Annotated in this window: 49 protein-coding genes, 1 tRNA gene and 1 pseudogene (1 of these 51 running past the window's edge); 22 read left to right on the top strand and 29 right to left on the bottom strand. The window is 68.9% G+C overall.

Annotated elements, in window-relative coordinates; translation table 11 throughout:
* Nucleotides 1-754, top strand: partial view of a ferredoxin family protein gene (locus VF106_RS19035; RefSeq protein ID WP_330841092.1) — the 3' portion only. It extends 152 nt beyond the left edge of the window; the window shows 754 of its 906 coding nt (coding positions 153-906); the start codon falls outside the window, past its left edge; it ends in the stop codon at nucleotides 752-754.
* On the opposite strand, the gene VF106_RS19030 is transcribed toward VF106_RS19035, so the two are convergent.
* The 4 genes from VF106_RS19030 to VF106_RS19015 form a co-directional block, all read right to left on the bottom strand.
* A complete protein-coding gene (locus VF106_RS19030; RefSeq protein WP_330841091.1) occupies nucleotides 732-1169 on the bottom strand; it encodes a protein-tyrosine phosphatase family protein in 438 nt (145 codons plus the stop codon). The two genes, VF106_RS19035 and VF106_RS19030, sit on opposite strands and share 23 nt — an antisense overlap.
* Nucleotides 1170-1445: 276 nt before the next feature.
* Complete coding sequence (locus tag VF106_RS19025) at nucleotides 1446-2723, bottom strand: SPFH domain-containing protein (RefSeq protein ID WP_414639018.1); 1278 nt, start codon at nucleotides 2721-2723, stop codon at nucleotides 1446-1448.
* Between the two features lie 141 nt (nucleotides 2724-2864).
* On the bottom strand, nucleotides 2865-3293 hold the full coding sequence (locus VF106_RS19020; protein WP_330841090.1) for an NfeD family protein: 429 nt from the start codon (nucleotides 3291-3293) through the stop codon (nucleotides 2865-2867).
* A gap of 36 nt (nucleotides 3294-3329) precedes the next feature.
* A complete protein-coding gene (locus VF106_RS19015; protein WP_330841089.1) occupies nucleotides 3330-4139 on the bottom strand; it encodes a DUF3097 domain-containing protein in 810 nt (269 codons plus the stop codon).
* Between the two features lie 74 nt (nucleotides 4140-4213).
* Here VF106_RS19015 and VF106_RS19010 point away from each other — a divergent pair, with 74 nt between their 5' ends.
* The 3 genes from VF106_RS19010 (at nucleotide 4214) to VF106_RS19000 (ending at nucleotide 6844) form a co-directional block, all read left to right on the top strand.
* Nucleotides 4214-4738: an RNA polymerase sigma factor gene (locus VF106_RS19010; RefSeq protein ID WP_330841088.1), complete on the top strand. Its 525-nt coding sequence runs from the start codon at nucleotides 4214-4216 to the stop codon at nucleotides 4736-4738.
* Nucleotides 4735-5646, top strand: a complete 912-nt coding sequence (locus VF106_RS19005) for a VOC family protein (protein ID WP_330841087.1) — start codon at nucleotides 4735-4737, stop codon at nucleotides 5644-5646. The genes VF106_RS19010 and VF106_RS19005 overlap by 4 nt, the downstream gene beginning before the upstream one ends.
* A gap of 592 nt (nucleotides 5647-6238) precedes the next feature.
* Nucleotides 6239-6844 carry a TetR/AcrR family transcriptional regulator gene (locus VF106_RS19000; RefSeq protein WP_330841086.1) on the top strand — a complete coding sequence of 202 codons (606 nt, stop codon included), beginning with the start codon at nucleotides 6239-6241 and terminating at the stop codon, nucleotides 6842-6844.
* Here VF106_RS19000 and VF106_RS18995 read toward each other — a convergent pair.
* Nucleotides 6834-7790 (bottom strand): helix-turn-helix transcriptional regulator, encoded by a 957-nt coding sequence (locus VF106_RS18995; RefSeq protein WP_330841085.1) that lies wholly within the window; start codon nucleotides 7788-7790, stop codon nucleotides 6834-6836. The genes VF106_RS19000 and VF106_RS18995 overlap by 11 nt on opposite strands.
* Before the next feature lie 63 nt (nucleotides 7791-7853).
* Between VF106_RS18995 and VF106_RS18990 the strand changes: the two genes are divergently transcribed.
* Together VF106_RS18990 and VF106_RS18985 are read left to right on the top strand one after the other, a co-directional pair.
* Nucleotides 7854-8996, top strand: coding sequence for an epoxide hydrolase family protein (locus VF106_RS18990; protein WP_330841084.1), 1143 nt, complete (start codon nucleotides 7854-7856; stop codon nucleotides 8994-8996).
* Between the two features lie 17 nt (nucleotides 8997-9013).
* A complete protein-coding gene (locus tag VF106_RS18985) occupies nucleotides 9014-10111 on the top strand; it encodes a winged helix DNA-binding domain-containing protein (RefSeq protein WP_330841083.1) in 1098 nt (365 codons plus the stop codon).
* Between the two features lie 233 nt (nucleotides 10112-10344).
* Here the strand turns inward: VF106_RS18985 and VF106_RS18980 are convergent, their stop codons facing one another.
* Together VF106_RS18980 and VF106_RS18975 are read right to left on the bottom strand one after the other, a co-directional pair.
* Nucleotides 10345-11136 (bottom strand): Rv2133c family protein, encoded by a 792-nt coding sequence (locus VF106_RS18980; RefSeq protein ID WP_330841082.1) that lies wholly within the window; start codon nucleotides 11134-11136, stop codon nucleotides 10345-10347.
* 5 nt (nucleotides 11137-11141) lie between these two features.
* Nucleotides 11142-11717, bottom strand: a complete 576-nt coding sequence (locus tag VF106_RS18975) for an Rv2134c family protein (RefSeq protein WP_330841081.1) — start codon at nucleotides 11715-11717, stop codon at nucleotides 11142-11144.
* 143 nt (nucleotides 11718-11860) lie between these two features.
* Here VF106_RS18975 and VF106_RS18970 point away from each other — a divergent pair, with 143 nt between their 5' ends.
* Nucleotides 11861-13783 (top strand): S9 family peptidase, encoded by a 1923-nt coding sequence (locus VF106_RS18970; protein WP_330841080.1) that lies wholly within the window; start codon nucleotides 11861-11863, stop codon nucleotides 13781-13783.
* Nucleotides 13780-14700 carry a S66 peptidase family protein gene (locus VF106_RS18965; RefSeq protein WP_330841079.1) on the top strand — a complete coding sequence of 307 codons (921 nt, stop codon included), beginning with the start codon at nucleotides 13780-13782 and terminating at the stop codon, nucleotides 14698-14700. The genes VF106_RS18970 and VF106_RS18965 overlap by 4 nt, the downstream gene beginning before the upstream one ends.
* Here the strand turns inward: VF106_RS18965 and VF106_RS18960 are convergent.
* Entirely contained in the window at nucleotides 14661-15536 is an 876-nt protein-coding gene (locus VF106_RS18960) for a LysR family transcriptional regulator (RefSeq protein ID WP_330841078.1), read from the bottom strand. The two genes, VF106_RS18965 and VF106_RS18960, sit on opposite strands and share 40 nt — an antisense overlap.
* A gap of 82 nt (nucleotides 15537-15618) precedes the next feature.
* On the opposite strand from VF106_RS18960, the gene VF106_RS18955 reads away from it, so the two are divergent.
* The gene (locus VF106_RS18955) at nucleotides 15619-16494 is read left to right on the top strand and encodes an MBL fold metallo-hydrolase (protein WP_330841077.1); all 876 of its coding nucleotides are present in this window, start codon (nucleotides 15619-15621) and stop codon (nucleotides 16492-16494) included.
* A gap of 1 nt (nucleotide 16495) precedes the next feature.
* Here VF106_RS18955 and VF106_RS18950 read toward each other — a convergent pair whose 3' ends face one another.
* Entirely contained in the window at nucleotides 16496-17197 is a 702-nt protein-coding gene (locus VF106_RS18950) for an MBL fold metallo-hydrolase (RefSeq protein WP_330841076.1), read from the bottom strand.
* Nucleotides 17198-17265: 68 nt separating this feature from the next.
* On the opposite strand from VF106_RS18950, the gene VF106_RS18945 reads away from it, so the two are divergent.
* The gene (locus tag VF106_RS18945; protein ID WP_330841075.1) at nucleotides 17266-18516 is read left to right on the top strand and encodes an aminotransferase class V-fold PLP-dependent enzyme; all 1251 of its coding nucleotides are present in this window, start codon (nucleotides 17266-17268) and stop codon (nucleotides 18514-18516) included.
* Nucleotides 18517-18707: 191 nt separating this feature from the next.
* Here the strand turns inward: VF106_RS18945 and VF106_RS18940 are convergent, their stop codons facing one another.
* Together VF106_RS18940 and VF106_RS18935 are read right to left on the bottom strand one after the other, a co-directional pair.
* Entirely contained in the window at nucleotides 18708-19517 is an 810-nt protein-coding gene (locus VF106_RS18940; protein WP_330841074.1) for a hypothetical protein, read from the bottom strand.
* The gene (locus VF106_RS18935; protein ID WP_330841073.1) at nucleotides 19508-20566 is read right to left on the bottom strand and encodes a winged helix DNA-binding domain-containing protein; all 1059 of its coding nucleotides are present in this window, start codon (nucleotides 20564-20566) and stop codon (nucleotides 19508-19510) included. The genes VF106_RS18940 and VF106_RS18935 overlap by 10 nt, the downstream gene beginning before the upstream one ends.
* 102 nt (nucleotides 20567-20668) lie before the next feature.
* Here VF106_RS18935 and VF106_RS18930 point away from each other — a divergent pair.
* Nucleotides 20669-21620: pseudogene (locus tag VF106_RS18930) on the top strand (helix-turn-helix transcriptional regulator).
* Here the strand turns inward: VF106_RS18930 and mptB (VF106_RS18925) are convergent.
* The 6 genes from mptB (VF106_RS18925) to VF106_RS18900 form a co-directional block, all read right to left on the bottom strand.
* On the bottom strand, nucleotides 21587-23050 hold the full coding sequence (gene mptB / locus VF106_RS18925; protein ID WP_330841072.1) for a polyprenol phosphomannose-dependent alpha 1,6 mannosyltransferase MptB: 1464 nt from the start codon (nucleotides 23048-23050) through the stop codon (nucleotides 21587-21589). The pseudogene VF106_RS18930 and the gene mptB (VF106_RS18925) sit on opposite strands and share 34 nt — an antisense overlap.
* The gene (mptB, locus tag VF106_RS18920; protein ID WP_330841071.1) at nucleotides 23040-24557 is read right to left on the bottom strand and encodes a polyprenol phosphomannose-dependent alpha 1,6 mannosyltransferase MptB; all 1518 of its coding nucleotides are present in this window, start codon (nucleotides 24555-24557) and stop codon (nucleotides 23040-23042) included. Before mptB (VF106_RS18920) ends, mptB (VF106_RS18925) begins: the two co-directional genes overlap by 11 nt.
* A gap of 406 nt (nucleotides 24558-24963) precedes the next feature.
* Nucleotides 24964-26592: a dipeptide ABC transporter ATP-binding protein gene (locus tag VF106_RS18915; RefSeq protein WP_330841070.1), complete on the bottom strand. Its 1629-nt coding sequence runs from the start codon at nucleotides 26590-26592 to the stop codon at nucleotides 24964-24966.
* A 1-nt stretch (nucleotide 26593) separates the two neighbouring features.
* On the bottom strand, nucleotides 26594-27496 hold the full coding sequence (locus VF106_RS18910) for an ABC transporter permease (RefSeq protein WP_330841069.1): 903 nt from the start codon (nucleotides 27494-27496) through the stop codon (nucleotides 26594-26596).
* Complete coding sequence (locus tag VF106_RS18905) at nucleotides 27493-28509, bottom strand: ABC transporter permease (protein WP_414639017.1); 1017 nt, start codon at nucleotides 28507-28509, stop codon at nucleotides 27493-27495. The genes VF106_RS18910 and VF106_RS18905 overlap by 4 nt, the downstream gene beginning before the upstream one ends.
* 12 nt (nucleotides 28510-28521) lie before the next feature.
* Entirely contained in the window at nucleotides 28522-30315 is a 1794-nt protein-coding gene (locus VF106_RS18900; RefSeq protein ID WP_330841068.1) for an ABC transporter substrate-binding protein, read from the bottom strand.
* Between the two features lie 167 nt (nucleotides 30316-30482).
* On the opposite strand from VF106_RS18900, the gene VF106_RS18895 reads away from it, so the two are divergent.
* Both VF106_RS18895 and VF106_RS18890 read left to right on the top strand, forming a co-directional pair.
* The gene (locus tag VF106_RS18895; protein ID WP_330841067.1) at nucleotides 30483-31310 is read left to right on the top strand and encodes a M55 family metallopeptidase; all 828 of its coding nucleotides are present in this window, start codon (nucleotides 30483-30485) and stop codon (nucleotides 31308-31310) included.
* Nucleotides 31303-32613, top strand: coding sequence for a M20/M25/M40 family metallo-hydrolase (locus VF106_RS18890; RefSeq protein WP_330841066.1), 1311 nt, complete (start codon nucleotides 31303-31305; stop codon nucleotides 32611-32613). The genes VF106_RS18895 and VF106_RS18890 overlap by 8 nt, the downstream gene beginning before the upstream one ends.
* 331 nt (nucleotides 32614-32944) lie before the next feature.
* Here VF106_RS18890 and VF106_RS18885 read toward each other — a convergent pair whose 3' ends face one another.
* The 4 genes from VF106_RS18885 to VF106_RS18870 form a co-directional block, all read right to left on the bottom strand.
* Nucleotides 32945-33658, bottom strand: coding sequence for a GNAT family N-acetyltransferase (locus VF106_RS18885; protein ID WP_330841065.1), 714 nt, complete (start codon nucleotides 33656-33658; stop codon nucleotides 32945-32947).
* Nucleotides 33659-33691: 33 nt separating this feature from the next.
* The gene (locus VF106_RS18880; RefSeq protein WP_330841064.1) at nucleotides 33692-34183 is read right to left on the bottom strand and encodes a hypothetical protein; all 492 of its coding nucleotides are present in this window, start codon (nucleotides 34181-34183) and stop codon (nucleotides 33692-33694) included.
* A 37-nt stretch (nucleotides 34184-34220) separates the two neighbouring features.
* Complete coding sequence (locus tag VF106_RS18875) at nucleotides 34221-36071, bottom strand: ABC transporter ATP-binding protein (RefSeq protein ID WP_330841104.1); 1851 nt, start codon at nucleotides 36069-36071, stop codon at nucleotides 34221-34223.
* 93 nt (nucleotides 36072-36164) lie between these two features.
* Nucleotides 36165-36995, bottom strand: a complete 831-nt coding sequence (locus VF106_RS18870; RefSeq protein ID WP_330841063.1) for an SCO6745 family protein — start codon at nucleotides 36993-36995, stop codon at nucleotides 36165-36167.
* A gap of 54 nt (nucleotides 36996-37049) precedes the next feature.
* On the opposite strand from VF106_RS18870, the gene VF106_RS18865 reads away from it, so the two are divergent.
* The gene (locus VF106_RS18865) at nucleotides 37050-40328 is read left to right on the top strand and encodes a GH92 family glycosyl hydrolase (protein ID WP_330841062.1); all 3279 of its coding nucleotides are present in this window, start codon (nucleotides 37050-37052) and stop codon (nucleotides 40326-40328) included.
* Between the two features lie 51 nt (nucleotides 40329-40379).
* Here VF106_RS18865 and VF106_RS18860 read toward each other — a convergent pair whose 3' ends face one another.
* From VF106_RS18860 to VF106_RS18840, 5 genes are all read right to left on the bottom strand, one after another.
* Entirely contained in the window at nucleotides 40380-40931 is a 552-nt protein-coding gene (locus VF106_RS18860) for a hypothetical protein (protein WP_330841061.1), read from the bottom strand.
* 23 nt (nucleotides 40932-40954) lie between these two features.
* Nucleotides 40955-41644, bottom strand: coding sequence for a hypothetical protein (locus tag VF106_RS18855; RefSeq protein WP_330841060.1), 690 nt, complete (start codon nucleotides 41642-41644; stop codon nucleotides 40955-40957).
* Between the two features lie 110 nt (nucleotides 41645-41754).
* Nucleotides 41755-42465, bottom strand: a complete 711-nt coding sequence (locus VF106_RS18850) for a histidine phosphatase family protein (RefSeq protein WP_330841059.1) — start codon at nucleotides 42463-42465, stop codon at nucleotides 41755-41757.
* 13 nt (nucleotides 42466-42478) lie between these two features.
* On the bottom strand, nucleotides 42479-43330 hold the full coding sequence (locus tag VF106_RS18845) for an undecaprenyl-diphosphate phosphatase (RefSeq protein WP_330841058.1): 852 nt from the start codon (nucleotides 43328-43330) through the stop codon (nucleotides 42479-42481).
* Nucleotides 43327-44376: an LLM class F420-dependent oxidoreductase gene (locus tag VF106_RS18840; RefSeq protein WP_330841057.1), complete on the bottom strand. Its 1050-nt coding sequence runs from the start codon at nucleotides 44374-44376 to the stop codon at nucleotides 43327-43329. The genes VF106_RS18845 and VF106_RS18840 overlap by 4 nt, the downstream gene beginning before the upstream one ends.
* A 94-nt stretch (nucleotides 44377-44470) precedes the next feature.
* On the opposite strand from VF106_RS18840, the gene VF106_RS18835 reads away from it, so the two are divergent.
* Entirely contained in the window at nucleotides 44471-45442 is a 972-nt protein-coding gene (locus VF106_RS18835; RefSeq protein ID WP_330841056.1) for an aldo/keto reductase, read from the top strand.
* On the opposite strand, the gene VF106_RS18830 is transcribed toward VF106_RS18835, so the two are convergent.
* Nucleotides 45439-48552 carry a family 78 glycoside hydrolase catalytic domain gene (locus VF106_RS18830; protein WP_330841055.1) on the bottom strand — a complete coding sequence of 1038 codons (3114 nt, stop codon included), beginning with the start codon at nucleotides 48550-48552 and terminating at the stop codon, nucleotides 45439-45441. The two genes, VF106_RS18835 and VF106_RS18830, sit on opposite strands and share 4 nt — an antisense overlap.
* Before the next feature lie 316 nt (nucleotides 48553-48868).
* Here VF106_RS18830 and VF106_RS18825 point away from each other — a divergent pair, with 316 nt between their 5' ends.
* On the top strand, nucleotides 48869-49855 hold the full coding sequence (locus tag VF106_RS18825) for a YncE family protein (RefSeq protein WP_330841054.1): 987 nt from the start codon (nucleotides 48869-48871) through the stop codon (nucleotides 49853-49855).
* A complete protein-coding gene (locus tag VF106_RS18820; RefSeq protein WP_330841053.1) occupies nucleotides 49852-50064 on the top strand; it encodes a DUF5703 family protein in 213 nt (70 codons plus the stop codon). Before VF106_RS18825 ends, VF106_RS18820 begins: the two co-directional genes overlap by 4 nt.
* Nucleotides 50065-50068: 4 nt before the next feature.
* Here the strand turns inward: VF106_RS18820 and VF106_RS18815 are convergent, their stop codons facing one another.
* Together VF106_RS18815 and VF106_RS18810 are read right to left on the bottom strand one after the other, a co-directional pair.
* Complete coding sequence (locus tag VF106_RS18815; RefSeq protein ID WP_330841052.1) at nucleotides 50069-50599, bottom strand: DUF2231 domain-containing protein; 531 nt, start codon at nucleotides 50597-50599, stop codon at nucleotides 50069-50071.
* Nucleotides 50600-50900: 301 nt separating this feature from the next.
* Nucleotides 50901-52211 carry a M20/M25/M40 family metallo-hydrolase gene (locus tag VF106_RS18810; protein WP_414639016.1) on the bottom strand — a complete coding sequence of 437 codons (1311 nt, stop codon included), beginning with the start codon at nucleotides 52209-52211 and terminating at the stop codon, nucleotides 50901-50903.
* Nucleotides 52212-52295: 84 nt separating this feature from the next.
* On the opposite strand from VF106_RS18810, the gene VF106_RS18805 reads away from it, so the two are divergent.
* The 5 genes from VF106_RS18805 (at nucleotide 52296) to VF106_RS18785 (ending at nucleotide 56598) form a co-directional block, all read left to right on the top strand.
* A tRNA-Leu gene (locus VF106_RS18805) sits at nucleotides 52296-52379 on the top strand.
* 109 nt (nucleotides 52380-52488) lie between these two features.
* Nucleotides 52489-52959 carry a hypothetical protein gene (locus VF106_RS18800; RefSeq protein ID WP_330841050.1) on the top strand — a complete coding sequence of 157 codons (471 nt, stop codon included), beginning with the start codon at nucleotides 52489-52491 and terminating at the stop codon, nucleotides 52957-52959.
* The gene (locus VF106_RS18795) at nucleotides 52956-54005 is read left to right on the top strand and encodes a tyrosine-type recombinase/integrase (RefSeq protein WP_330841049.1); all 1050 of its coding nucleotides are present in this window, start codon (nucleotides 52956-52958) and stop codon (nucleotides 54003-54005) included. Before VF106_RS18800 ends, VF106_RS18795 begins: the two co-directional genes overlap by 4 nt.
* A 134-nt stretch (nucleotides 54006-54139) precedes the next feature.
* Entirely contained in the window at nucleotides 54140-54379 is a 240-nt protein-coding gene (locus VF106_RS18790; protein WP_330841048.1) for a hypothetical protein, read from the top strand.
* 155 nt (nucleotides 54380-54534) lie between these two features.
* Nucleotides 54535-56598: an ATP-binding protein gene (locus tag VF106_RS18785; protein WP_330841047.1), complete on the top strand. Its 2064-nt coding sequence runs from the start codon at nucleotides 54535-54537 to the stop codon at nucleotides 56596-56598.
* Nucleotides 56599-57671: the final 1073 nt, after the last annotated feature.

The following is a 57671-nucleotide window of genomic DNA, read 5'->3' as shown; positions in this document are numbered from 1 at the left end:
CGTCGCGCGGGAGCTGGCAGCCCTGTCGGCGGGCACGGGGGTGCGTGTCGTGCTGATCCGCCGGCCGGGCAACCACCCGGACCGGCACCGCCCGACGCCGAGGACGGTGTATCTCGCACACACCGCGCCGGGTCGCACCTGGCTGGAACGCACGTCGGTGACCGATCCGAAGGAGCTGCTGGGGCTGGACTTCTCCCGGGCCGGTGCCGGCGAGCCCGGTCTGCTCGGTACGCCTGTATCGGAATCGCTGTTGCTGGTGTGCACGAACGGCCGTCGAGACGTGTGCTGCGCGTTGCGCGGCCGCCCGATCGTCGCCGACCTGGCGGCCGTCCACGGGGACCGGGTGTGGGAGTGCACGCACATCGGCGGGCACCGGTTCGCCCCTACAGCCGTATTGCTACCGACCGGGTACTCATACGGTCGACTGACCAACGAGTTGGGGACACGGCTGCTGACCGAAGGGCCGCTGGTGGCGCGCTGCCGTGGCCGGTCGACCTGGTCACCGCCAGGTCAGGTCGCGGAACTGGCGGTGCGGTCCGCGGTCGACGAGCAGGATCCGGACGCGCTGTGGGTGACGGCCACCGACGACCTGCCCGGGAGCGGCTGGCTGGTGACGGTCTCCCACGTCGACGGCCGGGCGTGGCGGGTCGCGGTGACGGAGCGGGAGGTCGCGGCGAGCCGACCGGCGAGTTGCGGCAAGGCACCGGCGCCCGCGGTGGCGCTGGAGGCGGTCAGCGTCCGAGCGTGGCGCTGATCCACCGCCGCTGCCACGGTGTTTCGACCGCCCGCTGGTGGTAGTAGGCCCTGGCCCAGCTGATCGCGTCCCCGGCCGGCACGCCGGCGAGCACGGCGAGCGAGGCGATGACGGTTCCGGTGCGGCCGACCCCGCCGCCACAGGCGACCTCGACCCGCTGCCCGTCGAGTGCCCGCTGGTGCAGTTTCTGGATGGCCTCGACAGCGCGGCGCGTGTCGCGGGGTAGCAGGAAGTCGGGCCAGTCGATCCACTCGTGTGGCCAGTCGATGGCATGCCGGGCCTGAAGGCGGCGCGAGCCGAGGTAGAGCCCGAACTCGGGTAGTGGGCCGTCGGGCATCGGGTTGCGCAGGCCTCGTCCCCGGACCCACGCACCGTCGGGCAGGCGAACCGCTCCGTCGAGTCGCAACTCTGTCATCGGGCCACTATGCCGCACGTTCCGTGGACTGATCCCCGCCTTCCACCGACGGCGAACACCCCCGGAAGGTGGTGGCCTCCGGCCCCCGGTTTCCATTCTTCCAGGCGCCACCGACAATTCAGCGGCGTTATCCACAACGGACGCGACTATCCACAAGCGTGGCCGCACGACCCGTTTTCTGTCGGCCCTCCCCGGTAGGCTGGAAATCGGGGGCCGGAGGCCAACGTGTGTGGGCCCCGACTCCCTGGCAGGGAGTCGGGGCCCACACATCAAACGTCACGGAAAACGCGGATCGTCCGACAGTTCCGTCGACTCGTTCGGCCGGCCAGACGTCCGGCGCGGCAGCTCGAAACCCTGCGGCGGCTGACCCGGTTGCGGCTGCTGGTAGGCGGTCGGCTGGTCGAAGGACGGCAGCGCACCCGGCGGAGTCGGCAGGGCCGGGCGCTCGATGGCGGCCGGTTTGGTCCCCAGCGGGCTGGGAACCTCCTGCCGCGCAACGGCTTCCGCCGCGCGGACGGCCTCAGCGACCTTCGGGTCGGTGGAGGTGTCGAACCAGCTGGCGATCTCCTCGTCGTCGTTGTCGCGGCGCTCCGGCGGGTCGTAGGCCGGCGGCTCGTACCGGAACACGCCGTCCTGGCCGGGAGCACCCAACGCGCGGGCGAACCCCTCCAAGGCCTTGCCGAAGTCGTTCGGCAGCATCCACACCTTGTTCGCGTCGCCCTGCGCCATCTGCGGCAGCGTCTGCAGGTACTGGTACGCCAGCACCTCCGGGGTTGGCTTGCCGGCCTTGATGGCGTCGAACACCTTCTCGATGGCCTTCGCCTGGCCCTGCGCCTGCAGATACCGTGCCGCGCGTTCACCCTGCGCCCGCAGGATCCGCGACTGCCGCTCACCCTCCGACGCCAGGATCGCCGCCTGCTTCGCGCCTTCCGCCGCCAGGATCTGGCTCTGCTTCTGGCCTTCCGCGGTCTTGATCGCGGCCTCCCGGGTACCTTCCGCGGTGAGGATCATCGCGCGCTTCTCGCGGTCCGCGCGCATCTGCTTCTCCATCGAGTCCTGAATGGACGGTGGAGGGTCGATGGCCTTCAGTTCGACGCGGGCCACCCGGATGCCCCACCGGCCCGTCGCCTCGTCCAGCACGCCGCGCAGCTGCCCGTTGATGGAGTCGCGGGACGTCAGCGTCTCCTCCAGGCTCATGCCACCGACGACGTTGCGCAGTGTCGTGGTGGTCAGCTGCTCGACACCGACGATGTAGTCCGAGATCTCATACACCGCGTCACGCGGATTGGTGACCTGGAAATACACGACCGTGTCAATGGACACCGTCAGGTTGTCCTGGGTGATCACCGGCTGCGGCGGGAACGACACGACCTGCTCGCGGCGGTCGATCCGCGCACGGACCCGATCGAGGAACGGCACCAGGAAGTTGAGCCCCGGCTCGGCCACCGACCGGAATCTGCCGAGGCGCTCGATCACCGCGGACTGCGCCTGCGGGATCACCAGGATCGACTTCACCACGACCGTGATGACGAACAGAACAACGACCACGACGATGATGAGAATGCTCAACGTGCCTCCACTCCGGTCGGCGCTCCGTGGCCGGCGTTCAGGAAGTAGATCACAACATGCCCCCTGGTCGGGGCATCTCGAAGTCGCGTCCAACCAGAAGTTGGCACGCGCTCACGCCGGCGCCGGTCAATCCGAGTCCGCCAACACGACCGCGGTGGCACCCGCGATCTCCACGACCGTCACCGACTGACCCGGCGGGATCGGCCGATTGTCGTCGAACGCCCGCGCCGACCACACGTCCCCGTCGAGCCGGACCTGCCCACCCGACGCGTCGACCGTCGACACCGCCACCGCCTTGCGACCGATCAACGCGTCCGCGTTGGTGTGCACGAGCTCGCCGTGCAGGCGGCGCTTGAGCCACGGTCTGGCGAAGGTGACCAGCCCGATCGACACAAGCGCGAACACTCCACAGCTGACGAGCGTGTTGCCGGAAATCCACTCCGTGCCGGCGCCGGCGAGCGCGCCCACGCCGACCATGAGGAGGAACAAATCCCCGGACAGTATCTCGGCAGCGATCAGCACGATTCCACCGATGAGCCAGAACAATGCCGCCATGCGGGCAATGATCGCACCACCCGATGCTTCCGGTCACTACTCTTCACCGGTAGTCACGAAATCGATGAGCCGCTCCACCGCGCCCAGTAGCGGGGTCTCCAGGTCCCGATAACTGCGCACACCGGCCAGCACACGCCGCCATCCCTCCGCCGGCTCACCCCAACCCAGGGACGCGCAGACGCCCTCCTTCCACGGCGTGCCGCGCGGCACGACCGGCCACTTCTCGATACCGACCGCGCCCGGCTTGACCGCCTGCCACACGTCCACATACGGGTGACCGGTGACCAGCACGTTCGGGTCGCGCAGGGACTCGACAAGCCGGGATTCCTTGCTACCGGCCACAAGGTGGTCGACCAGCACCCCCAGCCGTCGGTGCGCCGCGGTGCCGAACTCGGCGATCCGCGCGGGCAGGTCGTCCACACCGTGCAGCGGCTCCACCACCACACCCTCGACCCGCAGATCGTGGCCCCACACCCGCTCGACGAGCTCGGCGTCGTGGATCCCCTCGACCCACACACGGCTGTCGCGTGCCGTGCGGGCCTTCACCCCGCCGACCCGCACAGACCCCGACGCCGAAATCACCCGTTTGGGTGGATCATTTCGGGTCGGGCGTACCAGGGTGACCGGTTTGCCGTCGATGAGGAACCCGGCCGGGGTGAGGGGGAACAGGCGATGGCGGCCGTGCCGGTCCTCGAGCACAACGTTTCCCTGCTCGAACCGGACCACCGCACCACAGAACCCGCTGGCCGGATCCTCGGCGACGAGCCCCGGCTCGGCGACCACCTCGGGGATCTGCTTGCGGCGTCGACCGCCGCCCAGGACGTCGCCGTAGTTCTCTGATCGCACGACCAGTCACCCTATCGAGGCCGATCACGAATTTCGGGCGTCGGAGAAGGCGTGTCCCGGACGACGATGAGGACATGGGAACGCGGGAAGGCGTGGCACCCGACCCCGCGCTCGGGTTGCTGGAGCTGTACGACGAGGCGTTGCCGCACGTCTACGGCTACCTGGTGGCGCGCTGCCGGGACGCGCCGCTGGCCGAGGACCTGACCGCCGAGACGTTCCTGGCGGCCGTGTCGGCGGTCAGGCGACCGGGCGCGACGGCGCCCTCGGTGGCATGGCTCATCGGGGTCGCCCGCCACAAGCTCGCCGACCACTGGCGGCGGCAGGAACGCGAGGAACGCGGCCTGCGGCTGCTGGACGGCGAACTCGCGGCGGGCGTGGAGGACCCGTGGGACGAGGAACTGGACGCCATCCGGGCCAGGATCGCGCTCGCCGAACTCGGCCCGCACCACCGAGCGGCGCTCACCCTGCGCTACCTCGACGGCCTGCCGGTGCCCGAGGTCGCCGGCTGCCTCGGCCGGACCGTGCACGCCACCGAAGCGCTGCTGGTGCGCGCCCGCGCCGCGTTCCGCCGGATCTACCGGGAGGAAGGCCCACGATGACCGATCCGTTCGACACGGCGCTGCGGTCACTGCACGCGCCTGTCGTCCCCGTGGACCCGGACCCGTCGTTCGCCGCGCGGCTGCGGGAACGGTTGACCCGCGCCGTGCTCGACCAAGGAGACACCACCATGGCAGGACAGGTGACTCGCGATACCGCGGCGTGGCCGCCCACGCTCACGCCCTACATCATCGTGTCCGACGCACGGGCCGCCCTCGACTGGTACGTCGAGGTGTTCGGCGCCGCACCACGAGGCGAGCCGTACGTCAACGCCGACGGCACAATCGGACACATGGAGGTCGGCATCGGCGACGCCGTGCTGATGTTCGCCGAGTCGTCCGACTTGTATCCCGAGGTGCCGGTCCTGGCACCCGACTCCCCCACGACGTTCAGCCACACCCTGCACCTCCAGGTCCAGGACGTGGACGAGACAGTCGTATTGGCACGTCGTCGGGGCGCGATGATCGAACGCGACCCCACCGACGAGCCATACGGTCGTACCGGCGTGCTGGTCGACCCGTTCGGGCACCGCTGGATGGTGCTCACACCACCGGGCCGGGCGACCCGGCTACGCCAGGGCGACATCGCCCACGTGACCATGGTCACGGCGGACGCGGTCCGCGCGAAGGACTTCTACGAGACGGTGCTGGAGGTGCCGTTCACACCCGGCACGTCACCGGGCGCCTGGGGAGCCGAGGACATCAACCCGCCGTTCGGCATGTGGTCACCGCAGGACGAGACGCCGGAGGTGCAGCTGTGCTTCCGGGTGGACGACATCACCGCGGCGGTCGAACGGGTCCGCGTGGCCGGCGGCACCGCCGAGGAGATCTCCCACCGCCCCTACGGACTGCTGGTCGAATGCGTCGACGACCAGGGCGCCCACTTCCAGCTCTGGCAGCCGGTCGACTGACGACATCCATCGTCATGTTGTCCACAGCCAACGCCGCCGACATCCAAAACTGTCGGTGCCCGGCAGTAGGCTGGAAATCGGGGGGCCCCCGGCGCATGAGTGGGACTTTCGCTCGGGTCGGGCGGGTGAACTGTTCGCCGGTTGCCCGTTGTGCGGCCGCGAGTGTCGGTGGCCATCGCTAGGCTGGATTCCGGGGGGCCGGAGGCCGGCCGAGCTTCGCAGGTTCCTCACCGCGGCGAAGGTCCGCCGGACCATCGACGCGGTGATGGGCACCCTGCTGGTGGGTATCGGCGTGCGGATCGCCGTCACCCAATAGCCTCACGCCCGCCGGAAGGTCGCGCGATAGCCCGGGCCAGAGACTCGGCCAGGCGCTCGCGTGAGGCAACCGACGGCCTTCCCAGCCCCGGCCACCGGACGCGGCCGCCCAAGCGCTCGCAACCGGACCCACACCGGGCAGTACCTGCGCGAACACACCTGTGGACAACCGATACCGCGATGACGGTGGCGTCGAGTACCTTCAGCCACGGTGGGCACGCACCCGACGAGGACACGCGACCGGCTCACCCCGTGAGCAGCAACGTATTGGACAGCCATGCCCAAGAAGGTCGACCACTTCTCCCGCCGAGCCAGCATCGCCGCCGCGGTGTGGCAGCTCATGGCACGCGGCGGCCTCGAGGCGGTCAGCATGCGTCATGTGGCCGCCGGTGCCGGCATGTCCCTCGGCCAGGTCCAGCACTACTTCCCCACCAAGGACGAACTGCTCGCCTTCGCCTACGAACTGGTCGCCGAACAAGTCGCCGGCCGCGTCCGCGCCCCAGAAGCCCTCGAGCCCACCGACGAGGAACCCCGCCCCCGCGACGTGCTCCGCGACGCGCTCACCGAACTGCTCCCGCTCGACGAGGACCGCGAACTCGAGGCACAGATCACCGTCGCCTTCCTGACCAGGGCCGCCGTCGCCCCGGAACTCGCCACCCGACTCCGCAAGGCCCACGCACAGCTGCAGGACCTCATCGCCGACCAGCTCCGCCGTGGCCAGCGCCGCGGCGTCGTCCCGCTCCACCTCGAACCCGGCCGCGAAGCCCGCACGCTCCTCTCGTTCGTCGACGGCCTCACTGCCCACGTCCTCGTCGGACACCACACACCCGAGGACGCCGAACAAGCCTTCGACGACTACCTCGACACGCTGTTCACCGGCTGAACCCCGCCGCCCGCCCGAACAACCCCGCCAACCGGCGCACCTGCTCGACCAGCTCCGGCGGCTCCAGAACCTCGAACTCGAACCCGATCTGCGCCACGTACACCGGGAAGTCGTCCAACGACGGCCCACCCACATGCAATACACACGTATCGGCATCCACGGCCTCGATCACCCCCGACGCCGGCGTCACCCGCTCCGCCGCGACCTCCGCCGAAACCCGCAACAACACCTTCGCCTGATACCGGTACGGCGCCGTGGAAATCGCCCGCGACACGTAGGCCGCCACGTCCTCCTCCGGCGGCTCACGATGCGGAAACCGCCCAACACCCGACGGCGACGACGCAATACGGTCGACCCGAAACGTGCGCCAGTCCGCCGCCGAACGATCCCAACACAGCAAATACCAACGCCGACCCGTACACGCCAACCGCACCGGCTCCACCACCCGCCGTGACGTCGACCCGTCCGCACGCGCGTACGAGAACCGCAACGCCTCCCGATCCCGGCACGCCGTCGCCAACTGCGTGAGCAACGCCGGATCCACCGTCGGACCACGCTGCACCAACGACACCGTCGCCGACCCCACCGCGTTCACCCGCCGCCGCAAACGCGCCGGCAACACCTGCTCCAACTTCACCAACGCCCGCACCGACGTCTCCTCGATCCCCGTCACCGTGCCGGCCGTCCGCAACCCCACCGCCACCGCCACCGCCTCGTCGTCATCGAGCAACAACGGCGGCATCGCCGTCCCCGCCCCCAACCGGTACCCACCAGCCACCCCCGGCCGCGCCTCCACCGGATAACCCAGATCCCGCAACCGATCCACATCCCGACGCACCGTCCGCAACGTCACCCCCAACCGCTCCGCGAGCTGCGCACCCGACCAGTCCCGCCGCGCCTGCAACAACGACAGCAACTTGAGCAACCGAGCCGAGGTCTCCAACACACCCGAAATCCTCCCACGAATCAGTGACCGAACCTGTCACCAATAGCACATAGCGTGCTCCTCATGACAGACATCAGGCCCTTCCACATCGACATCCCCCAGGCCGACCTCGACGACCTGCACCGCAGGCTCGACGCCACCCGCTGGCCCGACGAACTGCCCGGAGTCGACTGGCAGTACGGCGTCCCACTCGACTACCTCAAGGACCTGACCGAACACTGGCGCACCAGCTACGACTGGCGCGCCCACGAGAAGCAACTCAACGACCTGCCGCAGTTCACCACCGAGATCGACGGCCAGAACATCCACTTCCTCCACGTCCGATCACCCGAACCCGACGCGCTCCCCCTCGTCCTCACCCACGGCTGGCCCGGCTCGTTCATCGAGTTCGGCGACGTCATCGGCCCACTCACCGACCCGAAAGCCCACGGCGGCGACCCAGCCGACGCGTTCCACCTCGTCATCCCGTCCCTCCCCGGCTTCGGCTTCTCCGGACCCACACACGAAACCGGCTGGCACACCCGCCGCATCGCCAAGGCCTGGGCAGAACTCATGCACCGCCTCGGCTACCACCGCTACGGCGCCCAGGGCGGCGACTTCGGCGCACTCGTCACCCCCGACCTCGGCCGCGTCGACCCAGAACACGCCATCGGCCTGCACGTCAACGCCGCCACCGTCGGCTTCATCCCGTTCAGCCCACCCAACGACGACGACCTCACCGACCTCGAACGCGCCCGTTGGGCCCGCCAACAGCAGTACATGAACGACGGCAACGCCTACTTCCAACTCCAGGCCACCCGACCCCAGACCATCGCCTACGCACTCACCGACTCCCCCGTCGGCCAACTCGCCTGGATCATCGAGAAGTTCAAGGAGTGGACCCACCCCGTCGACGCGCTCCCCGACCAGATCATCGACCGCGACCGCCTACTCACCAACATCACCATCTACTGGCTCACCGGCACCGCCAACTCAGCCGCGCGCATCTACTACGAGAACATGCACTCCGGCGAATGGCCCTACCGCACCGACGTGCCCACCGGCGTCGCCGCCTTCGCCGAAGACATCCCCATCCGCCGGTACGCCGAGCAAACCAACAACATCACCCACTGGACCGACTTCGACACCGGCGGCCACTTCGCCGCACTCGAGACACCTGACCTCCTCGTGACCGACGTGCGAGAGTTCTTCCGCGGGCTGCGCTGAAAGAAGGAAGGACGGGAATGGACACACTGAGCCTCCGGGCGATCAACCGAGCAACACTCGCCCGCCAACACCTGCTGACCCGCACCCAGCACACCGCCGTCGGCATGATCGAACACCTCGTCGGCATGCAGGCCCAGGCACCCTTCCCGCCCTACACCGGACTCTGGACCCGGCTGGCCGACTTCCAGCCGGGCGAACTCGCCGACGCCCTCCTCAACAAGCAAGTCGTCCGTATCGCGCTGATGCGCGGCACCGTCCACCTGGTCAGCGCCGCCGATGCCTGCTTCCTGCGGCCGCTCATCCAGCCACTCCTCGACCGCGACCTCCGCACCAACCTCCAGTACGCCACACACCTGCGTGACCTCGACCTACCCAAGGTCGCCGACACCGCCCGACTCGTACTGGCCGAACGAGCCCACACCGCCAAAGAACTCGGCATCGCACTCGCCGAACGATGGCCAGACCGGCCACCAGCCGCACTCGCCCACGCCGCACGCGGACTCCTGCCACTCGTGCAGGTACCCCCGCGTGCGGTGTGGGGCCGCAGCGGACAGACCGCCTACCGCACCGCCCAACACTGGCTCGGCCGCGAACTCGACACCGAACCCGACCCCGCACGAATGGTCCAGCGCTACCTCGGCGCCTTCGGCCCCGCCGCCGTCGCCGACATCCAGACCTGGTCCGGACTCACCCGCCTCCGCGAGGTGACCGAGACACTCGACCTGCGAACCTTCCGCACCGCAGACGGCCGCGAACTCCTCGACCTCCCCGACGCCCCACGCCCGGACGAAGATACCCCCGCACCAGTGCGTTTCCTCCCCGAGTTCGACAACCTCCTGCTCTCCCACACCGACCGCACCCGCGTCATGGCCGACGACCACCGCAAGCGCCTCTTCAACGTCAAGAACGGCGTCTTCCCCGGCACCTTCCTCGTCGACGGCTTCCTCCGCGGCTCGTGGCGGATCAGCAAGCAACGCAAGTCAGCCGTACTGACGATCACGCCGTGGGCGCGAACCACCAAGAAGGACCTCGCCTCCCTCACCAAGGAAGGCAACAGCCTCCTGCCGTTCATCGCAGCCGACGCCGAGACCACAGACGTCCACATCGAGAGCTAGACCCTCCCCTTCCTTGCTGTTTGTTGGAGCCGAGCGTCGGTGTAGGGGCCCCGACGGTGGGGCGAAAAAATTGGACATCAATATAGTCAATTGATGATTTTTAGCACTACAGATCGGGGGAGGGGATGCGCCAAGCCGCTTGTGAGGGTGCCGAAGGCCGGCGGAAACGGATGCGTCGAAGGGACACCGAAGTGGACCCTCGAACCGAAGGGCGACGGAGTGGCGCTAGCTCACTAGAACGCGGGCCACGGGATGGCCCGCCAGTCCGAGCCGGGTGTGGGGAACTCCCCCGCCGCGAGGAAGTCGTCGAGGCGGTTACGCAGTGCGCGTACCTCTCCCGTGGTCACGTGGTCCGCGAGCGCCGTGGTGAGGTCGTCGACGCCGGCACGCAGCGTCTTCAGCATGTCCACCACGTCCTCGGGCAGTGGCTCGCCGACCCAGCCCCACAGGACGGTGCGCAGCTTGTGCTCGCTGTGTAAGCAGATCCCGTGGTCGACGCCGTACACGTTGCCGTCGGTGCCGTGCAGCACGTGCCCGCCCTTGCGGTCGGCGTTGTTCAGCACCACGTCCAACGCGGCCATCAGCCGCACGCTCGGGTGGTCGGCATGCGCGAGTACCGCCGGCTCGCCGAACCGGTCGTGCGCATGCAGCACCTGTCGCCACCCCTGGGGCACGTCGTCCGGCGCGAGCACGTCGACGAGGTCGTCGCCCTCCTTGGTGTCCACCCATAACTGGACCATGCCCGGTCCGAACGGGCCGGAGCGCAACACGGTCGGCGGGATCACCGCGAGCCCAGCCGCCTGCGACACCAGGTAGGACGCGACCTCGCGCCCGGCGAGCGTGCCGTCCGGGAAGTCCCAGAGCGCGCGCTCACCGCTGACCGGCTTGTACACGCAGTGCGCGACGGCGTCGGCACCGGAGACCTCGCAGAAGAGGGTGGCGTTGGAGGCGTCGACGAGTCGCCCCTCGATCTCGATGCGTCCTCGCGTGAGCAGGTCGAGGACGCTCGGGTCAGACGGCAGCAACGTCCCTATTCCGCCTCGTCGTCCTCGGTGCGCCGGTAGCCGTTCTGCCTCGGGCACACGTGCCCGGCCGGGTCGAGCGGCTCACCGCACAGCGGGCACGGCTTGCGGCCGGCGTTGATCACCCGGTCTGCGCGCTCCGCGAACGCCCTGGCTTCCGCCGGGGTCAGGAACACCCGGACCGCGTCCGGGCCCTCCTCGGTGTCGTCCAGCACAATCGACTCGTCGACCTCGGCCTCCGTGATCGCGAGCAGTTCGATCACGACGGCACTGGTCTCCGAGTCCCAGCCGAGGCCCATCGTGCCGACGCGGAACTCCTCCTCGACCGGGACGCTGAGAGGATCGGCGTCGACCAGATCGGTCGGCGTCTCGTCGGGCAGCTCAGCGCCGAACCGGCGGTGGACCTCCTCGAGGAGCGACCCGATGCGCTCCGCGAGCACCGCCATCTGCTGCTTCTCCAGCGCGACGCTGACAGTACGGGCACGTTCCGAGGCCTGCAGGTAGAACGTGCGGTCGCCAGGTTGCCCGACTGTGCCGGCGACGAACCGGTCGGGCTGGCGGAAGACATGTATTACTCGAGCCATGGCACCTCCGACCCTACGGCAAACGTCGTGTTCGAGCAGGTCTGTTCCCACACAGACACACCTGCCATCGGGGAACGTTATCGGCAGGTCGATGGGGCCACCACGGCGGTGATGCCAGGGGCGCGCCGGGTTAGGGTCTGGACGTGGTGAAGATCGCACAGTTCGGGAGCTGGAAGTCACCGTTGACCGCGGAGATGGTCGCCGCGGCTGGGGTCGCGCCAAGGTGGGTCGACGTGCACGACGGCGTCGTCTGGTGGGCCGAGGGCCGGCCGAACGAGGAGGGTCGCTCGGCGCTCATGCGTGAAGGACCGGACGGAACGCCGGTCGAGGTGTTGCCCGCGCCGTGGAACGTGCGCAACCGGGTGCAGGAGTACGGCGGCCGGCCGTGGACGGTGCTGGGCAATACGGTCGTCTTCACGAACTGGGCCGATCAGCGCGTCTACGCGTTCACCGAGGGGGTGGACGAACCCCGGCCGCTCACCGCGGAACCCGAGCGGCATCACGGTGTCCGGTACGCCGACCTCTCCCCCGGATTCGGCAATACGTCCGTACTGTGCGTGCGCGAGACGATCACCGGGGACCGGCCGACCGACGTGACGCGCGACCTGGTCGAGATCCCGCTCGACGGTTCCGGGGCGAGGTCGCTGGGCGCGAGCCACCACTTCCTGGCCGCTCCCCGGCTGTCGCCAGACGGGAAGTGGCTCGCGTGGATCGGCTGGGACCACCCGGACATGCCGTGGGACGGCTCGGAACTCTGTGTCGCGGAACCAGGTCGACCGCACCGTGTTCTGGCGGGCGGGCCGAGGGAGAGCGTGTGCCAGGTCGAATGGGAGTCGCCGGACTCGCTGCTGGTGCTCACCGACCCGGACGGCTGGTGGAACCTGTTCCGTGTCGGACTTGACGGCACAGCAACGAATTTGGCGCCGTGCGAGGAAGAACTGGGCGGTCCTCTGTGGGTGCTGGGGAGCCGGTGGTTCGCGCCGCTCGGCGGGGGCCGCCACGCGATCCTGCGGTCGGACCGGCTCGCGGTGCTCGACGAGCACACCGGCACGGTGACCGATGTCGAAACCGAGCTGACGTCCTGGTCGTCCGACGTGACCGCGGTTGGCAACACGGTCGTATCGGGTGCGGGTGGACCACGGCATGAGCTGGCGGTCGTGCGGCTGGACCTCGAGTCCGGCGCCACCACGACCGTGTCCGCCGAGCGGGACGACCAGCTGCCCGCCGAATACCTGCCGATCCCGGAGCACCGGGTGTTCACCAGCCCTGACGGGCGGCGGATCCCCGCGTTCGTGTACCTGCCGAAGAACCCGGGGTTCGCCGGCCCGGACGACGCGTCCCCGCCGTTCCTGGTGAACGTGCACGGCGGGCCGACCGGCAAGTCGACCGACGTGCTCAGGCGCGACATCGTGTACTTCACGAGCCGCGGTTTCGGCGTGGTCGCGGTGAACTACGGCGGCTCGTCGGGATACGGGCGGGCGTTCCGGGAGTCGCTGAACGAACAGTGGGGCGTGATCGACGTGCAGGACTGCGCCACCGTCGCGGCCACGCTCGCCGAGGAAACCGTCGCGGACGGGACACGGCTCGCGGTGCGGGGCGGCAGCGCGGGCGGCTGGACCGCGGCCGCGTCGATGACGTCGGTGTCCACATTCGCCTGCGCGACCATCATGTTCCCGATCCTCGACCTCACCGGGTGGACCGACCACGGCGGCGAGACACACGACTTCGAATCGCGGTACATCGAGGGGCTCGTCGGAAAGCTACCCGAGCACGCCGACCGGTACGCGGAGCGTTCGCCGAGCCACCATGTGGACCGGCTCGCCGGCCCGGTCCTGCTGTTGCAGGGCCTGGAGGACAAGGTGTGCCCGCCGGAGCAGGCCGACCGGTTCGTGGCGAGCCTCGACGGCACCGGCGTGCCGCACGCGTACCTGACCTTCGAGGGCGAGCAGCACGGGTTCCGGCGGGCGTCGTCGGTGATCAGGGCGTTGGAGGCCGAACTGTCGTTCTACGGCCAGGTGTTCGGGTTCGCCGCACCCGACGTGCCGGCGTTGGAGCTGCACCAGTGAGCCCGCGGCGGCCGCCGCGGTTGCGGCCGGGCAGCAAGGTCGCGCTCGTCGCACCCTCCGGGCCCGTGGCCGAGGAAGGGCTGCGCCGGGGCATCGCGCTGCTGGAGAGCTGGGGGCTGGTGGTCGAGGTCGGTGAACATGTGCTCGACCGGCATCCCACGTTGCCGTACCTGGCGGGCCTCGACGTCCACCGCGCCGCGGATCTGCAGAAGGCATGGTGCGACCCGACGGTCGACGCGGTGCTGTGCGCACGCGGGGGCGTCGGCGCCACCCGGATCGTCGACCTGCTCGACTGGCCCGCGATGGCCGAGGCGGAACCGAAGCTGTTCACCGGGTCGAGCGACATCACCGCACTGCACGAGGCGGTCGGCGCGCGGTTGAACCTGGTGACGCTGTTCGCGCCACTGATCGCGAGCGAGCTGTCGTTCGACGCCGGGGCACAGAAGCACTTCCGCCAGACACTGTTCGACCCCGAGGCCGTCCAGACGCTGACAGGCCCGGCGGCCACCGCGCTCGCGGACGGGGTGGCGACCGGCGTGATCGTCGGCGGGAACCTGTCGCTACTCGCTGCCGGGCTCGGCGCGCCGGACCCCGCAACACCTCCTGACCGGTCACTCGTATTGCTGGAGGAGGTGAACGAGGAGCCGTACCGGGTCGACCGTATGCTCACCCAGCTGTTGCGTTCCGGATGGTTCGACAGTGCGACGGGCATCGTTCTGGGCTCGTGGCAGGGCTGCGGCACGCTCGACGCGATCCGCGACGTGGTGGCGGATCTCCTCGTGGGGCTGGGGATCCCGGTCGTATGGGAGTTCGGTTTCGGACACTGCGCGGACCAACTGACGATCCCACTGGGCGCGGAGGCCACAGTGGACGCCGATCAGGGCACGCTCACGTTGCGGGAGCCGGCACTGAGCTGAGCCGTCCTCGCGGCGAGCTGGACGAACGAGCGGACGAGCGGGCTTGGACCGGTGCTGGGCCAGGCCACCACGAGACGACTGGGTGCCTTGTCCCGCAAGGGAACCCAGGCGAGTCCCGGCGGCAGGGCATGTGCGCTCGGGGCCAGCCCCACAGTGCCGTTCCACAGCACCTGCTGCACACACTCGTGGACCGTGCGCACCACCGGTCCCTCCGCCCCGCCGCTCCAGAACGCGCGCCACACCGGGTCCGTGCCTTCCGGCAGGCGGAACCAGCGACGGTCGGCGAGGTCGTCCGTCGTCACGCTGTCCCGGCCGGCGAGTACGTCGTCGGCGCGGAGCACCACGCCCATCGGGTCGGTGCGCAGCACGTGGGTGACGAGCCCGGCCACGTCGAACGGCGCTCTCGTCAGGGCGACGTCGACCAGGCCGGCGCGCAGCCCGGCCGTGGGGTCGGTCAGATCCGCCTCACGGATACGGATCCGGATGTCGGGATGCTGGCGCCGGTAGGCGGTCGCCAGGTCGGTGCCCACCTGCTCCGCGCTGTCCGCGAGTGTGCCGACGGTGAGGGTGTCCGTGCCGGCGGCGGCGGCCACCCGGACCCGTGCCTGCTCAGCCTGCGCGAGCAACGTGCGTGCCTCGTCGTACAGCGACACGCCGGCCGGGGTGAGGGCCACGCCGGTGGGTGAGCGCCGCAGCAGCACACAGCCGAGCTCGGCTTCCAGCTGCTTGACGGCCCGGCTCAGGGGCGGCTGGGTGATGTGCAGCCGCGCGGCCGCCCGGCGGAAGTGCAGTTCCTCGGCGACCGCGACGAAGTAGCCGAGCGTGCGTAGATCCATCACCGGCGACGATACCGGCGCGGTATCGGGGATGCGGATTCGGTGTTGGACGGCACGCTCGAGCGCTCGATGAACTGGCGGCATGACACTCATGGAACCCGTCGTCGACGTCACCGGCGCCGAGGACATCGCCCGCGACGTCGTGGTCATCCCGAACCGGCGAGTGCCGCTCGTGCCGAACATCGGGATCATCGGCGGTCGGGACGCCGTCCTGGTCGTCGAGACGGGCATGGGGCCCCGCAATGCCGAGAAGGTGCTGGCGTTCGCCGCCGAGTACGCGAAAGGACGCGAGCTCTACCTGACCACTACGCACTTCCATCCCGAGCACGCGTTCGGCGCGCAGGTGTTCACCGCGGCGACCTATCTGGTCAACCGGCAGCAGGCCCAGGACCGCGGCGGCAAAGGACCCGGCTACCTGGCGATGTTCTCCGGGCTCGGGGACGCGATCGCCCGTGAGCTCCACGGGGTCGAGCTGACGCCGCCGGACCTCGTGTACGACCAGTCCTACGATCTCGACCTCGGCGGTCGGGTGGTGGAGTTGCGTGCCACCGGACGAGCGCACAGCAGGGGCGACCAGGTGGTCCGCGTGCCGGACGAGGACGTCCTGTTCACCGGGGACCTGGCGGAGACCGGGCAGTTCGCGATCTTCCCGTGGTTCCCGCCGCACGACGTCGACGTGTCCGGCATCCGCTGGATCGAGGTCGTGCGGCGGCTCGCCGCTGAGCACCCGCGGGTCGTCGTGCCAGGTCACGGTGACCCGGGCGGGCCGCAGGTGCTGGCGGACGTCCTCGACCACCTCGAACTCCTCCGCGACGAGACGTGGCTGCGTCAGGACTCGGCGATGGACGAGCAGACGATCGTCGACGAGGTCACGGACGTCCTGGTCCGCCGGCGTCCGGACTGGGAGGGACGGGACTGGATCGAGAAGGGCGTTCGCTGTCTGTGCGCGGAGCGCTGAGTCACGCGTCGAGAACGGCGCGCATGACCTTGCCTGCGTCGCCGACCACCGATGCGCCGTGGCCAACGCACACCACGTCCGGGTCCAGCTCGGCCAGCACACGGTAGGAGTCCAGGAGTGCGACGCGGTCGACGTTGAACGCACCGGGGATGACCCCCGTCTCCGGCAGGGACGCGACCGTGTCGCCCGCGAAGAGGACGCCGTGTGCCGGCAGGTGGATCGCGATGCTCCCCGCCGTGTGGCCGGGAATCGACACGACCCGCGCCCCGTCCCCGAAGCCCAGCTCCTCGCCGCCGACCACTTCGACGTCGACTGTGGACGGCGGGATCTCCAGCGACGAGATGCCCAACGCCGCCACCCGTTCCCAATACGGTCGTTCGAAGTCGGTGATCTCCGGTTCCGCACGCCGGCGTTCGCCGCGCACCACCGGCGCGTCCGCCCGGTGCGCGTACACCAGTGCGCCGTGCCACGCGCGGATCTCGGCCGCCGAGCCCGCGTGGTCCTCGTGTCCGTGGGTGATCACGATGTGGCGCACCGCCGATCGGGTCAGGCCGAGCGACTCGATCGCGGACTCGATGGCGGCGCCGCTGCCGGGGGTGCCGGTGTCGACCAGCGTCAGGTCGTCGCCGTCGCGCCACAAATACACCTGACCGAAATCGAGGTTCACCTGGTGCAGGCGGGGCAGCAGCTCGACGATCTCCATGGTCGCCAACGTAGACAGCCCGGTACGAACCATCATCGGTTCTCGCTGTCAGCGCATACGATGCATCGATGGACGAACTGGGGCGGCGCACCGTCCTGGCGGCGGGGCTCGCCACGGCCCTCACCGCGTGCACCACGACGTCCCCCACCGTGCCTGCGCGTTTCGACCCGACCGACTGGGAGGACGTGCGAGGGCTGTTCGCTCTCGACACCGGCCTCGTCCAGACCGCGGCGTTCGTCCTCGCCGCCCATCCGAAGCCGGTCCGGGACGCCATCGAGCGGCATCGCCGCGGGCTGGACGCCGACACCGACGCCTACCTGCACGAGCACCGCGGTCTCGAGGACGACGTCCGCGCGGCCGCGGCCGCCTATCTCGGTGGTTCTGCGGGCCAGGTGGCGCTGACCGACAGCACGACCATGGGGCTCGGGCTCCTCTACTCCGGGTTGCGGTTGCGGCCCGACCAGGACGTCGTCACCAGTACGCATGACTTCATGGCCCACCACGCCGCGCTGGAGCTGATGTCCGAGCGCACCGGCGCACCGGTCCGCAGCGTCACTCTCTACGACGACCCGCACACGGCTACCGAGTCGGGCATCGTCACCCGGCTGAAGGAGGCCGTCGCGCCGAACACGCGTGTCGTCGCGGTCACCTGGGTCCACTCCAGTACGGGTGTACGACTTCCGATCCCCGCCATCGCGGCGATGCTCACCGAGGTCAACGCCGGCCGCGCCGCCGAGGACCGGGTTCTCCTGTGCGTCGACGGCGTGCATGGGTTCGGTGCGGTCGACCTGCCAGTCGCCGACCTCGGCTGCGACTTTCTCGCCACTGGTACCCACAAGTGGCTGTTCGGCCCGCGAGGCACCGGACTGCTGTGGGGGCGGTCATGGGACGCGCTGGCCCCCGTGATCCCCACGTTCTCCGGTGGTGACTCCCCCGGCGCGCTGTTCACCCCGGGCGGCTACCACTCGTTCGAACACCGATGGGCCGTGCGTGAGGCGTTCGAACTGCACGACCGTATTGGCCGCGACCGGGTTGCCGAGCGCGTCGCGGTACAGGCGACCCGACTCAAGGACGGGCTCACGACGGTCCCGTCGGTCACCCTGGTCACGCCGGACGACCCGGCCATGTCCGCGGGCATCGTGTGCTGCGAGGTCGACGGGGTGGCCCCGTACGACGCGGTACGGGCACTGCGCGCGGCCGGCGTGGTCGCGAGCGTGACCCCGTACGAGACCCAGTACCTGCGGTTCGGGCCGAGCATCGTGACCACACCCGCGCAGATGGACCAGGTGGTCGACGCGGTCCGGCGGCTCAGACCATAGGCAGCGGCTCGGTCTCCAGCAAGGACATCATGCTCGAGCATGATGGCGTCGGTCGACTCCTTGGATGATCACCTCACTGCCGAGCGGCACGAAACCCTCGGCGAGGAACGCCCGGAGCGAACGGGCGTTGCCCGGAGCGACGGCGGCGAACACCGGTTCGCCCGCTGGCACGAGCCGCAACGCCTCACGGATCAGGGCTCGGCCGGCACTGACGCGCGGCGCAAGGCGGCCACCCTGCTCATCCCGCCCGGTGCTGAGGTGGAGTCGCCCGGGCCAGGTGTCACGCTCGGGTTGGCCGCCAACACCGGACTGGATTGGCGGAATGGCGAGGTCGCTGGCGCTGGCCGGATCGGGATCGGTGCCACGGTCGTTGGCCCGGGCGTGCTGGCCACGCCGGTGCGCGGCCTGGCCTCCGGCCCCTCGAACCACGCTACCGGAGAGCACCGACAGTTCTGGGGCTGTCCGACCGGGTTGTCCACAGGGGGTGACGCTGTTCCGGCGGTCGCCGCGTTCTGTTCCTCTGCTGTCGTCGATCCGTCTCCTTGGCCGGCTCCGGTCGTCGAGAAGACTTCGACCGAGATCTCCGTCCGGCCCGCCAGGCCCGCGGCGATGGTCACCAGGCCCCGGTTGTCGCCATACACACGTACTGCTTCGCGGATCGCGTGTGCGTGGCGGACCCTTGGATGGTCCGCCAGGTCGTGCCGGGCCGGGAGCGTGCCACCGCCCAGGCCCTGGCTCGCCAGCGTCACGTCGAGTGTGCCGATCTCGCCGTGCGGGCCGGCGAGTTGTCGCAGTACCGCGGGGTGCAGGGCGGAGCCGAAGCCGTCCAGGTCCGGTGGCCGGTGGTCCGTCGCCAGGTACACCCGGCCGGTCAAGGACACGACCGCCGCCTGTCGGTTCGGCAGCGGCGGGAGGAACAGGGCACGGCCGTCGGCTGGTGGGAACGCTCCCGCCGCCGCGGCGTGGAGGACCGCGAGGAGTGGGTGCGGGGTCACGTCCACACGAGATCCTTCAGGGTGTCTTCGGCCGCGAAGTCCAGCAGCCGCAGCGCTTCGTCCTCCACCTCCGTCTGCGCGGCCCGGGGCAGCCGCTCGAACAGGGTGATCGTCATCGTCGCCTTGTCCTTGCCCAGCACCAGCTTCCAGGTGCCGCGCACGGTTCCGTCCACGAGCACCGTCGCGAACACCATCGAGCCGACGCACACCCGCTTGCGGTACTCGTCCGGCATGAGCCGTCGGCGGTCCGCGTACGCCACGATCAGGTTGTCGAACTCCGGGAGGAACCGGACCGGCACGTCCACATCGGACTCGTAGGTCATGTCCGGCAGATCGAACCGGCCGCCGCCCAGCGAGACCAGCGGCATCTCCTCGACCACCTCAGCGAGCCCGCGGACACCGGACCACTGTTGCACGTCCGCCACCGTCGCCGGGCCGAACGCCGCCAGGTACCGGCGAACCAGCTCGTCCGGGCCGGGCACGGCCGGCGCCGGGTCCAGCCACTCCGACGCGAGCACGAACGGGGTCGAACCACCTCGCCGCCACGTGCCGTTCGGCGGTGGGTGCACCACCGGTACCAGCGTCTGCGCCGACCATCCGAGCGCCATACGGTCGTATTCCGGCCACCGTTGCGCGAGCGCGGCACCCAGTTCGGGGCGCGTGAGCCTGCGGCCGGCCAGCAACGTCCGTGCGTGTGCCGCCAGCCCGTCGAGATCCAGCCCGGCGGTCTGCTTCCCGAACGCGGCCTGGCGGCCGCGGCGCAGCGACGGCTCGATCAGCGGGCGCAGCCACCAGAAGTCGTCCGCGCGCACCAGATGCTGGGTGCCACGCAATACAGACGACCGGACCACCGACCTGCCCTCCAGGAGCGCGGTGAGGTCGGCGTGCCTGAAATCCGACAGCCGGGTCCACAACCCCAGGTACGGCGCGTTCACCGCCTGGGCCTGCAACCCGACCAGTCGCTCGACCGCGTCCAGCGCCGACATGCGGTGCCGCCGGAGCAGCAGCTGCCGAGCCAACGTCACCCGGTTCAAGATCCGCTCATCGATACGCATTGAAGAACTCCCGCAGGCGGCACGGCTTGCTCTTGGTCATGAACCCACGCTAGAGGTCATCGCGGAAAGAACCGTTCCGCAATGACCGGCAGACTTCCGGCCATGGTGGACACCTCGGCACGCCTGCTTCGACTGCTGTCCCTCCTGCAGACCCGACGCGACTGGACCGGGCCCGCACTCGCCGAACGGCTCGGCGTGACCACCAGGACCATCCGCAACGACGTCGAGCGGCTCCGCAACCTCGGCTACCCCGTCGACGCGACCCCTGGCGTGGGCGGTGGCTACCGGCTCGGCGCGGGCGCCGCCATGCCCCCGCTGCTCCTCGACGACGAGGAGGCCGTCGCGGTCGCCGTCGGACTGCGGACCGCCAACACGGTGACCGGTATCGAGGAGACGTCCGTGCGGGCTCTGGCCAAGTTGAGCAGGTCCTGCCCTCACGGCTGCGGCACCGGGTCAACGCGCTCCACACCGCCACCGTCCCAGTGCCGGGCCAACAGCCCCGCGTGGCGGCCGAGGTCCTCACCACGCTGGCCGCCGTGTGCCGCGACCACGAACGACTGCGGTTCGACTACGAGAACCACGACGGCGGCACCTCCCGGCGCGACGTCGAACCGCACCGGCTCGCGCACGCCGGCGGCCGCTGGTACCTCGTCGCGTTCGACCTCGACAAGAACGACTGGCGCACGTTCCGGGTCGACCGTATGACACCGAAGATCCCCACCGGGCCGCGGTTCACGCCGAGAGAACCCCCGGACGACGTGGCGAACCTCGTCGCTCGCGGGCTCGGCACCGCGATGTGGCGGTACCGGGCCACGGTGACCGTCCATGCTCCCGCCGACGAACTTCTGCCGCGGCTACCCCCGGGGTGGACGTCGTCGAGGTCACCGACGAGGGCTGTGTCGTGGCCGTCGGCTCCGACACCCCGGCCATGCTGGCCGTCTACATCGGACTGATGGACGCCGACTTCGAGGTGACCGGGCCACCCGAACTGGTGGCCGAACTCGCCAAACTGGCCGACCGCTACGCGCGCGCCGCCGGCCGCACCAACGCGTAGCCCGCCCACGCCGACAACGCGACCGCCAGGATCATCAACGGCCACTCGTACAGCAACTGCTCCCCCGCCGCCGAGTACGGCGCGACCATGAACACCGACACCCCGGCCGCCACCGCCAGCCAGCGGGGCCGCCATGGCAGCGCGGCACCGATCGCCAACCCCCACATCAGATACCACGGCAGCATGGTCGGCGACAGCACCGCCACCAGGAACAACGCGATGGCCGCCCGGCGCACGGCATCCGAGCCACCGTCACGGGCGAGCCACCACTGCCGCACCACCAACAGGACCAGCACGGCCTGACCGATGATCCGGGTGACGGTGACGAACGGGTCCCGCGAGGAGTCCACGAAGATACTGGCCAGGCCATGCACGATCTCACCCAGCGCGGTCGGCGGCGACAGCCAGTTCACCAACCGGGACGACGCGTTCACCGTGGACAGCCAGCCGAGGTCCACCCCGGCCAGCACCGTGAGCGCGCCGAACACGGCCACGAACACACCGAGCGAACACGCCGCCGCACGAACGAAGTTCCGCCATCGGGTGGACGGCAACCGCGCCGCCCACACCCACACGAGGAACGGCAACGCGACCGCCGAGCTGGCCTTGACCGCCACGCTCACCGTCACGACCGCGATCCCGGCGACATGCTTGCCGTCGAGCACGAGCAGCGTGCCGGCCGCGAGAAAGCCGATCATCATGAGGTCGTTGTGCGGGCCACCGACCAGGTGCACCACCATGATCGGCCCGGCGATCAACAGCCACGCCGCCACCGGCAGCCGGCCGCCGAGGTGCCGCACGAGCCCCGGCAACGCCCACACCAGCAACGCGAGCCCGACGAGCTGCAGCAAGCGGGTGACCACGATACCGGCGTACACGTGCGAGCCGACTAACCACACCGTGCCCTTGGCCAGCAGGATGAACAGCGGCCCATACGGGGCAGGAGTGCCCTGCCAGAACGGATGGATGTTGTTCAGAATCTCCGAGTCCGGCCCCAGGACCGTCGGCGGCACCGTGAACGGGTCGTACCCGGCCAACGCGACCGCGCCCTGCCCGAGATAGGAGAACACGTCACGGGTGAACAGGGCCGGCGCGAACAGCATCGGCACCATCCAACACGCGGCGGCGACGAGCACGAGCCGGGAGCCGACCTGGTCAGCCAACACCCGCCGCCCCAGCCGGATCCACGCCCACACCATGAGCGCATAGCCCAAGTAGACAGTGAGCTCCGCGAGCATGCGGCCGTGCCCATACGTCAGCCACGCCAGCCGACCGCCGACGAACGGGTGATCGACCGACCCGGCCCCAGCGGCAAAACTGGCGGCGAGCACGAGCAGGCTGCCGACCGTGCCGAGAACGATGGTGGGCCGGGGCTTGAACGGTCTGGCTGCGACGGGATCGGTCGCGGTGTCGGCCGTGTCAGCGCTCAACGCTCGGCCCGCCCGAAAGCAGCGGCTCACGGGTAGGGAACAGGTTCAGCGGGTCACGACGCAGCAGCGACAGCCCGGCGAGAACGGACACGCCGGCGGCGAGCGTCATGAACAGCCAGTTGTACAGCAGGTCGTCGCCGGCCGGCGAGTACGTCAGCACCAGGAACACCGCGAAAGTGACCAGCACGGCGAGCTGACGACGCTCCCAGCGCAACGCGGCGGCCAGCACGAAGCCCCACACGAGGTACCACGGCAAGGTGGCCGGCGACAGGATGGCGAACGCGAACAACGCGATCGCCGCGCGGCGGACGGCGTCGGGACCGCCGTCCCGCGCGAACCACCACTGCCGCACGAGGACCCAGACCAGCAGGATCCCACCAGCAATCCGCAGGATGGTGACGAACCACATCTTGGGCAGGTCGACAAACACGCCGACCAGGCCGTGCAGGATCTCCCCGGCGCCGGTCGGGGCGGACAGCCAGTTCACGATCGCCGTGGGCGCGTCGAGCGCGGTGATCCAACCGAGGTCGACCCCGGACACGACCGTCGCGGCCGCGAACGTGACGACGAAGATGCCGACCGAGCAGGCGCACGCCCTTGTGAAGTTCCGCCAACGCGTCGAGGTCAGGTGACCGGCCCAGACCCACACGAGGAACGGCAACGCGACCACCGCGGTGGCCTTCACCGCGACGGCAAGCGTCAGGACGACCATGCCGAGCACGTGTTTTCGGTCCAACACCAGCACGGTGCCCACCGCGAGGAAGCCGACCATGAGCACGTCGTTGTGGGGCCCGCCGACCAGATGCACCACGGTCATCGGCCCCGCGACCGCGAGCCACAACGCGACCGGCAGCCGCCCCCCGAGGTGACGGACGAGACCGGGCATGGCCCACACGATCAACGCCACACCGATGACCAGGCCCAGCTTCATGAGGATCACGCTGGCGATCATGTTCGTGCCGGTGACCGACATGACGCCCTTGGCCAACAGGATGAACAGCGGCCCGTACGGCGCCGGCGTGGCCTGCCAGAACGAGTCGACGTTGTCGACGACCGGGTCGACGTCGAGGACACCGGGCCCCACCGAGTACGGGTCGTAACCGTGCAGCGGGAGCGTCCCGTACGCGATATACAGGTAGGCGTCACGGGAGAAGACCGGAGGCGCGAACAGCATCGGGATCGTCCAGCACGCCGACGCGATCAACACGGGCCGCGCGCCCACCCGCCCGGCCAACACGTGCCGCCCAAGCAACACCCAGGCCCAGACCACGAGCGCGAACCCGGTGTACAGGACGAGCGTGGCGAGGATGCGACCGTGGCCGTATCGGATCCAGGAGAACGGCCCCTGCCCGATCAACGGGTCCTGGGCGAGGATCGCGCCGGCACCGAGCGCGCTCACGAGGATCAGCAGGCTGCCGATGGTGCCCAGCGTGACAGTGCGTGAGGGGAACACGGGCATGCGCCGCGCGACGGTCGGCGCGGGAGTCGCGTTCTCTACGGTGCTCACTGCGGGAGGCACCCCGTGGGCGTCGGTGGTGGTGGTCATGGCGGTCTGAGATTACACAGGCCGGTTGGTCTGTTTGTCGCAGCGTGCGGGTTTTCACCTACCGGGCGTGCCGGGCGGGACACCCGAGGTAGCGAGCGCGGATGCGGGTCCGCCGTCTGGCCCCTCCCCTCCATGCTTCTTTGTTTTCGGGACGACTGCGTTGGTCCGAGCGGCCGGGACGCAAAATTGGACATCAATATAATTGATAGCTTATTTTAAGTGAAAGACCAGGGGAGAGGCCTCGCCGAGATCGGCAAGGCCTGGACGAGATCGCTACCGGACCCTCATCGGGGGCAGTCCACGAGTCGGCAACCTCGACGATTCGCGCAGGGCGAATCGTCGAGGTCGAACCGCGTCGTCTGGACGGTCAACGCCCGTTGACGGCGTCGCTCTCCTTCGGGTGGGTGGATGGCAACGCGGCAAGTAGGGACTGTGTGTAGGAGTGCTGGGGGTCGTTCAGCACCTCGTCCACCGGCCCCACCTCGACGAGCTCGCCCTGGTACATCACCGCGACGCGGTCGGCGATGTTCCACGCCAGTCCCAGGTCGTGGGTGATCACCAGCGCGGCCAGGCCCAGGTTGGCGCGCAGGCGCAGCAGCAGGGCCAGGATCTCGCCGCGCACCGAGGCGTCCAGGGACGCCACCGGCTCGTCGGCCACCAGGAGTTTCGGCTCCAGGGCCAGCGCGCCCGCGATGACCACCCGCTGCCGCTGACCGCCGGACAGCTGGTGAGGTAACAACGGCATGAATTCTTCCGGCGGCCGCAGTTCCGCGGCGTCCAGCGCCGCCGCGACCTGGGCCCGTTCGTCGCCCGGGACACGGTGGATGCGCAGGCCCTCGGCGATCGACTCGTACACCGAGTGTCGGGGGTTGAGCGCGCTCGTCGGGTCCTGGAGCACCAGCTGCACCTCGCGCCGGTAGGCCTTGAGACCCTTCGACGAGCGGGGCACCGGCCGGCCGTCGTAGAGCACCTGGCCGCCCGTCGACTGCTGCAGCCCCAGGATCGTCCTGGCCAGCGTCGTCTTGCCCGAGCCGGACTGGCCCACGAGCGCGACGATCTCACCTCGCCGGACGTCCAGGTCCACGCCGGCGACCGCGTGGGTGACCCCGCGGGTCCGGAACGTCACCCGCAGGTCGGACGTCCGCAGCAGCACCTCGCCCGGGGACGGTGTCTCGTCCGGCAGTCGGCTGCTCGTCGCCGGGGCGTACCGCGACTCCGGGTCGCCGACGGTGGGAAACGCCGCGGCCAGCGTCTTGGTGTGCACATGCTTGGGGGACGCGATCACCGAGGCGGACGGGCCTTCCTCGACGAGCGACCCCTGGTACATGACCGCGAGCCGCTGGCAGGTCGACGCCAGCACCGCCAGGTCGTGGCTGATCATGACCAGCCCGATGTCCTTCTTCGCGACCAGGTCGGCCATCAATGCGAGCACCTGCGCCTGCACGATCACGTCCAGCGCCGTGGTCGGCTCGTCCGCGATCACCAGCCTCGGCTCGCACGCCAGCGCCATCGCGATCATCACACGCTGCTTCTGCCCACCGGACAGCTCGTGGGGATACGAGTCGCCCTTCTCCGGCGGCAGCTCGACCTGGCCGAGCAGCTCGTCGACCCTCGTGCGAAGAGCGGCCGCGGACAACTCGGTCTTACTGTGCAACTCGATGGGCTCGGCGATCTGGTCCCGGATCCGGCGCACCGGGTTCAGCGCGTGCATCGCGCCCTGGAAGACGATGGCCGCCGACGTCCACCGCACGGCGCGCAGGCGACCCCACTTCATGGTGGCCACGTCCTCGCCGTCGAGCAGGATCTGCCCGTCGATCTTCGCCGTCGTGGGCAGCAGCCGCAGCACCGACATGGCGAGGGTCGACTTGCCGCAGCCCGACTCCCCCGCGAGTCCCAGGGTCTCCCCCGCTTCCAGGGTCAGTGACACGTTGCGAACGGCTTCGACAGCTCGGTTGCGATAGTGGACGGACAGGTCGCGCAGTTCCAGCAGCGGCACGTCAGCCCTCCCGCAGTCGTGGATTGAGTACGGCCTCGAGCGCGCGACCGCACATGGTGAACGCCAGCACCACGACACCGATGGCGATACCCGGGGGCAGGAGATACCACCAGGCGCCGGCGATGATCGCGGAGTCCAGCCACGCGGAGCGCAGCATCGAGCCCCACGACGGCCGCATCGGGTCGGGGTCACCCAGGCCGAGGAACGACAGAGTGGACTCGGCCACGATCGCCGAGCCGACGGCGAGGGTCGTGTTCACGAAGACGAGGGGCAACACGGCCGGCAGCACGTGCTTGGTGATCACGTGCAGGTGACCGCCGCCCAGCGCCTTCGCTCGTTCGATGTACGGCCTGGCCTCGATCGTGAGTGTCTGCGCCCGCACGAGCCGCGCGGCGGCCGGCCAGGACGTCAGCCCGATCGCCAGGATGATCGTGCCCATGCCCCGCTCGAGCACCGTCGACAGCGCGATCGCCAGCACCAGCGACGGCAGCACCAGGAAGAAGTCGGTGATCCGCATGAGGCCGGCCGACACCCACCGGCCGAAGTGCGCGGCCAGGATGCCGATGATCGTGCCGATCGCGACCGACAGCAGTGTCGCGATGAGTCCGACGGACAGCGAGACCCGCGCGCTCCACAAGGTCAGCAGCAGCACCGACCGGCCGGGCCGGTCGGTGCCGAGCCAGAACTCTCCGCTCGGCGCCTCCAGTCGGTCGCCGGTGGCCTTCGTGACGTCCAGACCTGTCCGGTCGGTGATCACCGGCGCCAGCACCGCCAGCAACACGATCACCACCAGCAGGCCGAGCCCCACGAGCCCGGACTTCTGCTTGGCGAACTCGCGCCAGCCGGCGGCGAACGCGACACCACGACGGTGCCAGGCGAGCGCCCGCGGTGATGGCGTTCTCATGAGGCACGCACCCTCGGGTCGAGCACGCGGTAGAGAAAGTCCGCGAGCGTGTTCATGAAGATCACCGCGCCGGCCAGCACCACGAAGGTGCCCTGCAGCAGCGGCAGGTCACCGACTCGCAGGGCGTCGTAGGTCAGCAACCCGAGACCGGGCCACGAGAACACGGTCTCCACGCTGATCGCACCCGCGATGACCATCCCGAGGTGCAGGAACACCAGCGTCACCGTCGGCAGCAGCGCGTTCGGCACCGCGTGCCGACGACGCACCACGTCGTCGCGCAACCCCTTGGCCCGCGCGGTGGTCAGGTAGTCCGCGCCCGCCTCCTCGATCAGCGACGACCGCATCACCAACTGGTACTGGGCATACGTGACCGCCACCAGTGTGATGGTCGGCAGCACCATGTGGTGGGCGATGTCCAGTGCCTGGGAGAAGAAGTCGTCCGGCGTGTCGGTGTAGACGATCCCGGCGGTCGGGAAGAGTCCGGTGGTGGCTGCCATCAGCAGCATGCCGAGCCAGAACGTCGGCGTCGACCACAGCGTCAGCGCCACCCCGGTGGAGACCCGGTCGAACCGGCTCCCCCGCCGCCATCCCGACCGGGTGCCCAGCCACAGCCCGAGCGCCACCGCGATCACAGTGGACACTCCGACCAGCAGCACCGTTGGCCACAACCGCTCCCCGATCTTCTGGAGCACCGGCACGTTGTAGAAGTACGAGTCACCCATGTCGCCGTGCAGAAGGCCGCCGAGGTACTTCCAGAACTGCTGCCACAGCGGCAGGTCCAGTCCCAGCTTGTGCTCGAGCCGCGCCATCATCTCCGGGGTCGCCGGCCGGCCGCGGGTCATGGTCTGCACCGGGTCGCCCGGCAGTGCCCGGAACAGCAGGAACCCCAGCACGATCACCATGGCGAAGCTGAGGAGTGCGCCACCGATCTTCGTCAGCACATAACGGACGGCTCCGCCACCACGGGTGGGTGGCGGAGCCTCCGCCAGTACCTCCTCAGTCGGATTGAGGATGTCGGTCACTGGCTACTCGCGATCGTCGGCCGTCTTGCGCCGGTTCCGCGTGACCAGCAACCCACCGACCAGCAGCAGGACCACGACACCGCCGACGATGCCCAGGATCAGCCCCGTGTTGGAGCTGTCCGACGCCGCCGCCTCGGTCGTGTCCGCACCGCTGGCGGTGTTCTCACCGTTCGCCCCGAACACCGGCACCGGGCCCTGACCAGCGGGAGTAGCGCCGTAGTAGCCCCAGTAGCCCTGCTGGTTCATGATCACGCCCTTGGCGGGCTGAAGCGGGAAGCCCTCGAACGCGCTCTTGTTGTACGCCTCGAGCGCGTTCTCGTAGCCCAGGATCACCAGCGGGACCTGGTCGTAGATCCGCGCCTGCATCTTCTTGACGATGTCGGCGCGCTTGGCCGGGTCGAGCTCCGACAACTGCTTGGCGTAGAGGTCGTCGTAGGTCTTGTCACAGAAGAACGAGTCCGGCGTGCCGCCCTTGCCCTCCGCGTTCGGGCGGTTGGCGCAGGTCTGCAGCGACAGGATGTAGTCCGGGTCGGGGTTGGCGTTCCAGCCGGAGAACGCGAGGTCGAACTCGCCGCGGGTGGTCGCCTCGTTGATCTGCGTGTCCGACATCGGCACCAGCGTGATGTTGATGCCCACCTCGGCGAGCCAGCCCTTGATGAACGGGCCCGCGTTCTCGTCGACGACGTTCTCCGCGTGCGCCAGCAGGCGCAGGTTGAGCGGCTTGCCTTCCTTGTCGAGCCGGATGCCGTCCTGGCCCTTCTTGTAGCCGGCCGCGTCCAGTGCCTTGTTGGCGGCGTCGAGGTCGAACTCACGCTTCTTGTCCGCGGACGGCGCCCACTTGTAGTCCTTGAACGCCGGCGGGATGTAACCGGCGGCCTCCGTGGCGTAGCCGCCCCACACCTTGTCGACCAGCGTCTTGGAGTCGATGGCCTGCGCGATCGCCTGCCGCAGCTTGACGTCCTTCAGCGCCGGGTTCCCGTCACCGATCGGCGTGCCGTCGTTGGTCGCCGCACCCGAATTGAGCACGATCTCGTTGAACCGCCGGTTCTGCGCGTTGTTCAGCGCGACCTCGGGGTTGTTCTTCAGCGCGTCGAACTGGGTCGGGGTGAGGCGGTTGACCAGGTCCACCTGTCCGCTCTGCAACGCCGTCACCGCGGCATCGGAGTTGCGGTAGTAGATGAAGTGGACCTCGTCGACCTTGGGAGCTCCGCGCCAGTAGTTCTCGTTGGCCTTCATCTTGGTGTACTGGGCTTCCTTGAAGTCGGTCACGTAGTACGGACCGCTGCCCACCATCGGGAACGCCGGCTCGGCGCCGATGTCGGTCACCTTGGACCAGATGTGCTCCGGCACGATGGGGACGTCGAGCCCCAGCATCGTCGACTGCGGCACCTTCGTCTTGACCACCAGAGTGTTGTCGTCCGGCGCCTCGACCGATTCGAACTGCGCGACATAGCTGCCGTTGGCGGTGGCAGCGGTCTCGTCGTCCATCATCTTCTTGAACGTGAACGCCGCGTCCTTGGCGGTCAACGGCTTGCCGTCCGACCACTTCACACCCTTGCGGATCGTGAACGTCCACGTGAGATTGTCCGAAGAGGTCTCCCACTTCTCTGCGAGACTCGGCTCCACCGAATAGTCCTGCTGGCTGTAGACCGTCAGGTAGTCAAAGTTGGCGCGCAGGATGTCCGTACCCGTTCGGGTGATCGAGATGAACGGGTTGAGCGAGTCGACCTCCTGGGTGACCCCGATCCGGAGGATCTTGCCGTCCTGGCCACTGGCCGCCGCGTTGCTTGGCACCATCACAGGTGCTGTGATCAGCGCAGACGCCAATACTGTGACACCGAGCGCTCGGCGCTTCGATCCCACGTTGATCACCTCTCCCTCGTAAGTTGAGAGGAAGTAACCACTTATGGGCGGTTGAAGTCAATCTGTGTCGGGAACCTGTGCCAAGCCGTAACGTGTGCGCCGTGCGGATCATGATCTCAGCCGACATGGAAGGCGCCACCGGAGTCACCTGGACGGCGGACGTGCAGGTAGGGACCGAGCAGTGGCAACGTTTCCGAAACATGTTCACCAGTGACGTGAACGCGTGCGTCGCCGGGTTGTACGGCGGCGGCGCCACCGACGTCCTCGTCAACGAGGCCCACTCCAGCCAGCGCAACATCCTCCTCGAGGACCTCGACACGCGGGCCCGTATGCTCACCGGAAGGCACAAGCCGCTGTCGATGATGCAGGGCATCGACTCGGGCGTGGACGGAGTGGTGTTTCTTGGCTACCACACCGGCGCGGGTGTCGAAGGCGTGCTCTCGCACACCTACCTGCCCAACCAAATAACCGGTGTGTGGCTCGACGGCGTCCACGCGAGCGAGGGCCGGCTCAACGCGGCACTCGCCGCCGAGCACGGCGTGCCAGTACTTCTCGTCACCGGTGACGACCTGACCTGCGAAGATGCCAACGACTACGTCCCGGAGGCGAGCACCGTGGCGGTCAAGGAGTGTGTGAGCCGGTACGCGGCGATCTGCCGGCCGCCTTCGGTGACCGCGACGGCCATCGAGGACGCGGCCCAGTCGGCCATGACGCGGGCGGGACGTTTCAACGGGACGATCACCGGGCACCGTATCGAGGTCGAGTTCGACGCCGCGCACCTCGCCGCGGCGGCCGCCGTCGTGCCGACGGTCGAGCAACTCGACGTGCGGCGAGTCGGGTTCGACGCCGCGACCATGACCGACGCGATGAAGGCGTTCAAGGTGGTCACAGCCATCGCCAGCGGCGCCGTGGAAGGAAGCTATGGGTGAGCTCGCGGTCGAGGAACTGTGCGCGGAACTGATCAGGTTCGACACCACCAACCTCGGCGACGGTGAGTCGCTGCTCGGGGAACGAGCGATCGCCGAGTACGTGGCCGAGCACCTGACCGACTTCGGGTACGCGCCGCGACTGCTCGAACGCTCCCCCGGCCGATCCAACGTCGTGACACGGGTCGCCGGCGCCGACCAGTCGCTCCCGCCGCTGCTCGTACACGCCCACCTCGACGTCGTACCGGCCGACCCCGCCGAATGGTCCGTCCCGCCGTTCGCCGGAGAGATCCGCAACGGCTTCGTGTGGGGCCGCGGCGCCGTCGACATGAAGGACATGTGCTCGACGATCCTGGCCACGCTGTCCCGCTGGTCGGTGGAAGGCAGGATCCCCCGCCGGGACATCGTCATCGCGTTCGTCGCCGACGAGGAGGACCGCGGCGAGTGGGGCGCCCACTGGCTGGTCGACGAGCACCCCGCACTGTTCGACGGCTGCGCGGCCGCGATCAGCGAGTCCGGCGGCTACACGATCCGCGCGACACACTCCGACGGCACCCCGGTCCGCCTGTACCCGGTCGCGACCGCCGAACGCGGCACCTCCCACCTGCGACTCACCGCCACGGGCCGCGCCGGACACGGCTCCCGCCGCAACGACGACAACGCCGTCACCCACCTGGTGCACGCCCTCTCCGAACTGGCCGCCCACCGCTGGCCCGTCCACCTGACACCCGCCGTCCGCGCTTTCCTGGACAAGGCCGGCCCAGCACTGGGCATCGAGGTCGACCTCGACGACATGGACGAGACCCTGCGCCGGCTCGGCACCGCCGCGAAGATCATCGAAAACACCGTCCGCAACAGCACCACCCCGACCGTGCTCACCGCCGGCTACAAGGTCAACGTGATCCCCGGGACGGCGTCCGCGCTGGTCGACACCCGAGTCTTACCGGGCACCGAGGACGAGTTGATGGCGGAGATCGACCGGCTCATCGGCCCGAGGGTGCGACGCGAGTTCGTCCAGCACCAGCCCGCGGTAGAGGCACCGGTCGAGTCGCCGTGGTTCGACGCCATGGCGGCCTCATTGCGTGCCTTCGACCCGGAGGCGGTAGTGGTGCCGTTCTGCATGGGCGGCGGCACGGACGCGAAGGCCTTCGCCCGCCTGGGCATCAACTGCTTCGGCTTCGCCCCGCTGTACCTGCCGGAGGGCTTCGACCACCGCCTCATGGCCCACGGTGTGGACGAACGCGTGCCGATCGAGGGCCTCCGGTTCGGAGTGAACGTACTGGACCGGTTCCTCTCTACCTGCTAAGGCGGTCACCATGACCGCCGGACAGCACGGTGACCCCTCCCCTTCTCTGCTTCTTTACGCCAGTGAGGCACGTCCGCCCACGCCCACGGTCCTCGACGAAAAATCGGACATCAATATAGTGAATTGAAGATTTCTGTGACGAGCTTGGGGGAGTGGACTTGCCAGGCTGGGTTGGTTGATGGCGCTGAGCCGAATGGATTCGACGAAAGGAACGGAGTGGGTCACGCCGAAGCCATACGGCCGTCTTGGTGGCCACGTCGCCGCTGCTGCCGAGCGCAGACGCGCCTCAGCGCGGCGAGCCCTGAGAGGGGCAGGACCTACTGCGGGCGCGTCACCGTTGGGTTCGGTAGTGGTACGTGCTGACCTGCGCGTACCCGTGGCGCGCGTACAGCTGCTGGGCCGCGGCGTTCTCGGCGAGTACGTGCAGCCAGGTTCGGGTCACGCCGCGCTCGCGGCCGGCGGCGTGCAGGCCGGCCAGTACCGCGGCACCGAGCCCGCGACGGCGCACGTCGGCACGCACGGCCATGCAGTACACGCCACCCCACTCGCCGACGAGCGCCAGCCGCCCGACCGCCGCCGCCCCGTACTCGTCGTTGATCGTGGCGTAGAGGGCCGGCCCGCCGGTGAGGATCTTCACCGCGAGTGAGAGCGCGTCGGCGTCACCTCGTCCGTCGACGGCCCACCAGAGGTCGAGCCAGTCCTGGTCAGGCGCCTCGGCGACGGCCACCCCGGCCGGACGGGTCACCCCGTCGATCTTGGCTGTCTGGATCGAGGTCGGCGAGCCGGTCTCGTAGCCGCGCTCGGCCAGCACCCGGTCGAGCGTGCCAGGCTCGCTGTCCGGACCGAGCTGGAAGATCGCGGGTAGCCCGCGGTCGGCGTACAACGCCTCGACGCGGGTCAGAGCACGGTCCAGGTCGACAGGGGCGGCAAGCGGCAGAACCGAGTTGGCCCGCTGCGTCACCCCACCGGAGAACCGGGCAAGCCATCCGTCCACGGGTACTTCCTCCAGCGCGGGCCACGCGGCACGCATCAGCTGATCGATCACAACGCCAGGATAATCATGCGATCAACCGAATAGTCATTCATCCTCGTTGTCCTTGCCCTCACCTCGGCGGCGCAGGTAATCGAACCCGGGGATGCCCAGGATGGCCTGGCGCACGTCCTTCACGACGTCCAGCAGCTCGTGGATGTCGGGGCCGACGCGGTTGAGGGTGTTCAGTATCGGCAGCAGGTCGTCGTTGAGGTGCTGCGCCAGCCGCGGCAGCTCGTCGACCAGCCTGATCGCCGCCTGCACCTCGTGCGCGCTGAACTCCTCGACGAACTCGATCATTGGGCGGGTCGCGGCAACTTGTTCCTCGGCCGCCGCGGTCACCCGCTGGGCGTGCGCCACCGCCTGTTCGGCACCGGCGATCGCCCGTTCCGTGCCGCGCACCAGCTCGTTCGCGCGGGCGACCACCGACTCGGCCCCGCTCAACAACGCCACGACACGGCCGGGCACGGAAGCGGCGGTGGCAACGGTGTTCGCCGTCCACCGGATGACGTCGGTCGGCCGCGGTACAGGTATCGACATGCCTCCATTCCACCCGACGCCGGGCCCTCATGGGTGGTTATGAGACCGCGGCCGTGTCCGCGAACTGCGTCCGGTACAGCTCCTCGTACCTCCCGCCGGCGGCCAGTAGCGACTCGTGGGTGCCCCGCTCCACGATCCGGCCGTCCTCCACGACCAGGATCAGGTCCGCCGCCCGCACGGTCGACAGCCGGTGCGCGATCACCAGCGCGGTCCGGCCCGACAGCGCTTCGACGAGCGCTTCCTGCACCGCTGCCTCGGACGTCGAGTCCAGGTGTGCGGTCGCCTCGTCCAGGATCACGAGCCGCGGCTTCGCCAGCAGCAGCCGGGCGATCGTCAGCCGCTGCCGCTCGCCGCCCGAGAGCCGGTAGCCCCGCTCCCCCACGATCGTGTCCAACCCGTCCGGCAGCGACCGGACCAGGGTGTCCAGGCGGGCCCGGGTCAGCACCTCCCAGAGATCCGCCTCGGCAGCACCAGGCGCGGCGAACAGCAGGTTCGACCGCACCGACTCGTGGAAGAGGTGCCCGTCCTGCGTGACCGTGCCCGTCGCCTCCCGCAGCGACGCGAACGACACGTCCCGCACGTCCGTCCCCGCGAGGCGGATGGCGCCCGAGTCCACGTCGTAGAGCCGGGGCACCAGGGACGCGATCGTCGACTTCCCCGCGCCCGACGAGCCGACGAGCGCGACCAGTTGTCCCGCCTCCACCCGGAAGGACACGTCGTGCAGCACCTCGACGCCGCCCCGTGTGTCGAGCTTCGCCACCTCCTCCAGCGAGGCCAGTGACACCGCGGACGCCGAGGGGTAGGCGAACGACACCTTGTCGAACTCCACCGATACCGGCCCGTCGGGCACCGTCCCCGCGTCTGGTTTCTCCGCGATCAGCGGTTTCAGGTCGAGCACCTCGAACACCCGCTCGAACGCCACCAGCGCGCTCATCACCTCGACTCGCGCACTGGCCAGAGCCGTCAGTGGCGCGTACAGCCTGGTGAGCAGGAACGCCAGCGACACCACCGCACCCGGCTCGAGCGTGCCGGCGAACGCGAACCAGCCGCCGACGCCGTACACGAGCGCCAGCGCGAGTGCTGACACCAGCGTCAACGCGGTCACGAACACGGACTGCGCCATCGCCGTGCGCACCCCGATGTCGGCCACCCGCCGCGCCCGCGCGGCGAACTCCGCCGACTCGTCCGCCGGCCGGCCGAACAGCTTCACCAGCGTCGCGCCAGGCGCGGAGAACCGCTCGGTCATCTGCGTGCTCATCATCGAGTTGTGGTTGGCGGCCTCCCGCTCCAGCTTGGCCAGCCGCGCCCCCATCCGCCGGGCCGGCACGACGAACACGGGTAGCAGCACCAGCGCCATCAGTGTGATCTGCCACGACACGCCGATCATGACGGCCAGCGTCAGCACCAGCATCACCACGTTCGACAGCACCCCGGACAGGGTGGAGGAGAACGCGTGCTGTGCGCTCACCACGTCGTTGTTCAGCCGCGAGACGAGCGCGCCGGTGCGGGTACGCATGAAGAACGCGACCGGCATCTTCTGGACGTGGTCGAACACCGCCGTGCGCAGGTCGAGGATCAGCCCCTCACCGATCCGCGCCGACAGCCACCGCGAGACCAGCCCCAGCGCCGCCTCCGCGACGGCGATGACCGCGATCAGCACGGCGAACACCACGACCAGGCGCAGCGACGATCTCGCCACGATCGCGTCCACGACCCAGCCGGCGAGCACCGGCGTCGCCACCGCCAGGACCGCGGTCACCACGCTGAGCATGAGGAACCACGCGAGCATACGTCTGTGCCGCCGGGCGAACCGGCCGATACGGCGTAACGTCGCCACCGAGAACGGGCGGCGGTCGTCCGTCGCGTTCATCGTGTTGTACAGCGACATCCACGCTGTGGTCTCCATGTCCATGACGGCCACCCTCGCACGACCCACCGACAGTTTCGGTAGCCGACGCTAGGAGTTCCACCAAAGTGGAGGTCAAGAGGTACGCGGGACGCCAACCGGGTTGAAGGCGGGCACCAGTCCGGATCCCCACACGGCCGCCACCGCGGGCGCGAGGACCTCGACCACCTCGTCCACCGGCACCGTGGACAGGCCGCCGTGCCAGGCGAGGGAGTCGGTCGTCTCCTCGATGCCCGCCAGCAGCGCGGTGCCGTCGGCGGTGAGGCCGCCCTCCTCCAGCAGGCCTCGTTCGAGCAGCGACGACCGTGCCGAGGCCCACTGGTCCACCGACCAGCCGCGTACCTGCCGCATCGTCTCCGCGTCCAGACCCTTCGGGGCCAGCTGCAGCTGCACCGCGTCCAGGCCGGACAGCCCGGCCGCCGTCAGCGCCGCGACATGGCCGTCGCCGCGGTGTTCCCGCAGCGTGGTGGTGATCTGCCACAGCGCTCCGACCGGGTCGTCGGGCAGCGGCAGCGCGGCGTTGGCCGCGCCGAGGGGGCGGCCGGTCGTGGCGAGATCCAGCGGCGAGAGCAGCGACACGGCGGTCGCGCACGCGTCCGCCAAGACCCCGACCGTCCGCATCGCGTCGGCGGCCACCGTGGACCGCGTGGCGAGACATGTCTCGACCGAGGCCCGCGACCACGCCGACGGCAGCGAGCGCGCCACCATGCCCGGCTCGAACCCGGCGAACATCGCGACCACGGCGGGCGCCGAGACCGGTCCCAGCGGCGCTGCGCGGAACGCGAAGTAGGTGTCCCAGTAGCCGCGCAGCCCGATCGCCTTGCCGGCCTCGCGAACTTCGGGGGTGAAGTACACGAGCGCGTGCAGCGGTTCGAGGGTCGCCCAGAGTCGACGTGCGGGATGCATGACCGCATTCAATAGGATCACCGCCACGTCAGTCACCTGATCGGGGGACGGAAATTGAAGGCTCGGGGTTTCTTCTCGTCGTTCGAGAACACCGACCCGCCGCTGACCTGGGTCGACACCGGCGAACCCGACCGCGCCTCCGGCGCCACGATGAGCACCCGCGAGGGTAAGGGGCCGAAGAAGCCGGCCACCGCCAAGCGGCGCGTCGGCTTCACGGGCCTGCGTGCGCTGCGGTACGCCGGTTCGCACACGGCGCAGGGCCCGGGCAGCGTCACCAACAAGCTGTACCAGCTGGACCTGCCCATCGGTGAGGACACCGAGCTGTCCTACGTCGTGTTCCCGGAACCACGCGGCGACGACCTGCGCTTCCCGAGCACGTACGTCGCGGTCGACCTCGCGTTCTCCGACGGCACCTATCTCAGTGACCTCGGCGCGACCGACCAGCTCGGCTTCCCGCTGACCGCCCGGGGGCAGGGCGCGTCGAAGGCGCTCACCCCCAACCAGTGGAACTACCGCAGTGTCCGGCTCGGCGCGGTCGCCGAGGGCAAGGTCGCCGTCCGCGCGCTCCTCACCTACGACAACCCCGACGGTCCCGCCGAGTACGCCGGCTGGCTCGACGACATCAGGATCACGGATCGTCCCGAACCGTCGCGGCGCCGGCCCGTCGAGTACGTGGTGACCACCCGGGGCAGCGACTCCACCAAGGCGTACTCGCGCGGCAACACCGTCCCCGCCACGGCAGTCCCGCACGGCTTCACGTTCTGGACTCCCGTCACCGACGCGGGCGCGCTCGGCTGGCAGTACAGCTACCACCGGCACAACAACGACCAGAATCTGCCGGCACTGCAGGCGTTCGCCGCGAGCCACCTGCCCAGTCCGTGGATGGGTGACCGGCAGACCTTCCAGGTGCTGCCGTCCGCGGCGGCGAAGAAGCCCAGCTCGTGGCGCTGCAGGCGGCAGCTCACCTTCCGGCACGGCAACGAGAACGCCGGCCCGCACCACTACCGCGTCCGGTTCACCAGCGGCATCACGGCCGAGATCGCGCCGACCGACCACGCCGCGATCTTCCGCTTCACCTTTCCCGGCGAGGACGCGAACCTGGTCTTCGACAACATCACCCGCCACGGCCAGCTCACGATCGATCCGGTCGCCGGCGTCGTGACGGGCTGGTCCGACGTCCGCAGTGGACTGTCCGAGGGGGCCGGTCGGCTGTTCGTCTACGCCACCTTCGACCGCGCCATCTCGGCGAGCGGCCGGCTGTGGCACTGGTTCTCCCGCAAGGTCAGCGGTTACCTCAAGTTCGAGCCGGACCTCAACGGCCCGACCGTTGTCACGATGCGGGTCGCCACCTCGCTGATCAGCCTCGCGCAGGCGAAGAAGAACCTGTGGCTGGAGATCCCGGACGCCGACACGTTCGAGACCGTCCGCGACCGCGCAGCCGATGCGTGGGACTCCTTCCTCGGCCGGGTCGAGGTCGAGGGCGCGACCGAGGACCAGCTCGTCACGCTGTACTCCAACCTGTACCGGCTCTACCTCTATCCCAACCGCGGCCACGAGAACACCGGCACCGACGAGGTGCAGAACATCGCCTACGCCAGCCCGGTCGTGCCGTCGTCCAAGAAGGACAGTCCAACCCACACCGGGAAGGCCGTGCGGCCCGGAAAGATCTATGTCAACAACGGGTTCTGGGACACCTACCGGACCGTGTGGCCGGCGTACGCGCTGCTCACCCCCAACCACGCCGGCGAGCTGATCGACGGGTTCGTGCAGCAGTACCGCGACGGCGGCTGGATCGCCCGCTGGTCCTCCCCCGGCTACGCCGACCTCATGACCGGCACCAGCTCCGACGTGGCGTTCGCCGACGCCTACCTGAAGGGCGTGCGGAACTTCGACATCCAGTCCGCCTACGACGCCGCACTGCGCAACGCCACCGTCGCGCCGGACGTCAATGGCGTGGGGCGCAAGGGCATCGAGCGGTCACTCTTCCTCGGCTACACCCCCACCTCCACCGAGTACGGTCTGTCGTGGACGCTCGAGGGTGCCGTCAACGACTTCGCCATCGCCGCGATGGCCCGCGAACTCGGCGACACCGAGTTACACGAGTACTTCCTCGACCGGGCACTGCACTACGTCAACGCGTTCGACCCAGCGAACGGCTTCTTCGTGGGGCGCAAGGAGAACGGCGAACCTCGGCACGCGTCAGGAGACCTCGACCCGCGTGCGTGGGGCGGTGACTACGTCGAGACCAACGGCTGGAACACCGCGTTCAGCGTGCCGCACGACGGCGCGGGCCTCGCCGGTCTGCTCGGCGGTCGCGCCGCGCTCGCCGCCCGCCTCGACGAGTTCTTCGCCACACCGGAAACCGGACGGGCGCGGGGCGCGTACCGCCGGGTGATCCACGAGATGACCGAGGCCCGCGATGTCCGAATGGGACAGTACGGCCACAGCAACCAGCCGTCGCACCACATCATCTACATGTACGCCCACGCGGCCGCGGCCTGGCGGGTGCAGGAGAAGGTGCGGGAGGTGTTGTCCCGTCTGTACTCCGGCAGTGAGATCGGCCAGGGGTACAGCGGCGACGAGGACAACGGCGAGATGTCCGCGTGGTGGCTGTTCAGCGCGCTGGGGATCTACCCGCTCGGTGTCGGCAGCCCGACCTACGTCATCGGCTCGCCGCTGTTCCGGCGGGCGGTGGTGCGCATGGACAACGGCAACGAGCTGGTCGTCAACGCACCGAACAACAGCCGCCAGAACATCTACGTGCAAGGGCTTTCCGTGAACGGCAAGCCGTGGAACGAGGTCCACCTGCCCCATTCGGTCATCAGCCGCGGCGCCGTGCTGGACTTCCGGATGGGTCCGCGACCGTCCACCTGGGGCTGTGAGGACAACGCCCTGCCGCGTTCGGTCACACCGGACGGCGCGGTACCCCGGCCCATGCGTGACGCCGCGGTCGGCGGCCACGGCGAGGGCAGCGACGGCATCAACGTGGCTCCGCTGTTCGACGACGACAGCGGCACGCAGGTCACGTTCCGCACGGCGACACCCTGGCTCGCCTACCAACTGTCCGGCGAGGGCGCGACGGTGCGGTACTACACGTTGACGTCCGGCACACTCGGCGACGACCCGCGCTCATGGACACTGCGCGGTTCCGCCGACGGAGCACAGTGGACGGTCCTGGACTCCCGGCAGGGAGAGACTTTCCGCTGGCGCCGCCAGACCCGCCCCTTCAAGGTGGCCAACCCCGGGCTGTACCGGCGCTACCGGCTGGACATCACCGAGAACTCCGGCGGCGACACCGTGACGCTCGCCGAGGTGGAGCTGCTGACACGGTGAGGGGCGCCTCCCCCGAGTGGGAAGGCGCCCCTCACAAGAAGAACGTGAACGTCAGCCGCGACGGGAGGCCTCGTACTGCTTGGCCGGGCCGCCGAGCGCCATCACCAGAATGATGATCGGCATGACGGCGAGGATGACCGACACGATGCCGCCACCGAGAATCGCGAGCCAGAGGACGCACAGGAGGATCTGCACGCCGGCCGCGATGACGAGCAGCTGACCGGCGGTGCCGCTCAGGGCCTTGATCCCGCCCCAGATCAGCAGACCGCCGCCGATGAGGCCACCGAACGCCAGCGCCCAACCGACCGCCAGCAGGCCCTCGTCGATGTCGACGCCACCGATGGACTCCGCCTCGTCGGTCGCGGCGGAGACCGCGCCGAACCCGATCATCACGATGACCGTGCAGATCAGGGTGAGGCCGGCCTGCACGAACGCGAGCACCGCGGCCGTGGTGACGGTGCCGGGACGCGGGATCGGACCACCCGAGTACTCCGGCGGCGCCGGCGGCATGCCGCCACCGGGGAACCCACCCGGAGGCGTCGCGCCGTAGCCCGGGCCCTGGTTGTAATTGCCGGGGGGCTGTTGCCCGTACGGCTGTGACATTTCATTACCCCTCTCGCGCGGCTTCAGTGTCCGCGTCGTGACTGCAGGAACTGCGTTGTGCTCGCACCCACCGACAGAACAAGGCTGATTGTCGGCATGATGGCGAAGAAGATAGCGAAGCCGATCAAGACGCCTTTACCCACGTCTATGGCTTCGACCCCGGCCGATTCGATGGCCGCGAACCGGATGACGTAATAGACACAGATCACCAGCTCCAAGGCGGCACCGGCGATCAACATGCTGCGCGACTTGCCCCCGAGCAGCTGCACACCACCGATGATCAGCAGCGCGACGCCGATGAGTTCCACCACCGCGACGATCAGGCCTTCCACGACGGCGGAGCTGTCCAAGGTGTCGGACCCACCGGCCGAGGCCACGACCTGAATGATGCCGGGAATCGCGGTGATTCCGGCCTGCACGAACGCGAGTACCGCCGCGGCGGTCGCCGCGCCCGGCCTGCCGATCGGCCCCGAGCTGTACTCCGGCGGGGCGGCGGGCATGGCGCCATAGGCCGGTGCCTGCGGGTATCCGTAGGCCGGGTTCTGGGGATACCCCTGCGCGGGCTGCCCGTAGGGCGGGCTCTGGGGGTACCCCTGTGCCGGTTGTCCCTGGCCAGGCGTCTGCGGATACCCCGGCCCCTGCGGATACCCACCGGACTGGGGATACCCGCCGCCCGGTTGTTGACCGGGCTGCTGGCCGTATGGCTGTGTCATTACCACTCCTATGAAGCCGCCGCAGCTTAGACGGTGAGTGCACAGATACTGGCACAGACGTCGCCAATTGACCTGAGGTTCCACCCGGATCGTGACCGGTTTTTGCCAGGTCAGGCCGTGCGGCCCGGGTCTCCGCCCGGCACAGCGTCACCCGGACGAGAACCGTCCGCTTCGGACGGCTTCGGTTTGGGGGGCACGATGCTCGCGAGTTCTCCGCCGTTGTCGTTCATCCGCAGCACGAACGGCCGGGTCTCGGTGTACTGGACCACCGAGACGGACGCGGGGTTCACCACGATGCGCTGGAACGAGTCGAGGTGCTGTCCCAACGCGTCGGCGAGGATGGCTTTCAGCACGTCACCGTGGCTGCAGAGGAGCCAGACGGCGTCGTTGCCGTGGGTGCTCGCCACTCGCGCGTCATGTGCGCGAACCGCGGCGACCGCCCTGCTCTGCACGTTCGCGAGCCCTTCCCCACCAGGGAAGACGGCGGCCGACGGATGCTGCTGCACCACCGACCACAGCTTCTCCTTGGCAAGGTCCTTCAGCTCCCGGTTCGTCCAGTCGCCGTAGTCGACCTCGGCCAGGTCCGGCTCGGTGACCGGGGTCAGTCCGCGGCCCGCCACCAGCGGCGCGATCGTCTGCTCGCAACGCAACAGCGGCGAGCAGACGATCTCCGCGATGGGTACCGCGGCCAGTCGCGACACCAACTCGTCGGCCTGCTTACGACCGTTCTCGTCCAGCTCGACCCCTGGCGAGCGGCCGGCGAGAACACCGGAACCGTTCGCGGTCGAGCGGGCATGCCTGAGGAGTACGACTGTGGCCACGCCGCAACCCTAACTACTTGGGCGGCGCGAGCACCGGCCCGGCGTCGGGCGCGAGCGCCCCGGTGGCGACGAGCACGATGAGGAGGATGCCGAGCGCGATCCGGTACACCACGAACGGCATGAAGCTGTTCGTGGAGATGAACCGCATCAACCACGCGATCACGGCATAGCCGACCCCGAACGCCACGATCGTGGCGACGATCGTGGGCCCCCAGGGCGGCGAGTCGTCCCCACCGATGTCCTTCAGCTGGTACAGGCCGGACGCGAACACCGCCGGCACGGCCAGCAGGAACGCGTACTCCGCCGCCTCCGCGCGCTTGTAGCCCAGCAACCGGCCCGCGGTGATCGTGCCGCCCGAGCGGGACACACCCGGGATCAGCGCGAGTGCCTGCGCGAAGCCGAAAGCGATACCGTGCGGCGCGGTCAGGTGGTCGAGATCCCGTTCCTTGCGGCCGACGTAGTCGGCGATCCCGAGCAGGATGCCGAACACGATCAGCGTGGTCGCGATCAGTCGCAGGTCACGGAACGCGTGCTCGATGTCGTCCTCGAACAGCAGGCCGAGCACGGCGATCGGGATCGTGCCGACGACGACCAGCCACGCCATCCGCGAGTCGGAGTTGTCGCTCCACGACGCCCCCCGGCGCAGTGACCGGAACCAGGCGACGAGCAACCGGCCGATCTTCTTGCGGAAGTAGATGATCACCGCGGTCTCGGTGCCGAGCTGGGTGACCGCGGTGAACGCCGCACCGGGGTCGTCCCAGCCCGCGAAGGCCGCGCTGATTCTCAGATGCGCGCTGGACGAGATGGGCAGGAACTCCGTGAGTCCTTGTATGAGGCCAAGTACGAGGGCTTCGAGCCAGCTCAACTACCAACTCCCGCGCGATCCAGAGCTTCCACCGCGACACGCAGTGCCGCGATGCTGTGCTCCAGATCTTGCAGTACCGGGGAAACCGTCAGCGTGGTGACCCCCGACTCGGCCAACGCCTGCATCTTCTCGGCGATCCGCTCCTTGGGACCGAGCAACGCGGTCGAGTCGAGGAAACCCAGCGGGACCTTCGCCGCGGCGCCCGCGTAGTCCTTTGCCAGGTACAGGTTCTGGATCTCGGCGGCCTCGGCCTCGTAACCCATGCGGCAGGCGAGGTTGTTGTAGAAGTTCTGCTCCCGGCTGCCCATGCCACCGATGTAAAGCGCCGCATAAGCCCGAATCTGGTCAGCGGCGACTTTCCAGTCATCTCCGACGACGATCGGGGCGGTCGGCACCACGTCGAAGCCGTCCATGGTCTTGCCGACCTTCTCACGGCCCTTGCGGATCAGCTCGAGCGACTCGGGGCCGTACTCCGGGGAGTAGAAGACCGCGAGCCAGCCGTCGGCGATCTCACCGGTCAGCTCCAGGTTCTTCGGGCCGATCGAGGCGAGGTAGATCGGGATCTCGGCACGCACGGGGTGCACGATCAGCTTCAGCGGCTTGCCGGGACCGTCCGGCACCGGCAGCGTGAAGTGCTTGCCCTGGAAGGAAACCCGTTCGCGGCGCAGCGCCTGCTTGACGATGTCGACGTACTCGCGGGTGCGGCCGAGCGGCTTGTCGAACTTGACGCCGTACCAGCCCTCGGACACCTGCGGCCCGGACACGCCGAGCCCGAGCCGGAACCGGCCGCCGGACAGCGTGTCGAGCGTCGCCGCCGTCATGGCCGCCATGGTGGGCTGGCGAGCGGGGATCTGGAGGATGCCCGAGCCGACGTCGATCCGTTCGGTCTGCGCGGCGACCCACGCGAGAACGGTCGGCACGTCGGAGCCGTACGCCTCCGCGGCCCAGGCCACGGAGTAGCCGAGCCGGTCGGCTTCCTGTGCCAGTGTGAGGTTGTTCGCGTCGTTGCCGGCACCCCAGTAGCCAAGGTTCAGTCCGAGTCGCATGAGCGGACCCTACCGCGCAGTAACATCTCGGCCCAAACGGCGATGCCGGTGTGCCTGCCAGCGGTTACGCGACACTGCCCGTACCCTTCGCCCGGTGGAGCAACGACACCTCGGGCACAGCGGGCTGCGGGTGTCCAGGATCGGCCTGGGCACCATGACCTGGGGCCAGGACACCGACGCCGACGAGGCAGCCAGCCAGCTCGTGGCGTTCGCCGACCTCGGCGGCACGCTCGTGGACACGGCGGACGTGTACGCCGACGGTGAGAGCGAGCGCATCCTGGGCGGTCTGCTCGACGACCTCGTGCCGCGCGACGAGCTGGTGATCGCCACGAAGGCCGTCGCCCGGCGGGACGACGGTCCGTTCGGCGGCGGCGCCTCCCGCGGCGCGCTGCTGCACGCGCTGGACTGCTCACTGCGCCGGCTCGGCGTGGACCACGTCGACCTGTGGCAGCTGCACGCCTGGGACACCGCGGTGCCGCTCGAGGAGACCCTCTCCGCTCTGGACGCGGCCGTGACCAGCGGCAAGGTCCGCTACGTCGGCGTGTCGAACTACTCGGGCTGGCAGCTGGCGACAGCCGCCACACAGCAACGCGGCAAGCCGTCCTGCCTGGCGAGCACGCAGGTGGAGTACTCGCTGCTCGAACGCGGCGTCGAACGCGAGGTGACCTCGGCCGCCGCCCACCACGGGCTGGGGCTGCTGGCGTGGGCACCGCTGGGCCGCGGGGTGCTCACCGGCAAGTACCGCGCGGCGACCCCGGCCGACTCCCGCGGCGCGTCCACGCACTTCGCCCCGTACGTCGACCACCACCGCAACGAGCGCGCGGCCCGGATCGTGCAGGCCGTCGTCACCGCGGCCGACGGGCTCGCCACCTCGCCGCTGTCGGTGGCGCTGGCATGGGTCCGTGACCGCCCGGGTGTCGCGTCCGCTGTCGTGGGCGCACGCGACACCGGGCAGCTGCTGGGCTCCCTCGTCTCGGAGGAGCTGACCCTGCCCGACGCGATCCGGGCGGCACTCGACGACGTGAGCGACATCGAGCTGGGCTACCCGGAACAGCGCCTCGGTTAGCGGCCGGTGAACCGCCACCTGCCGCATGGGACCTCATACACGGCGAAGCCCGGTTCGGTGCGGCGGAACGTCGCACCTCTGGGCGCCGTCACCGGTCCCGTCGTCGGCACGTGCACCTCGGCGGTCGCACCGAACGGCACCCCGACCGTGAGCGTCACCGCAGAGGTGCCCGACCACTCGACCGCCACGCGGCCACGGACCGTCTCGATGGACGTCTTCGCCCAGCTGACCCCGACCCGGGCGTCCGGGCGGACCACGAAGCGCTCGTAGCCCGCGTCACCCGGCCGCAGCCCCGCGACGTTCTCGTACAGCCACTGCACGACCGTGCCCAGGAAGTAGTGGCCCCGCGACCGCGAGTCCAGCGGCCAGGCCTCCCACATGGTGTCCGCGCCCTTGTCGAACCAGAAGCCCCAGCTCGGGTAGGTCCGCTGGGTCGCCAGCGCGTGCGCGACGTCGGCGTGGCCGTGCGCGGTGAGCACCGGCAGCAGCACGCTCGTGCCCAGGGCACCGGTGTTGAGGTGGTTGCCCCTTTCCCGGATGTCCGCGACCAGGCTGTCCACGACGGCGGGCACGGCGTCGGCCGGCACCATGCCGAACGCGAGCGGGATCGCGTTCGACGTCTGGCGGTAGCCGGGGTCCTTGTCGGTGCGGTAGGCGCCGTCACGCAGGAACGTCGCGTTGAGCGCGTCCCGGCACCGGCCCGCGACCTGCCGGTACCGTGCGGCCACGTCGGCGTGCCCGAGCAGGTCACCGAGCTCCGCGGTGGCGAGCAGCGCGCGGTGCAGATAGGCGGTCGCGGTCAGCCGGGTGTCCTCCGGTGGGATCTCGTAGCCGGGAGCCAGCCAGTCACCGAGCGCGGTGATCGCGAGCCCGTCCCGCAGCCGCGCGATCTCCCAGTCGAGATACCGCACCAGGACCGGCCAGTGTTCCGTGGCCACCCGGTCGTCGCCGTAGACCCGGTACATCTCGCGCAACACATGCGGGTACACCGTCGTCCACTCGGGGGACGGGGCCAGCTGCTGGTAGCCCCAACCGCCGCTCGGCACGATCACCGGCAGCTGCCCGGCCGTGTTCTGGCTGTCCGCGAGGTCGCCGAGCCACTTGGTCAGGAACCGCTGCATCCCGAGCGCGTAGATCATCACGGTGGTGCCGAGCTGCGCGTCGCCGGTCCAGCCGTTCTTCTCGAACATGGGGGTGTCGGTCGGGATGCCGTGCAGGTTGTTGCGGATGGTCCGGCGCATCGCGCGTTCGAGCTGTTCGAAGAACGGCTCCGAGCAGCGGAACCCGCCGGTGTCGGGCACGGCGCTGTGGACGACGCGGCCGACCAGCTTCGGTGCCTCGTCGAGACCGGTGACCTGCACGTACCGGAAGCCCTTGTAGGAGAAGCGGGGCTCCCAGACCTCCACGCCCGTGCCCGCGCAGATGTACTCGTCGAACTGGTGGCGGCCCGGCACGTGCCCGTTGCGTCCCTGGACGCTGCCGTCGGTGTTGAGCTGCTCCCCGTGCTGCAGGCCGACGAGGGTGCCGGCCGGCGCGGAGACGGTCAGCCTGGTCCAGCCGGCCATGGTGCGGCCCATGTCCGCGACGTACGAACCGTCTGCGAGGGCGGTGATCGACACCGGGGTCACGGTCTCGTCGACCTCGATCGGCTCGTGCTGCTGTGCGCGCAGCGTGCCTCGGGGCGGGTCGAGCGCGGTCGCCGGCTGCCAGGTCGGAGTGTGGCGGGCGTCGTAGGTCTCCCCCGCGTAGATCGAGTCGGACATGGTCGGGCTGTCGGCGACCTGCCAGCCGGTGTCCGAGCCGATCGTCGTGATCGCGCCGCCCCGGTGGTGCACCACGAGCTGGGCGAGCAGCCGCGGCTCGCCGTGCCATGGCGCGCGGTGCCAGTTCCACACGTTGGGTGTCGTCAGGCCGTAGAACCCGCGACCCAGCGTCACCTGGATCTCGTTGGCGCCCCGGGAGAGCAGGCGGGTCACGTCGTGTGTCGCGTACAGGACGGTCTCGTCGTAGTCGGTGAAGCCGGGGTCCAGGACCTGTTTGCCGACCTGGCGGCCGTTCAGCTCGGCGTCGTAGTAGGCGAGTCCTGCTATGTACAGCCGTGCCGACACCACCGGCTTGTCCAGGGTGAACTGGCGGCGCAGCACGGGTGCCGGCCGTTCGACCACCACTTCGCCCTGGGTGCCCCATGGTCCGGCGCCGTAGGACGCGAGGACCGTCGCCCGTGACCACGCGCTGTCGTCGAAGTCCGGCTGTTGCCAGCCCGGATGCTCGGCGTCGGCCACCCGCCACTCGCCGTCGGTGACCACCTGGTGCTGGGTGCCGTCGTCGAGGTCGAGGACGAGCCGAACCAGGAGGCCGCCCGGGTTGACAGCGACGTTGCCGCGGTTGGTGGCCACGGCGGCGAGGGTGAGGCGCGAGCCCTGGATCCGCCTGGTGACGTCGGTGAACCGGCCGATCTTCCAGCCGTCGACCTGTTCGGGCGAGTGCAGCACCCGTTCCCCGTCGACGTAGAGCGTGAAGTCGTCGTCCGCGGTGGCGACCAGTAGCGCCCTGGTGACCGTCCGGCCGGCGGGCAGGTCCGCGGTCCGGCGGAACCAGCGCGGTCCGGCGGGCGCGTCGCTCGGTGTGGCGTCCGGCGACCAGATCCAGGAGGCTCCGCCGAAGCCGGGTGGTGCCTCGACGGGGGCACCGCCGATCCACCGCGCCTGCCACGCCGTGCCGAGGAACGCCGTCTCCCACCAGCCGGCCGAATGCCATGGTGAGACGCGGCCTCGCTCGTCCCATATCCGTACGCGCCAGTGGTAGCGCGTGTGTGGTGTCAGTGGCGGTCCGCCGTAGGGGACGCCGACGGTTCGTGTTGAGGTGATCTTGCCGGAGTCCCACACGTCGTCGACGCGCACCTGGTACGCGGTCTGACGTGTGCCCGCCCCGATCACGACCCAGGAGAGCCGCGGCGCGGAGACGTCCGTGCCGAGCAGGGTCGGAGCGGACTCGACTGTCGTTCGCATGATCACCGGTGAGTGGTTCGGGTCGGCGGCCGATGTCTCGGCCGCGAGTGCCAGCGCGCCAGCGCTGGCTGCCGAACCACGCAGGAAGGTTCGGCGGCTCATGCCCTCGCCCATCGCATTCCCTTCGTTGGGCCCACGACAGCTGTGTGAACGTTTCAATCCATGATCAGGGTGGGTACGGGCGAGGACAATGCTCCGTTTGACCGAACGTGATGGACCGCTTACTAGCGGTCAGAGGGGCGACGTCCACTCATCGTCACAGCCGTGACCAGCGGTTGACAGTAAGTAGTCAAGCCCGGCGGAGCGACACCCCGTAACGGGGGTTAGCGTCCAGTCAAACTTTAGGGAATGCTGGACAGATGTCCCGCTGGTGCGACATGGGGCCACCGGCGTGACACACGGGACGTGCCGGAGGTCAATGTTGCGTCGCAAGGTAGCCGTGCTGATGGTGGTCTGCGCGGCGGTCGGGTCTGGTTGCTCCTCGAACCAGCCGAGCGACCAGCTCATGGTGACCGACAATCCGGTGGCGGCGGCCGCGGCCGAGTCACCGCCAGCCAGCACGACCCCGGCCGGCACCGTGACCGCGCTCGGCGGCGTGACCGCGATGGCGTTCGAGCCGACGTCGGCCACCCTCGCGGTCGCGACGAACGGCGCCGTCCAGCTCTTCCACCTCGGCGACACTCTCGCGCCCACCGGTTCCGTGCCGTTGGCCGCCGAGTCGCTGACCACGGGCGGCGACGGCTTCCTGGCGACGGCTGCGAGTCAAGTCGTCCGTATTGGAGTGCCCGACGGCCGGACCAGCCCGGCCACCGAGGTCCAGGGAGACGCGGTCAGCGCCACCACGTTCGACGGCAGCACGCTGGTCGCACTGCGGGACAAGCGCGCGGTCGCGGTCGTCGAGGGGTCACGGGTCCAACGGACGATCAGCGGTGACCTGATGAGCGCCGACCAGGTCCTGTCCACGGGCAAGCGGGCGGTCGTACTCGACCGGTTACGCAACGCCGTGTTCAGGCTCGACGTGGGTGACGGCCGTATCGCCGAGGGCTTGCGTGCCGGGCAGGGCGCGACCAACGCCGTCTCCGACCGGTTCGGCCGGGTTCTCGTGACCGACACCCGGGGCGACGCGCTGCTCGCGTTCTCCGCCGACCCGCTACTGCTGCGGCAGAACTACCCGGTCGCTGGCGCGCCGTATGGCATCACGTACGACCCGGAACGCGACATCGCCTGGGTGACGTTGACAGAGACGAACGAGGTGGTCGGCTACGAGGTGGCCGGCGAGCAGCCGAAGGAGAAGTACCGGTTCCCGACGGTGTCCCAGCCGAACACCGTGGCGGTGGACCCGGAAACCGGACGCGTGATCGTCGCGTCCGGCACTGGAGATGGGATTCAGGTGATTTCCATATGAGTTCAGAGGTGATCGACGGGGACTGGGAGTACCGGCCGCTGCGTCTGCCGCCCGGGGTTTCGCGGCGCTCAGCGGCCACGCAGCTTTCCATCCACGCCGAGTTCGCCGGCTGGGAGTTGTCCAACGTGCGGCTCTACTCGGACGGAAGCCGGCGGGTGCTGCTCAAACGGCGCCGCGCCCGCGGGCTCCTACCCGGGCTGAGCACGTAAGGACTCAGCCGCCGCTCTGCACGGGAAGGTTCTCGACACCTTCCCAGACCGCACGCGCGCCGGCGTCGCCGACGCGGTAGACGTGGATGCCCGCGCCGACCGCGACGCCGACGGTCACCAGCGCGAGCACGATCATGACCAGGGCCGGGGCCTTCGCCGCGGGTTCGGTGTCTTCCTGCCCGGCCCCCACCGCCACCGCGGCCTTCCGCGCCGCCATCGTGTGCACCACCATCAGCGCGCCGACCGCCACGGTCAGGCCCAGCGCCCACCACAGCATCAGGTCCCCGAGCCGCTCGTGCTCGGTGATCAGGTCATTCTCCGGTAACCGGCTGGACAGGTTGTCCCCACTGGTGGTCGCGACCGGCACGAGCACGGTCCCCACCGCGGCGGCCGCGACAGCGAGCCACCCGTACCGGCGGCGAACAGCCGGCCACACGGCGGTCAGGACGGACCCGAGGACGGCGATCACGAGAAGCACCACCACGAAGTGCACGACCAGGGGGTGCACCGGGAGACCGTCAATGAATTCGGGCACGTTGCCTCCGTTGTCTCGGACAATGATTATCAGCTGCTTACGCACCGCTCGGCCGGAAGGTTCATCCTGTTAGGACCTGACGGACCTGGGCGATTATCCTGGGCACGATCTCCGCGCGCGCCTCAGGGGCAACATGTGCCCGGCGCTTGGGGACGGTGACGAAGTGCCCGCGCCGAACGCGAGCCGCCCGGGCATGCCCACGGGTTGCCCGGCGGCGAACTCGAGCGCGATGCCCTCGGTGGTCGCGGACCACGACAGCGACGTCCGCGGCGGACTCCCCAGCCCTCGTGAGGCCGTTCGCTCAACAGGTGCGCAGGAAGCGGTCGAGCACCCGTGTGCCGAACCGCACGGCGTCCACGGGCACCCGCTCGTCCACCCCGTGGAACAAAGCGGTGAAGTCCAGGTCGGGCGGCAGCCGAAGCGGCGCGAACCCGAAGCAGCGAATGCCCAGGCTGTGGATGGCCTTGGCGTCGGTCCCTCCAGACAGGACGTACGGGATCGTCCGAGCCCCGGGATCCTCGGCCTGCACGGCCGCGGTCATGGCGTCGACGAGGTCCCCGTCGAAGGTGGTCTCGACAGCGGGCAGGTGGGTGACCCACTCCCGTTCGACGTCAGGGCCCAGGATCTCGTCCAGCTCGCGCTCGAAGGCCTCCTGACGCCCGGGCAACACCCGACAGTCCACAACGGCCTCGGCCACGGAGGGGATCACGTTGGCCTTGTAGCCGGCCGAGAGCATCGTCGGGTTGGCCGTGTCGCGCAGCGTGGCCCCCACGACCCGCGAGAAGGGCCCGAGCTTCGCCACGGCGCCCGGGAGATCGTCCTCATCGAACTCCATCCCGGTGATCGACGTGACCGAGCTGAGAAAGGCACGCACAGAGTCGGTGAGGACGATCGGGAACTCGTGCTCCCCGAGCCGAGCCACCGCGGCGGCCAGCTTGGTGACGGCATTGTCGTCGTGCAGCATCGACCCGTGCCCCGCCCGCCCCCGAACCCGAAGCCGCATCCACGCGATCCCCTTCTCGGCGATCTCGATCGTGTAGGCACGCAGATCCTCACCGAGCGTGACGGAGAACCCCCCAACCTCACCCACCGCCTCGGTGACCCCGTCAAACAGATCAGGCCGGTTCTCGACGAGCCACTGCGACCCGAAGGCCCCACCAGCCTCCTCATCAGCGAGGAAAGCGAAGACAAGGTCACGTGGCGGGACCACTCCGTCCCGCTTGAACCGCCGAGCAGTGGCCAAGGTCATACCGACCATGTCCTTCATGTCGACGGCGCCCCGGCCCCAGATGTACCCGTCCTGGACCGCACCGGAGAACGGGTGAACGGACCACTCGGTGGGGTCAGCGGGCACCACGTCCAGGTGACCATGCACCAGCAGCGCCCCACGCCCCGGATCGGCCCCCGGCAGCCGAGCGAACACGTTCCCCCGACCAGGCGCCCCGGACTCCACGTACGTGGTCTCGTACCCAACCTCCTCCAGCTTCCCCAGCACATACTCGGCAGCCGCCCGCTCCCCCACGGTCGTCGCGGCCTCCCCCGTATTGGTCGTATCGATGCGGATGAGCTCGCTGGTCAGCTCAACAGCCTCGTCCTGAGACGACAGGTTCATCAGCTCGGTCACGGGGCCTTCCTACCATTGCCGAGCCCCCTGCGAGGGACTGAAAAGCATCCGCTACGCTGTGCGCACCACAGAGTCCGAGTGGCGGAATGGCAGACGCGCTAGCTTGAGGTGCTAGTGCCCGACAAGGGCGTGGGGGTTCAAGTCCCCCCTCGGACACAGATCCCCAAGATATTTCCTGGAAGCAACCAGTCTTTCACTCACCCCTGCCTGCGGTCTCATCGCGCCCTAGCCTGCCTCCCGTTGGTGCTGGTCGGGGGTGGGCACCATGGCTGAGCGTAAGGTCGCTCCGCTGGTGCCGCCTCGTTTGTCAGCGTCCGCTGGGCATCAACTCCTCGCCACTCGTAGCGGCCGGCTGCCAGTCGCCGAACTGCTCGCCCCTCCCCGGGCCGGGTCGCTCGTGTACGGGATGGGGAAGATCGACACCTGGGGTGTCGTGTCCAATCGGGACACCATCCAGGCCCTCGGCTGGACACCCGATGACCGCCTCCACATCGCCTTGGTCGGCGGATCCGTGGTGGCGCACCGCGACCCAGCCGGTGCATTCGCCATGGGCCCGAAGCCCTACCTTGTCCTCCCGGCCACGGTCCGGCACCGCAGCGGCGTCCGCCCCGGCAACCGAGTCCTGCTGGCTGCCGACCCCCACCACGACGTGCTTGTCGTGCACCCTCTCACCGCGCTGGACACGATGATCACCGCCTACCACACCTCCCTCACCACCGGAGGTGACCCGCGATGACCACCCAGACGACACAGGCCGCCAGCGCGCAAGCGGACCGGGAAGTCGTGGAGGCCGCACGGGTACTGCTGCAGCGCATGGGCGTCGACCCGGCCGACCTGATGCAGGACCCCGCCGACCGGCCCCGCGTGCCGACCTTCGACGAGTACATCCCCGAAGTCGAGGCCGCAGTCACACCCGGAACCGCCGGCACCTACGGGTCCTACTGGAAACGGATCGCCGCGAAATGGGGCCGACGCAGCCTGCTCGACCCGACCCCGACCGAGATCGACCAGTTCAAGGAGGAGATCAAGGCAGGCGCCGTCCAGCGCCGCAACTCCCGCGGCGGACGCGGCACCGCGGAGAACTTCATCGCCGCCCTCCGCTGCCTCTACAAGCACGCCGAGAAAGACGGCCTGATCAAACCGGACGAGAACCCCGCCGCGAAGACGACGAAGCCGCGCCGGCAGGGCTCCACCCGACACGCGCTCTCGAACGCCCAGATGAGTGAGATCAACTTCTATGCCGGCACCACCGGCGACGATCCCGAACTGGACACCCTCCTGATCCGGCTGCACACCGAGTCGGCGTGCCGGACCGGCGGGGCTCTGGCCCTGCGGCCTCGCGATCTGAACCGGGACCAGTGCCTGGTGTACCTGCGGGAGAAGGAGGGCACTGCCCGCTGGCAGCCGGTGTCCCGCACCCTGATGACCGCACTTGTCGAGCACGCTGAGCAACGCGGCGCGGCCGCTGACGTTAACCGTCAGTTGTTGCGGTATCGGAACGGGAATCCGATCACCGACCGTCGGTACAACCACCTGTGGGATCGCCTCGGCCGCTACCTGCCCTGGGTGACCACCTTGAACGTGTCGGCCCACTGGATCCGGCACACCACCCTCACCTGGGTTGAACGCAACTTCGGCTTCGCGATCGCTCACGCCTACGCCGGCCACTTCGACGAAGGAGACAACAAGAACGCCACTCTGACCTACGTCAAGGCCGCCGTCCACGACGTCGCCACGGCCTTGGCCGCTCTTACCGGCGAGCCGCACCCGCTCGCTGCCTGACCGCTCGCTGGTACTGGTACCGGTCTTCAGCGTGAGACCGGTACCAGTACCAGCGTCGGCATATCCGAGGTCGTGTCGGTAACCTGTGCCGAGTCGTACGACGAACCGTCAGTGGTGAATGTAAGACTGCAGCCATGGCTGAGAGCAGCGAAAACGGCGGCCCAGACGTGGCCGGAGAGTCAGGTGCGGACACCGACAAGGGTGTCGAGGTCTTCGTCGAAGCTCGCCGACCAGTCGGCGGTGGCCGATGGGTTGTTCTCGCCGACGACACGGTGTGGTTCGAGCCTGACGAGGGCGAGCGCCGCCCCGCGTTGATCCCCGCCAGCACGTTGCGTAACGGTCCGACGTGGAAACGGCTTCCGTCCAGTGACTAGCGCACCGTGGTTGCGCCGCGCGAGCGCGCATCCGAGTCGGTGGTTCCTGTCGGCTGGTGGGCCCGCGTTGTCTCAGTAGGCTAAGCCGGTGACAACGATGCGCGTCCAAGCTGGGGAAGAACACGATCCTGGCCCACGTTGACCGAGCGAGCGCGGTGGACATCGTCGGTGAGCTGATCTGGAATGCCATCGACGCCGAAGCGACGAGGGTCGACGTCACGATCGAGCTTGATGCGTTCGAGAGCACCCACGAGATCGTTGTCACCGACGATGGTCATGGAATGAAGCATGAGGACGTCCCTCAGTACTTCCAAACGCATGGGGATTCCTGGAAGAAGACGACACGGTTCTCGCCCGAGATCCACCGCCCGCTCCACGGGCAACTCGGCCGAGGACGGTTCTTGACCTACGGGATCGCGGATACCGTCGAATGGCGCACTGTGGTCCAGGACGGGGACTCCTTCGTCGCGACCGTCATTCGCGGCTCACGCAGCGCACCTGATGAGTTCGACCTCAGCGACCCTCAGCCGTCCAACGGGCCCAGGGGGACGACAGTGCGCATGTCTGCTCGGCAGACGTCCCGCGCTGTCTACCTGGTCGAGGGCGACGTCAACGGTCCCTTGACCGCGCGGCTTGCTGGCTCGCTGTTGGCGCTGCCCGACGTCACCGTTACTTACCGCGGACGTGCTCTGGCCCCTGCTTCGCATGTCATCGACCAGACCGACCTCGAGGTGCCGGTGCCCGGCGATGCTTTGCACGGCAAGGCAGCAGCCACGCTGCGCGTGGTGGAGTGGGACGAGGACATGGGCTCCAAGAAGCTCTTCCTCTGCGATGAACACGGTGGGGTCGTCACCGAACACAAGCTCACGCGACTGCCTCCGGCCCCGGTGCACTGGAGCGCCTACCTTCTGTGGGAAGGCTTCCGCGATGAGGAACTCATGTCGCAGGCGGACCTCGTGGTGCCCGACATGCGCCACGGTGAACTGCTCGACGCAGCCCACCGTGTCCTCGTCAGCTACTTGAATCAACGCCTCGACGAGCGCAAGGGCACCATCATCGCCGAGTGGAAATCCCAGGGCGTCTACCCGTACACCGGTGAACCACTCACGCCCACCGAAGAAGTAGAACGCGAGGTCTTCGACATCGTCGCCGTGGTCGCCAGCCCCGCGATCGGGAAAGACCGACAGCAGAAGGAACTGTCACTGCGCCTCCTCCAGGAAGCGACTCGCGCGGAACCCACCAAGACCCGCCGCATCCTCTCCAAGGTCCTCACCTTGTCTGCTGAGGAGCAGGACGTCATGGTCGACCTGTTGGAACGGACCACCTTCGGGGCGATCATCCGTTCAGCACAGACAGTGGCAGACCGCGCTGACTTCGTCACCGGTCTCCGACGCCTGTTGTACGCCGACGAGACACGCAAGGTGTTCCGCGAGGTCGACCAACTGCATCCCATGCTGGTCAACGAACCGTGGATCTTCGGTGACGAGTGGACCTTCGCACTGTCCGAATCTGGTCTGACACGGGTTGTCAAGGACATCGTCACGAAGTCGGAGACCACCGAGTTCGCTCCCACCCCCGTCAAGCTGCCCTCGGGCAAACAGGAGCGCGTCGACCTGGTGTTCTACCGACACCTCCCCGAAAGCGAACGCAACCGCAATCTCGTCGTCGAACTCAAACGCCCCATGCGAGTCACGATGGTCGAATATGGTCAGCTCAACAACTACGTCACCGCGATCACCGGACATCGCCGCATCCAATGCCATCCGGCGCAATCATGCGCAGTTGATCGTGTTGCGTGGAAACTCCGGTGCCAAGAAGAGCACCGTGGCGCGCGGGCTGCGTGCCCAGCTCGGCCGCAGTGTCGCCATCAGGGCTTAACGTCCGTCGCAGAACAGGTCGTCAGGTCCCCGGTAGTGCAGCTCGATACCTGGTCCGTCGCTCAGTCGTCGCTCGCGAAGGATGCCTTCCTTGGCTGGGTTGAGCCGGATTTCGGCAGTACCGACGGGTTCATAGCCCGGCGACCAGAGCTCGATCTCCCCGTCGGACCACTCGTCACACGCAACCGGGTGCTTTCCTGCGGAGCAGGTCCGGACCAGGTGATGCTGTCAAGCCGCGCGGTTTGTCGTCGCCATCGCCGGCGTCGTTGCCGCCCTGCACGGTTCGCGAACCGTCGCCATGCCTCGTGGGACTCCGTTGTCGGCCAGTCGGTGGCCTGGTGACCTCGGGGTCAAGTTGGGCGATCCAGTCCGGCATAGCTCCAGTCGAGTCGAACGTCACATCGGTCTGCTCGATGGCGGTGCCACGATGGTCGAAGCCGACTCGGATCAGGATGGAGGCCGGTCGCATGAAGGTATCGGTTTCGATCGCGGTTCGTGCCGACCCGTCGAGTGCGACGGCGGAGGGGTTACCCTGTGCGTCTTCGTACACGCGGGCCGCTTCCATACTCCACATCAGCCGGTAGACCAGGTCAGCCACGAAGACAGGCTGGCGCTCACGGCGATGTTCGCTGGCTACCTGGAGGATGGATCTCGATATCAGCAGGAATTACCTCACCCTCCTGAATACGCCGCTTCATCACGAGAGGAAAGGCCGGAAAGGCCATAGCAGCAGCTAAACAAACTATATAGTAACCCATTAGAGGTACACTCAAATGGGTAGTAATTCGACAACTCGATCTTTCGTCTTGCGATCCACCCACCTGACCGATGAATATTGTGAGCACACAGCAATCATGCGATCGCACAGTTCAGGAGTTGACACATGCGAGACCAGCCCGAAACTGTCGAGCACGACCCGGTCAGGGTCGTTTGTTTCCAGGATCATCCCCACCGCATCTACCTCGGCTACCAGGATCTGGAGCTCCGTTCGGACGAGCAAGAGGCTCCTCCGCGGGCGATCAGGGAAGTGACCAATCCTCGGCCTGGCGGTTTTGCGCACGACGCAGCGCAATTCATAACGGACGTCAAGAATGGCACGGCGCCCGTGGGACCCGTACGTGACGGGCTCGACCCCGTGGCCACTTGGACTCGCACGCACGGGGTGACACGCACTATGACACCAGGCGGCAGCCTGTACGCAAAGGACCCGACGGTGCGCGCATACATACTCGAAGAGAACTGATTGACTTCAACCATGAGGTTAAGCCGCTACGTACCAACACGCGCGTTAGTTAGTCGACTTTGATCTCGATGTTTGCGAGAATCAGGTATGCGCGAAGACGATGGCCGCAAGCTTGATCATCAGACGCTGGAAGCGATGCGGTTGCGGGCTGTCGCGGCGGTGGAAGCCGGGC

The sequence above is a fragment of the Actinophytocola sp. genome (assembly GCF_036378875.1).
Classification (GTDB): domain Bacteria; phylum Actinomycetota; class Actinomycetes; order Mycobacteriales; family Pseudonocardiaceae; genus Actinophytocola.
This window is presented reverse-complemented; position numbering and strand designations above follow the sequence as displayed.

Excerpts from the sequence above, each read along its gene's own strand:
- VF106_RS19020 (WP_330841090.1), bottom strand. The coding sequence starts at position 3,293 with ATGGCGGCATTGTTCTGGCTCATCGGTGGAATCGTGCTGATCGCTGCC.
- VF106_RS18910 (WP_330841069.1), bottom strand. The coding sequence starts at position 27,496 with ATGAGAACGCCATCACCGCGGGCGCTCGCCTGGCACCGTCGTGGTGTC.
- VF106_RS18840 (WP_330841057.1), bottom strand. The coding sequence starts at position 44,376 with ATGCGACTCGGACTGAACCTTGGCTACTGGGGTGCCGGCAACGACGCG.
- VF106_RS18875 (WP_330841104.1), bottom strand. The coding sequence starts at position 36,071 with ATGTCGCTGTACAACACGATGAACGCGACGGACGACCGCCGCCCGTTC.
- VF106_RS18990 (WP_330841084.1), top strand. The coding sequence starts at position 7,854 with ATGACAGACATCAGGCCCTTCCACATCGACATCCCCCAGGCCGACCTC.
- VF106_RS18985 (WP_330841083.1), top strand. The coding sequence starts at position 9,014 with ATGGACACACTGAGCCTCCGGGCGATCAACCGAGCAACACTCGCCCGC.
- VF106_RS19005 (WP_330841087.1), top strand. The coding sequence starts at position 4,735 with ATGACCGATCCGTTCGACACGGCGCTGCGGTCACTGCACGCGCCTGTC.
- VF106_RS18790 (WP_330841048.1), top strand. The coding sequence starts at position 54,140 with ATGGCTGAGAGCAGCGAAAACGGCGGCCCAGACGTGGCCGGAGAGTCA.
- VF106_RS18825 (WP_330841054.1), top strand. The coding sequence starts at position 48,869 with ATGTTGCGTCGCAAGGTAGCCGTGCTGATGGTGGTCTGCGCGGCGGTC.
- VF106_RS18955 (WP_330841077.1), top strand. The coding sequence starts at position 15,619 with ATGACACTCATGGAACCCGTCGTCGACGTCACCGGCGCCGAGGACATC.
- VF106_RS18880 (WP_330841064.1), bottom strand. The coding sequence starts at position 34,183 with ATGTCGATACCTGTACCGCGGCCGACCGACGTCATCCGGTGGACGGCG.
- VF106_RS18935 (WP_330841073.1), bottom strand. The coding sequence starts at position 20,566 with ATGCGTATCGATGAGCGGATCTTGAACCGGGTGACGTTGGCTCGGCAG.
- VF106_RS18870 (WP_330841063.1), bottom strand. The coding sequence starts at position 36,995 with ATGCATCCCGCACGTCGACTCTGGGCGACCCTCGAACCGCTGCACGCG.
- VF106_RS18795 (WP_330841049.1), top strand. The coding sequence starts at position 52,956 with ATGACCACCCAGACGACACAGGCCGCCAGCGCGCAAGCGGACCGGGAA.
- VF106_RS18975 (WP_330841081.1), bottom strand. The coding sequence starts at position 11,717 with ATGGCTCGAGTAATACATGTCTTCCGCCAGCCCGACCGGTTCGTCGCC.
- VF106_RS18890 (WP_330841066.1), top strand. The coding sequence starts at position 31,303 with ATGGGTGAGCTCGCGGTCGAGGAACTGTGCGCGGAACTGATCAGGTTC.
- VF106_RS18945 (WP_330841075.1), top strand. The coding sequence starts at position 17,266 with ATGGACGAACTGGGGCGGCGCACCGTCCTGGCGGCGGGGCTCGCCACG.
- VF106_RS19000 (WP_330841086.1), top strand. The coding sequence starts at position 6,239 with ATGCCCAAGAAGGTCGACCACTTCTCCCGCCGAGCCAGCATCGCCGCC.
- VF106_RS19030 (WP_330841091.1), bottom strand. The coding sequence starts at position 1,169 with ATGACAGAGTTGCGACTCGACGGAGCGGTTCGCCTGCCCGACGGTGCG.
- VF106_RS18810 (WP_414639016.1), bottom strand. The coding sequence starts at position 52,211 with ATGAACCTGTCGTCTCAGGACGAGGCTGTTGAGCTGACCAGCGAGCTC.
- VF106_RS18830 (WP_330841055.1), bottom strand. The coding sequence starts at position 48,552 with ATGAGCCGCCGAACCTTCCTGCGTGGTTCGGCAGCCAGCGCTGGCGCG.
- VF106_RS19010 (WP_330841088.1), top strand. The coding sequence starts at position 4,214 with ATGGGAACGCGGGAAGGCGTGGCACCCGACCCCGCGCTCGGGTTGCTG.
- VF106_RS18950 (WP_330841076.1), bottom strand. The coding sequence starts at position 17,197 with ATGGAGATCGTCGAGCTGCTGCCCCGCCTGCACCAGGTGAACCTCGAT.
- VF106_RS18800 (WP_330841050.1), top strand. The coding sequence starts at position 52,489 with ATGGCTGAGCGTAAGGTCGCTCCGCTGGTGCCGCCTCGTTTGTCAGCG.
- VF106_RS18855 (WP_330841060.1), bottom strand. The coding sequence starts at position 41,644 with ATGACACAGCCATACGGCCAGCAGCCCGGTCAACAACCGGGCGGCGGG.
- VF106_RS18900 (WP_330841068.1), bottom strand. The coding sequence starts at position 30,315 with ATGGTGCCAAGCAACGCGGCGGCCAGTGGCCAGGACGGCAAGATCCTC.
- VF106_RS18860 (WP_330841061.1), bottom strand. The coding sequence starts at position 40,931 with ATGTCACAGCCGTACGGGCAACAGCCCCCCGGCAATTACAACCAGGGC.
- VF106_RS18960 (WP_330841078.1), bottom strand. The coding sequence starts at position 15,536 with ATGGATCTACGCACGCTCGGCTACTTCGTCGCGGTCGCCGAGGAACTG.
- VF106_RS18820 (WP_330841053.1), top strand. The coding sequence starts at position 49,852 with ATGAGTTCAGAGGTGATCGACGGGGACTGGGAGTACCGGCCGCTGCGT.